Source organism: Phytohabitans houttuyneae (genome assembly GCF_011764425.1).
Classification (GTDB): Bacteria; Actinomycetota; Actinomycetes; order Mycobacteriales; family Micromonosporaceae; genus Phytohabitans; species Phytohabitans houttuyneae.
In genome coordinates, this window is record NZ_BLPF01000001.1 from 4,047,723 (window position 1) to 4,103,629 (window position 55,907).

A 55,907-nucleotide genomic window follows, 5' to 3' on the forward strand; every position below is an offset into this window, starting at 1 on the left:
CGTCCGGGATGCCCACGAGCACGACGCGCGCGCCAGGCCCGGCGGCCACCATCGCCGTCTCGACGGCCGGGTCGGTGCCGGCCACCTCGAACGCCACGTCGACGTCGAGTCCCGCCGGATCGTCCACAACCGACGCTCCGTACGCCTCGGCCGCCTGCCGGCGGTGTGGCAGCGGCTCGGTGGCGTACACCGCCCGCGCGCCCATGAGCTGGGCGAGCTGCACGAGCAGCAGGCCGATCGGCCCGCAGCCGAAGACGCCGACCGTCATGCCCAGCCGCAGGTGGGCGAGGTCGAGGGAGTGCAGGGCGACGCCGAGCGGCTCCAGCATCGCGCCGTCGGCGTCGGTCAGCGTGTCGGGGAGCGGATGGAGGCGCTCGGTGGGCCACGCCATGTACTCGCGCAGGCCGCCGTCGAGCACACCGTGGCCGGCGAAGCGTACCGTCGGGCAGAGGTTGGGGTGGCCGCGCAGGCACATGTCGCACCGCCCGCACGGGATCGCCGGGTCGATCGCCACCCGCTCGCCGTGCCGCGGTCCGCCTTCGATCATGCCGGCCATCTCGTGCCCGACCACCAGCGGGTTGCTGAGGCGGGCGTCGCCGATGCCGGCCTCGGTGTACCAGTGCAGGTCCGAGCCGCAGAGCCCGACCGCGGTCACCCGGACGAGGCTCTCGCCCGGCCCGGGGGTCGGGGTGGGCTCCTCGGATACCCGGATGTCCTGGACACCGTGGAGTCGCGCTACGCGCATCACAGGCCCAGCATCTGCCGGATATCGCGCTGCACGGTGTCCGGGTCAGGCCGGGCGTCGACAGTGACCACGTACTCCTTGCGGCGGAAGATGTCGAGCACCGGCTTGGTCTTGCTGTGGTACTCCCGCAGCCGCGCGTCCAGCGCCTCGGGCGTGTCGTCCGGGCGGGTGACGAGCTCGCCACCGCACACGTCGCACCTGCCCTCCACCTCGGGCCGGTCGGCGATGAGGTTGTAGTCCATGCCGCAGCGGGAGCAGAGCCGCCGGTTGAGCACGCGGCGGTGCACCTCCTCGTCGGGCAGGTCGAGGTGGATCACGCCGTCGATGTCGTAGCCCTCCAGGAAGAACTCCGCCTGCCTCCCGTTGCGCGGAAAACCGTCGATGACGAAGCCGTAGTTCCAGTCGTGCTGGTGGAGGCGTTCCCTGACTACCTTTTCCACCTGGTCGTCGCCGATCAGCTCACCGGCCGCCATCGTGCGCCGCACCTGGGCACCGAGCTTGGTGTGGTGCTGCACGTGCCACCGGAAGATGTCGCCGACGCTGATGTGCACGAGGTCGTACTCCCTGCAGAGCAGCTGGGCCTGGGTGCCCTTGCCACTGCCCTGCACGCCCATCACGACGTACTTGCGCATGAGGTGCACGATCGCACACCCTGGGGCGATGCGACTGCGGTACCCCAGTCTGCTCCTCACCACGCTCCTCGCGGCCGCCGCGTGCACGGACTCGCCGGACGAGCCTCGTACCACCGAATCTGCCCCCGGATCCCCGGCGCCGAGCGTGACCGCGGCCCTGACCTGGCAGCGCCTCGCCGCCGCACCCTCGGCCCGCACCGAGGTCGCGGCCGCGACCACCGGGTCCCAGGTCTACGTGGTGGGTGGCTACCGCGCCGACGGCGGCACGGTCGCGACCGTCGAGGTCTTCGACACCGCTACCGGCAAGTGGACGGCGGGGCCGGACCTGCCGGTGGCCGTCAACCACGCGATGGCGGCGACCGTCGACAACGAGGTGTACGTCTTCGGCGGCTTCCTGGCCAACGGCGACCCGGGCAAGGACGCGTTCAAGCTGGAGGGTGGGGCGTGGCGGCCGATCGCGCCGCTGCCCAGGAGCGGGCGGCGGGCACGGCCGTGGCGCAGAGCGGCAAGGTGTACGTGGCGGGTGGGCTCAACGCGGGCGGGCTGGCACGCCAGATGCTCGTGTACGAGCCGGCGACCAACCTGTGGACCAACGCGCCCGGCCCACCCACGCCCCGGGAGCACCTGGGCGGCGCCGGGTTCGGCGGCAAGGTCTACACGGTCGGCGGGCGCGCCGGCGGGCAGGGCAACTTCACCGCGTTCGAGTCGTTCGACCCCACCACCAACCAGTGGACGGTGCTGCCCGACCTGCCGACCCGCCGCGGTGGGCTGGCCGCGGCCGCGACCTGCTCAGGGCAGGTGGTGGCGGTCGGCGGCGAGGCGGAGGCGACGTTTGAGGAGGCCGAAGCCTTCGACGTCAAGGCCGGGACGTGGTCCTCGCTTCCGCCGATGCTCACGCCCCGCCACGGCCTTGGGGTGATCGCGATGGGCACGACGCTGTACACGTTCGCCGGCGGCCCGAAGCCCGGCCTGCACGTCGCCGATTCGGCCGAATCGATGGATTTGGCGCCACTGGGATCCTGCTAGAACGTGACATAAATCACTTGATAGATCATCCTTGATTAACAGAGGGGGTCTACTCAAGGAGGCCTCATGGCTGAGGTGACAGATGTTCGCACCTATCAACTCGGGGTCAGCCGCCCGCCGCTGGCCGTTACCGACCTGCCGGAGCCCGAGGAGGTCTTCGGCGTCCGACGTCTCGGACCGCGCGAACTGATCAAGTACGCCATCGGCCCCAGCCTCATCGCGCTGGGCATCTCCATCGGCAGCGGCGAGTGGCTGCTGGGCCCGCAGGCTGTCGGTCAGTACGGCTTCGTCGGCGTCGGCTGGGTGATCCTGGTGTCGGCGCTGCTACAGACCTTCTACAACGTCGAGTCCTCGCGCTACGTGGTGGCCACCGGCGAGGTGCCGGTCGTCGGCTGGGGGCGGGTGCCGCCGGGCTGGTTCCTGTGGGTACCGATCTCGGTCGCGGTCGTCATCTTCGCGTTCATCGCCGGCGGCTGGGCGGCCAGCGCAGGCCAGGGCGTGTACGCGCTGGTGCACGGCGAGGTGGCCCCCTCCGGCGCGGAGGAGCCACGCATCTGGGCGATCGCGCTGCTGGTCCTGGTCTTCCTGATCACGGCGTCGGCCCGCCGGATCAGCCGCGCGCTGGAGCTGGCCAACTGGGTGATGGTCGTGTCCATCCTGACTGGACTGCTGCTCATCGACCTCTTCGTCGTGCCGTGGGAGCTGTGGTGGGACGGCATCAGCGGCTTCCTCACCCCGGCCGCGCCGCCCGAGGGCATCACGGCAACGCAGCTGGGCGCGCTCGCCGGCTTTACCGCGCTGGCGTCCGGCCTCAACTGGTACGTGATGGGCCACTACCGCGACAAGGGCTACGGCATGGGCTACCGCACCGGCTTCCTCTCCGGGCTGCGCGGCGGAGGCAGCAAGCTCGAACCGGTCGGCATGACCTTCCCCGACGACGAGGCCAACACCGCGCGCTGGAAGCGGTGGTACAAGCTGCTGCTCACCGACATGTGGGGCGTCTTCTTCGTCGGCGCGATGCTGGGCATGCTACTGCCGACGATCCTGATGGCCCACGCGGTCGAGACCTCAGGCGAGCGTCCCACCACGGCGAACGTGCCGACGTTCGTGGCCAGCGCGCTCGACAGCGAGTACGGCTCGACGCTCTTCTACATCGCGCTGATCCTCGGTGTGCTGATCCTCTTCAGCACGCAGCTCGGCATCTTCGAGGCGATGGTGCGGGTCACGACCGACGCCGCGCACGCCACCAGCCCCACCCTGCGCCGGCTGATCGAGGGCGACCCCCGGCGCTTCTACTACCCGTTCATGTTCCTGCTGATGGTCGTGATCGCGGTGATCCTGCACCTGGCACTGCCGGTCAACCTGGTGCAGTGGTCGGCGAACATGTCCAACCTGGGCGCGCTGATCTTCCCGTTCATGCTGATGTACCTCAACAGCAAGCTCCCCCGCCCGGCGCGCCCGCGCCCGTACCACTACGTGATCCTGGGGCTCAACGTCCTGTTCTTCGGCTTCTTCTTCATCAACTTCATCGCCGACTTCGTCGGTGACCCGCTGATCACCTTCTGAACCCGCCAGGTCCTGTTTGAAAAGGATTGTCGAGGCGAGCCGGAGTCCAGGCGGTGTCAGGTGGTGGCGGGCGCAAGGTCGCATACCGGTGTTGTATGCGGCCTTGCGCCCGACGCCGCATGGCGGCGTCTGGGCCCGGCGCAGCCCGGCAAGGATTTCCCAAACAGGGCCTAGGCGGAGGCCAGCTCTCGGTGGGGGCTGGCCTCGCCGATCTGAGCTACCGCGATGTCCGCCGTGGTCCAGACCGTCGCTCCCGCAGCCTCACCCTGCGCGATCCAAGACCTCGACCCCCGGCCCCTTGCGGGCCGGCCGGAGAGCTGGCGCTGGTCAAACCGACGTCGCCCGATCTGGAGGCGGCTGGCGGATCGTGGACGTTAGCTGTGAGCTGCCACTGTGCCCGCGGTTGCCACGTCACTCTCCGCGGTCGCCCAGCATACGAAGGAGCCTGCTCCGGCAGAGCTTGGCAAGTTGGCGTCGAAATGGCGCGCTAACTCACCAAGGTCTCGAGCTCACACCGCTTGGACCTGATCGACAGTCACAGACCGCGAGGACAGCGCCGACCCGCGGGCGGACTCGCGCACTCCCGCCTCAAAGATCTGCAAAGGCACACCGCGGGCGTCGCGGTAGCTCGCGCGCCGACCCCGGCGGACCATCCCGGTAGGAGCGAGAGTGAGGCAACGGGCAACCGCTAGCCCGTCACGCCCTTCCTTTCCAAGGCGCTGCGCAGCGCGCGGAGTGCGTAGTAAACGCGGGACTTCGCCGTGCCGAGCGGGAGGTTGAGCGCCTCCGCCGCCTCGGCGACCGTGCGGCCCTTGAAGTACGTCTCCAGGAGCATCTCCTGGTGCGGCTGGCTGAGCGTGCGCAGCGCGTCGGTCACGGTCATCCGCCGCAGCACGTGGTCGCTCTCGTCGGGCTCGGAGACGTTTTCAAGGTCCACGCCGTACGCCTCGGCGGGGCGCGCGCTCTGGCTGCGGTGCTCGTCGATCGCGATGCGGCGGGCGACGGTCACCAGCCACGGGCGCAGCGACACCTGCCCCTGCGCGCCGAGCCGGTGTGCGTTGCGCCAGCCGCGCAGGAGCGTCTCCTGCACGATGTCTTCCGCGCGCTGCCGGTCACCCGCGACGAGCTGGAGGACAAACCTCAGCAGCGGTCCCGCGTGCTGCTCGTACAGCTCGCGAACCAGAGCGTCTTCGTTGCCCTCGCCCCGGTGGTGGCGTCCCGCGGTCAGCCCCGACGTCATGCGCGGCCGCCCGACGCGAACACGGTCACAGACACCCTCACCTCACGGTCTTCGGCATGACCGGGCCGGCGCGCCCGACCCCCTGCGTATAGGAGATGCGGTGCGCGCTTTGCGATAACAGAAACTATCTCGTGTCTACTGGCGAGTTCAGCGCGGGCCGCCGATCCCCTTGTCGAGGCCGGCGCGACGCAGCGCCTCGGCCATCGCACCCTGCGGCTCCCGAGCCGGCTGAGCTGGGCGTTTGCCGCCCTGCCTGGCCGGCCGGTCGCGACGCCCCTGGCCGCCGGGGCGCCATTGCCTCCGGCCTTCGCCCTGTCGGCGCCACCTTCGTCGTCGAGGCGCAGCGTCAGCGAGATCCGCTTGCGCGGCACGTCGACGTCGAGCACCTTCACCCGGACGATGTCGCCCGGCTTTACCACGTCACGGGGGTCCTTGACGAACGTCTTCGACATCGCCGACACGTGCACCAACCCGTCCTGGTGGACGCCCACGTCGACGAAGGCGCCGAACGCCGCCACGTTGGTGACCACGCCCTCCAGCACCATGCCGGGCTGGAGGTCGGCGAGCTTTTCGACCCCTTCGGCGAACGATGCGGTCTTGAACGCGGGCCGCGGGTCACGACCCGGCTTTTCCAGCTCCTTGAGGATGTCGGTGACGGTGGGCAGGCCGAACGTGTCGTCGACGAACTCCACCGGCTTCAGCGCCCTGAGCACCGGACCGTTGCCAATCAGCGACGGAAGGTCACTCTTGGTCGCGCCGAGGATCCGGCGGACGACGGGGTACGCCTCCGGGTGCACGCTTGACGCGTCCAGCGGGTCGTCGCCGCCCGGGATGCGCAGGAAGCCGGCGCACTGCTCAAACGCCTTGGGCCCGAGCCGCGGCACGTCCTTGAGCGCCTTGCGGCTGCGGAACGGCCCGTTGCTGTCGCGGTGCATCACGATGCTCGCGGCCAGCCCTTCGCCGATGCCGGAGACCCGGGTCAGCAGCGGCGCGGAGGCGGTGTTGACGTCGACGCCCACCGCGTTGACGCAGTCTTCGACCACCGCGTCGAGCGAGCGGGAGAGCTTCACCTCCGAAAGGTCGTGCTGGTACTGCCCGACGCCGATCGACTTTGGATCGATCTTCACAAGCTCGGCGAGCGGGTCCTGGAGCCGGCGGGCGATCGAGACCGCGCCACGTAGCGAGACGTTGAGCTCGGGCAGCTCCTGCGACGCGTAGGCCGAGGCGGAGTAGACCGACGCGCCCGCCTCGGAGACCACGATCTTCGTCAGCTTCAGCTCGGGGTGGCGAGAGATCAGGTCACCGGCGAGCTTGTCGGTCTCGCGCGAGGCCGTGCCGTTGCCGATCGCGATCAGCTCGACCTTGTGCACGGCAGCCAGCTTGGCCAGCGTGGCGATCGACTCGTCCCACCGGTGCGCCGGCACGTGCGGATAGATCGTGTCGGTCGCGACCACCTTGCCGGTCGCGTCCACCACGGCGACCTTCACACCGGTGCGGAAGCCGGGGTCGAGGCCCATCGTCGGGCGGGTGCCGGCGGGCGCGGCCAGCAGCAGGTCACGCAGGTTGGCCGCGAAGACCCGGACCGCCTCCTCCTCCGCCGCCTGCCACAGCCGGCTGCGGATGTTGGCGTCGAGGTGGATGAGGATCCGGACCCGCCAAGCGGACCGCACGGTGTCGAGCAGCCACCGGTCGGCTGGCCGTCCCTTGTCGGCGATGCCGAAGTGCCCGGCGATACGCGGCTCGTACGAGTTGGGCACCTCGAGGTCGTCGGGCTCCGGCGTGAGGTCGAGGACCTCTTCCTTTTCACCGCGGAACATCGCCAGGATCCGGTGCGACGGCAGCTTGGCGAACGGCTCGGCGAAATCGAAGTAGTCGGAGAACTTGGCGCCCTCGTCCTGCTTGCCGTCACGCACCTTGGAGACGAGCCGGCCACGCGACCACATCTGCTCGCGGAGCGCACCGATGAGGTCCGCGTCTTCGGCGAACTTTTCGATGAGGATGTGCCGCGCCCCTTCGAGCGCCGCGGCCGCGTCGGCCACACCCTTTTCGGGGTCGGCGTATCCGGCGGCCACGCTGAGCGGCTCCTGCGTCGGGTCACCGAGCAGCAGCTCGGCCAGCGGCTCCAGCCCGGCCTCGCGGGCGATCATCGCCTTGGTCCGCCGCTTCGGCTTGAAGGGCAGGTAGATGTCCTCGAGCCGCGCCTTGGAGTCGGCCGCCATGATCTGCGCCTCGAGCGCCTCGTCGAGCTTGCCCTGGCTGCGGATCGACTCAAGGATCGCGGTGCGCCGCTCCTCCATCTCGCGCAGGTAGCGAAGCCGCTCCTCCAGCGTGCGCAGCTGCGCGTCGTCGAGCGCGCCGGTGGCCTCCTTGCGGTATCGCGCGATGAACGGCACGGTCGCCCCGCCGTCCAGCAGGTCGACGGCGGCCGCCACCTGCCGCTCCCGCACGCCTAGCTCGTCGGCGATCCGGTGCGTCGTCGAGATCTGCTGGGTCGCCGGGGACAGATCAGAAGTCACGCAGCGATCCTAGGGGCTCGGCGAGCGCCCGACGACCGACACCGTGTCCGGCGATTCCGCGTTTCCGCGTCCGTTCCGCACCGGTTGACGGATAGCGGTCCAGCTCAGGACCCAGGTCGCGGAATCTCGCGGACACCCGGAACAATCACGCCCAGCGATGTCGACCCCACGAAACCGTGCGACCGAGCGTCCTGCTCCCAGTCACCGAGGGCCACAACTCGACCGGCCGCCGGCGCTAACCCGAACCGGTGCCGGCAGGCGTGGGATGACCGCACATCTACGCGGAGCGTTGGGCCTCCGAAGTGGAGTGGCCGATCCGCGGGAAGGGCTCGATCGAGAAGAGCACCTCGACCGGCACCTCGAAGTAGCGCGACAACCGCAGCGCGAGATGGAGACTCGGGCTGAACTCGCCCCGTTCGAGATAGCCGACGGTCTGGTAGTGGACGCCCAGCGCCTCGGCGAGCTGCCGCCGCGAGATGCCGCGCTCGGCGCGCAGCATGGCGATGCGGTTGTAGATGACCTCACTCATCCGCGTCGCCTCCTCACGTGATTCGCTGCAGGGCCTTCTCCCGGCGCTCCGCCACCCGGGAGCCGGACTCGCGGCGGGCCATGCGGCGCAACACTATCGGCGCGATGACCAGGCCGAGAATGGCCCACGCGCCCAACACGCCGACCGTCTCCAGGTGGCGCCACGACTCTCCGATCTCGACGCCGGCCATGCTGTCGGGGAGCAGCGCCGACCGCATGCCCAGCCCCAGCCAGTAGATGGGGAAGACCTGCGCGATCCACTGGAGCCACACCGGAAAGTTGGTGATCGGGTAGAAGATGCCCGAGGTGGCGATCAGGCCCATCAGCGGCAGCATGATCATGCCCATGTTGCGCGGGTTGCCGACAAGCGAGCCGAAGACGGCGCCGATCGGCATCGTGGCGACCATGCCGAGGAGCACGACCCAGACCAGCGTGAGCCAGCTCGACGCGCCGCGCACGGAGAGGCCGTCCAGCAGGAAGAGGCCGGGCACGAGCTGCATGGCGAGGCTGATCACACCCATGCCGGCGACCAGAGTGATCTTGCCGACGAGGTAGCCGACCATCCCGTTCGGGATGGCCTTGGCGCGCAGCAGCGTGCCGTCTTCGCGGTCGACAGTGAGTGCCATGGCCATCGTGACCAGGCCGCCGAACGCGATGCTCATGCCCAGCGCGCTCGGCATCGTGCGCGAGCTGAGCGAAAAGCTCGTGCCCGGCACCGTCGCGTTGCGCATGAAGAACAGGACGACCAGCAGCAGGATCGCGGGAAAGAAGTAGTTCCACAGATCCTGGCCATTGGTGAACGTGTGCCGCAGCTCGATGCGTCCGCGGGCGAGGCCGGCGCGGGCCGCGCGCATCGCGGGCTGGCCGAGCGACAGGGCCGCCGGGATCGTGGTCATCGCGTGACCTCCTCGAACGCGCGCAGGGCGGCGACGCTGCGCCCCGACTCGTACTCCCGGACGAAGGCCATGTAGGTGTCCTCCATGCTGGCGCGACGCACCTCGAGGTCGGCGATGGCCTCGCCGTACTGCTCGAAGAGCTGGCGCACGAAAGCGGTGGCGTCGGCGGTGGAGTGGACGAACCGCTCGCCGTCGCGGCTCCACCGCACCTCGGCGTCGGCGGCGACACGGCGCGATAGCTGGTCGGGCGAGCCGTCCGCGATGATCGAGCCGCCGGCCAGGATGAGGATGCGGTCGGCGAGCTTTTCCGCCTCGTCCAGGTCGTGCGTGGTCAGCAGGATCGTGGTGTCGTCGATGTCGGAGAGCCGGTGCACGAGGTCGTGAAACTCGCGGCGGGCCTCCGGGTCGAAGCCCGCCGTCGGCTCGTCGAGGAAGAGCAGCTCCGGCCGGCCGACGATGCCGATCGCCACGTCGAGGCGGCGGCGCTGGCCACCGGAGAGCTGCCCCACCCGCTTGCTCGCATGTGGAGTGAGCCCGACCGCGTCGATCAGGTCGTCGACGTCCCACGGGCGGTGGATCCTCGGCGTGGAATACGCCGCGTAGTAGACCCCCAGGTGGGCGAGGAGCTCGCGGACCCGCCACTTGCCGTGGTCACGCCACGACTGGAGGACAACGCCAAGCCGGGCTCGCCAGCGCTCGTCGCCGTGCCCGGGGTCGACGCCAAGGACCCGCACCTCACCGGCCGAACGGATCCGGAAGCCCTCCAGGATCTCGATCGTGGTGGTCTTGCCCGCCCCGTTGGGCCCCAGCAGGGCCAGCACCTCACCGCGGTGCGCGGTGAAGGAGACACCTTTGAGTACATCGTTCGTCCCGTACCGCATGCGGAGGTTACGGACCTCGATCGCGGCAAGGTCATCGAGCGGCTCCACGGCCGCCGCAGGTGCGCGCAGCTGCCTTACGACGGTCATACGTGTCCCCCGTCTCGTCTAAAGGCTCCTCCAAACTGTAGTACATGTACTACGGGCGGGTCCAGGCGATAAAACGCTGGTACAGGTCGTTTGTCGACGCACCAGAAAGTTCCCCGGCAGCGTGGCCCAGCTGCGTGGCCATGTAGACGGCGAGGTTCACGCGCTGCTCGCCGTACACCTGACAGAGCTGGTCCCGGGCCTTGTCACACGGCCAGTCGACGCCGCAGACCGAGCAGGTCCAGGACGGCCGGGTCGGCGTATGTTCGCCGTCGGCCATGCACTCACCCCCATCGTCAAATCGATGTGAGCGAACCTAGGGCGACCGCCAGCCGTCCTGGTGTGGCACCTTGGGCGACCGCGTCGCCGCCGACGTGCGGGTACGGGGACAACCTGTCCTACCCCGAGGCCGCGATACCGATCCGCTCGGCGAGGCCGACGAGGCCGGGCAGGCGCTGTTTGCGGCGGCGCGGCAGCAGCTCCGCGATGATCGTGTGGACGATCGTCTGGTGCGGCAGCATCTCCGCCGCCAGCGTCTCGACGGTACGCAGCGTGTCGACCGCGTCCTGCGACCGCCAGTCGGTCATCTGCGCCCACGCCACGTTCAGCAGGTAGCGCGCGTGCATCGCGGTGGGCGCGGCATCCGGGTGCTCGACCCGCTCGGCGAGCTTGATCGCTTGCCGCGGGCGGTCGGCGGCGATAGCCACGTCCACCGCCTTCATCGCCGCGACCGTCGGCCCGAAGGCCATCCCGACGTAGGTGCTGCGCTGGTCGCCGACCATCCGCGCGGCGGCCGCCCGGACCAGCCCGAGCATCTCCTGCGCCTCGGACTGGCGGCCGGAGCGGGCCACGGCCGTGGTGCCGTACCGCAAAAGCTCGCCCCAGACCGCCACCTGGTCGACGGAGGCCCGCGACAGCGCGGGCTCGACCTGCTCGGCCGCGGTCACCGCGACGTGCTCGGCCTCCGACCACAGGCCCTGCCGCGACAGGACCCACGATCGGGTGGCCTGCTGTCCGGCGAAGAGCAGCTCGTCACCGGACGCCTCGGCCGCCCGGACCGCCTCGGCGAGCGCCAGGTGGGCCAGGTCCTCGTGCGCGAGGTGAGCGAGCAGCGAGGCGGTGAGCTGGAGCTGCTCCGCCAGCGTGGCCGAGGCCATCGCCCGGTCGGCCGACCCGGCCACCTCCATCGCGGCGCGCGCCGACGCGATGAGCCCGGGCAGGTCACGCGCGAGCTCGGCATAGCGGCCGGCCCAGTACAGGCGCCACGCCTCGCGCCCCTCCCGGCGCAGGTCGTCCAGCATGGGCGGCTCGACGTGGGGTGTGCGCACGCCCAGCACCGCCCGCCGGATCGCGCCGACCTCGCCGCTCACCCGACCGGCTGGCAGGCCGCGCGGCTTGCCCAGCAGGTCGGCCGGCATGACGTCGAGCGCGTTGGCGAGCGCGGTGAGGCTGGCGATGCGGGTGGCGTGGCGTTGGCCCTGCTCAAGCTTGCGCACGAGGTCGACCGAGACGCCGGCCCGCTCGGCCAGGTCGCGCTGTGACATGGCCCGCCGCCGACGCAAGGCGGACAGTTGAGCGCCGAGCGTCGATCTCATCGCAGCTCCCGAGGACCGTCTTACATCGACGGTATGCGCTGCGATTGGTGTCGTGAAGACCCCGAAGGGTGACGGAACGGCGGGGTTTGCTCACTCATCCCGCTTGACAGACGCTGCCGGTCAAAGGACGAACGCGTCGGTCCACAGCTGGCGGGAGCGGCCGGAGAGCGCGTCGAGCAGTGCCACCGCTTGGCTGTCGGTCAGCGCCGCCACGAAGTCGATCACGGCGCGGCCGCGGGCCTTCACCGACCGCTCCGGCCCGGACGCGCTCCCGTCCACCGCTTCCAGCTCGGCCTCGGCAAGCTCCACCAGGTCGTGCAGCCGCTGGGGCAGGCGGGCCTGCTCGTCGGGGTCGAGGAGCCAGGCGTGCAGCGCCTCGACGAGCGTGGTGAGCAGGCTGGCCTGGCCGCGCTGATGCAGCGCCAGGTCGGGCCGGGCGAGCACGAAGCCCTGGTGGACAAACTTGAGCACCTGTACCTCGTGCCACTGCGCCTGCTCGAGCATCACGTGGCCGGAGCGCACCGGCGGGTCCGGCACCACCACGATCGCGCCGATGAGGCGGCGGGTCCAGCGCGCGGAAAAGCGTGCCACGTACTGCTCGGCCTCTATCGAGCCGTCGAACGGTGCGGCGAGCAGCCCGTCGACAAGCTCGTGCCGCACCTGCTCGACCGCAGCCCCGAACGCCTCGTCGTGCGCGATCCACGCGTCCTTGCGGTGCAGGTGGCGGCGCAGCCGTTCCACCGCGCGGCCGGGGCGTCGAGGACCGGCCTCCAGCTCGACGTCGGAGAGTTTCTGCAGCTCAGCGGCCTCGTTCTGCCACGCGATCAGCTCGGTCGCCACCGAACCCTGCTGGAGTACACCCACCCGGTGGAAGTCCTCCACGTCGTGGATCGCGTACGCGATGTCGTCGGCGGTGTCCATGACGGACGCCTCGACGGTCTGCTGCCAGTCGGCGATCCGCCCGGCGAACGGCTCGCGCGCCTGGACGAGGTCGGCCACCTCGGTGGTGTACGCACCGAACTTGGCCGACCCGCTGTCCGGATCCCCCGGCGGCGCGCTCGCCCCGCGCGGCGGCGGGTCGAGGTGGCGGGGGTGCGGAGTGGGGTACGAGTGGCGGGTCCACGGGTACTTGAGCAGCGCTGCCCGCACCGCCGCGGTGAGGTCGAGCCCGATGGTGGTGGCGCGGCGGATCTCGGTGCTGGTGACGATCCGGTACGACTGCGCGTTGCCCTCGAACCCGTCGGGCAGCCCGAGCCGCTGGCGGGCGAGCCGGTCGAGCACCTGCTCACCGAGGTGCCCGAACGGCGGGTGCCCGAGGTCGTGCGCGAGTGCGGCCGCCTCCACCACATCGGGGTCGCATCCACCCAGTTCGTCGATGAGCCCGCTGTACCGCTCGTCGGCCGTCAGCCGCTCCGCGATAGCGCGCGCCACCTGGGCGACCTTGAGGCTGTGAGTCAGCCGGTTGTGCACCAGCAGCCCCGAGCCGCCGGGGCTGATCACCTGCGTGACGCCACCGAGCCGGCTGAAGAAGGGCGAGCTGACGATGCGGTCGCGATCGACCCGGAACGGACTCGCGGCGAGATCGCCGGGCGCGATCGCGGTGCCGCCGAACAAGCGCCGGGCCCGCAAATCCATGATCCGACGTTAACGTACGGCGGAACGTCATGTGGCGAGCAGCGCCACCGCCACGAACGCGCCGAGCAGCAGGAACGGGCCGTGGGCGATGTGATCCTTGCGGCCTACCCGGCGCAGCGCGAGCAGCCCCGTGGCGTACAGCCCGGCGAGCAGGAAGCCGGCGACCGCGGCGGCCACCGCGACTCCCCAGCCGAACCATCCGGCCACCAGGCCGACGGAGAGCGCGGCTTTCGCGTCGCCGAGGCCCATCCCGTTGGGTGAGATGAGCACCAGTACGAGATAGAAGGCCGCGAGCGCCAGCGCGCACGCCACGGCGGAGGCGAGCCGGCCGTACTCGCCGTCGACCACTGCGGACAGTCCAAACAGGATCAACGCGCCGCCGGCGGCCGGAAACGTAAGGCGGTCGGGCAGTCGGTGCACGGCAATGTCCACATGCGTCAGTACCACGCCGAACAGCGCGACCCAGGCGACGGCGAGCATCGGGAGCGGCTCCGGCACCCGCCAGGCGACCACGGCCAGCGCTCCGGCCGCCGCCACCTCCACGAGGCCCGGTGGCGGTCCGATGCGCGCGCGGCATCGCGGGCAGCGACCGGTTGGCGGCAGGAAGGTGCCGGACAACCGGGCGTCGCAGTGCGAGCAGGCGTGCCGCCACGGCTCGCCGGCCGGCACGGTGTGTACGAAGACCTGCGCTCGCAGTAGCGGGCCGACCAGCAGGCCCGCGGCCGCGGCCAGGACGATCCACGTCACGTGACACCACACAGGGTGAGCGGCCGATCGCGGAAGATCAGGTTGGCACACCGGACCCCAAACAGCGCCGGGTGTCCGAGATACGCGCGGACATAGGCGCCGATACCGGAATCCGACCAATCGATCTCCATCGCACCCTTCCCAGCATCCGGCCGCTGACGATCATCACTCCACGTGATCATTTGGATTGCCTCTGTTGCATCGGCGGCAGTCAGCCTATGCTGCCCATCTGGGTGAGAGCACCAGCCGTCCGCCGACCGCGCGGCGACGGTCGTCACGCACAAATTGCCTGGGGGGCAAGACAGCAAGAGAAACAAATGGCACGCGAGCGGTTCGGAGGCGCCGGTTCGCGAGCCAGGGGAGAGGAACCACCGTTGCCCGCAAAGCACCTGGGCCGAGCCTCTGCGGTCCTTGTGGCGCTGCTTGTCGGCGCTTGTTCGTCATCCGGCGAGGCCCCGCCTCCTGTCGCCGCACCGAGCACGGCAGCCTCCGCCGGCCCGGACGCGGAAGCAGCTTCGAAGGCCGCGCTTGCCGCCTACAAGGGCTATCTCGCCGCCTCCAGCGAAGCGTCGGCCGATCCGGATCCCACCCACCCCGCCCTGACGAAGTACCTGGCTGATCCGCTGCTCACCCGGGTCAGAGACACCGTTCGCGACCTCGAGACGCACGGCGCGGTGCGCACCGGAAACATGGTTTCCGACCCACGGGTGAGCGCTCTCGACCTGGCCGCCGATCCGCCGACGGTGTCCATTCAGGACTGTATCGACTCCTCGGGATACAAGATGGTCTACGCAAAGAGCAAAAAGCCCGTGCCCGGCGCCGCTGGCGGCCGATACGTGGCCACCGCCACAGCGACCCTCTATCCCGACGGCCGCTGGCTGATCAGCGATGGCGTCGTCCACCAGGACCAGCCATGCTGACCCGCCGCGTGCTCGCGCTGGTGGCCGCTCTCGTGGTGTTCACCGTTCCGTCGGCCGCGGTGGCCGCGCCGCCGATCGGCGAGTGCCCGCCCGGCTCCGACAGCTGCCACATCATCGACGAGGACGAGGGGACCAACGGCGGCGGAAACAACAACGGGGGAAGCAACGGCGGCGGAAACGACGGCGGCGGCGAGCGCAAGTGCACCCGCGGAAACGAGCCGATCCCCTGCTACGACCCCGTCTTCGGCTGGTTCAACCAGTCCGACGAGTGCTACTACCGGCTGACCGAGCCGCAGCTCCCGCCGCAGTCCGGCGGCAGCGCGGACGGCGCCTGGTACACGCCGACCTGCCTCGCCGGCGTGCAGACGCCGCGGTGGTTCGACGCACCGCCGGCCGGCACGCTGCCGCCGCCCGACCCGGAGACGCTGGCCCGCCGCGCGCTCGCCGAGATCACCCTTCGCGCGCCCGACCTCCAGATCAGGCCTGACCCCAACGGCGCCGGACTTGTCGGACTCCCGGTGTGGCTCTGGGTCGACAAGGGTCCTGAGACTTGGGGGCCGATCTCCAACGATGCGGAGGAGCGTGGGCTGCGCGTGGACATCACGGCCAGCGTCACCAACCTGACCTTTGACCTCGGCGACGGCAGCCCGCCAGTCAGCTGCGCGGGCGGCGGCACGCCGTACCCGAAGGGCGCCACCGGCCCCTCTCCTGACTGCGGGCATGTATTCACCAAGTCCAGCCGGCAGCAGCCGGGCCAGAAGTTCACGATCACCGCGACCTCGTCGTGGACGGTGGAGTGGACAAGCAGCGGCGGCGAGAGCGGCACGATCGGGCCGGAGACCCGGCAGGCGACCGTCGCCGTGCGGATCAACGAGCTCCAGGTGGTGACCGAATGAGCCTGGCGGCCAACCACCGCGTGGCGGGGCCGGTCGACGCGCCGGTCGAGCCGCCCCGCGTCGTCCGGCAGCGGCGCATGCGGCCGGGCCTGCTCGGGCTCGCCGTGCTGCTGATCGCGCTCGGCGGCCTGGGCGCTGCGTTCGCGGTGACCTCGGTGCGTGCGACGGGGACGTACCTCGCGGTGGCCCGACCTGTCTCGGTGGGCACCGCACTGACCGCCGACGACGTGCGGTCGGTGCAGGTGGCCGGCGGTGTCGGGCTGTCACCGGTGCCGGCCAGCAAGATCAACGACGTGCTCGGAAAGCGTGCCGCGGTGACGCTGGTGCCCGGCACGTTGATCACGATGGACCAGCTCACCGACAAGCCGCTGCTCGGCCCCGGCCAGCAGCAGGTGGCGATCGGTCTCAAGCCCAACCAGGTGCCCGCCAAGGAGCTCCGGCCCGGTGACAAGGTGCTGCTGGTCAGCACCCCGCCACAAAACACCTCGGCGACGGGTGAGGTGCGCACGTCGCAGACCACCCGGTACGAGGCGGTCGTCGTCGACGCCACCGAGCCGGACGAAAAGGGCCCCGACCGCACCACCGTGGTGGTCTACCTCGCGCTCGCCGGCCGGGACGCACCGGCCGTGGTCACGCTGGCCGCGCAAAACCGGCTGGCCGTCATCCTCACCGGGGCTGCCTGACCATGGCGATCGTCGCGCTGGTCTCGCCGAAGGGGTCCCCCGGGGTGACAACGACGGCACTGGCCTGTGCGCTCACCTGGCACCGGCGGCTCGTGCTCGCCGAGTGCGACCCGGCGGGCGGCTCGATCATGGCTGGCTACCTGGGCGGCGCGGTCCCCGGTCCGCGCGGCATCGGCGAGCTGGCCGTGGCCGAGCTGCGCGACGGGCGGCTCGACCGCGACTTCTGGTCCCAGCTGATCGACCTCGACGCGCCCCGGCGGGAGCGGCTGCTGCTGCCGGGCATCACCGACCCGGCCCAGGCCGGCAGCGTCAGTCCACTGTGGCAGCGCTTCGCCGACTTCTTCCTCGCGCTGGAAAAGGGCGAGCCTGCCTTCGACGTGATCGTCGACTGTGGACGGCTGCACGCGCCGAGCCCGCCGTGGCCGATCCTCCGCGCCGCGGCCCTGGTGCTCGTGGTGACCGGCGCCCGGCTGCCCGACCTTTCCAGCGCGCGAGCCACGATCGCGGCCCTCCAGCGCGACTTCCGCGAGCACCGCGTGGCGGCCGGTTCGCTCCGGCTGCTGCTGGTCGGCGAGGGACACGCACAGGCCGAGATCAGCAAGGCGCTCGAGCTGCCGGTGATCGCCCGCCTGCCGCACGACCCGCGCACCGCCGAGGTGCTCACGGTCGGCGGCACGGTCCGGGCCAACCGCCCGCTCATGCGCGCCGCCAACGCGCTCGAAGTGCCGATCAACTCGATCCTCGACCGCCGCCGCGCCCGGCTGGGCTGGCGGAGCCTGCCATCGGAGGTGCCGGATGCGGTTTGAGCCGGTCACCCACGACCCGCGCACGCGGCAGCCGGAGGCGACCTCGACCGAGCCGCCGATCCGCCCGCCACAGGTGCACGTCGGCCGCCACCAGGCCACCGCCAACGGCCACAACGGCGTTCCCGCCCTGCCGAGCGCCCCCTCCACGCCGGGACCGCCCCCGCCTCCCCCGCCGCGGCAGCAGGCGGACTTCTCGGTGGTACGCGAGCTGCGCCGCCAGCTCACCGAGCGGCTCACGCAGTGGCAGCGCGGTCGCGACTTCACGCCCGAGGAAGAGGACGTGGAGCGGGTACGGCTGGCGGTGGCCGTCGTGTCCGAGTACGCCGACGGTGTCCGTCGCGCGGGCACGCCGATGCAGGCCGTTGAGGAGCGGATGCTGCTCGACCAGGTCACCGCCGAGCTCGTGGGGCTGGGCCGGCTCCAGACGCTGCTGGTCGACAACACGATCGAAGAGGTACACATCCTCGGCTGCGACCACGTCCGGATCACCCGCCACGGCGGCGGCGTGGAGTGGGCGCCCCCGATCGCCGACAGCGACGAGGAGCTTGTCGAGATCCTGCAGGCTGCCGCCCGGCGGGCCGGCGCGACCGAGCGTTCCCTGTCGACCTCCAAGCCCACGCTCGACCTGCAGCTGCCCGACGGCAGCCGGCTCGCCGCGGTCTACCTGGTGAGCCACCGGCCGTACGCGGTGATCCGCAAGCACAACACGCTCGACATCACGCTCGATGACATCGCCGGTGTCCGGGCCGACCTCGACGAGATGATGGATGCGCTGATCCGCGACTTCCTGCGCGCCTCGCTGCGCGCGGGCCTCAACATCATGGTCGCCGGGCTGGCCGGTGCCGGTAAGACCACGGTGATCCGGGCGCTGATGTCGGAGATCCCGCCCGACGAGCCGTACGTGCTGCTGGAGGAGAGCCGCGAGCTGCTGCCGGCCCGGCGCGGCCAGCGGCACCGCGCGGTGATGAGCTTCGAGTCCCGCGAGGGCCATGGCGAGCGCGGAGCCGACGGGCGGCCGGCGGGCGAGGTGACGATCGCCGACCTGATCCCGGTCTCGCTGCGGATGGGCGCGCTGCGGATCATCGTCGGCGAGGTGCGGTCACGGGAGATCGTGCCGATGCTCCAGGCGATGACCACGAGCCGCGGGTCGATGTGCACGATCCACGCGCGTACGCCTGGCGGGGTCAGCGAGCGCATCATCGAGCTCGCGCTCTCGCACGGCCGCGAGATGACCGTCGAGCAGGCGCGGCGGATGGCGGGCAACGCGCTCGACCTCGTCGTGTACGTGACGATCGAGGACGAGACCGCGATCGGCGGCCGCAAGCACCGCTTCATCTCCCACATCGAGGAGATCATCGGGGTTGGCGACGGCGCGCGGATCGCGACGACCACGATCTTCGGCCCGGGCGCCGACGGGCGGGCGGTCCCGCTGCACCTGCCCGAGCGGATCCGCGACCAGCTCATGCGAGTGGGGTACGACGCGCGTGTGCTCAGCCGCTACATCGAGGCCCGCACCGGTGCTTGGCGCCGCCCCCGCCACAGCCAGCTGAAAGGGCGGTCGGCATGAGTGGCCCGGCGGACATCCAGCTGATCGCGCTGCTCTCCGGGGCGTTGTGCGTCGGCGGGCTGGTGCTCGCGGTGGCGTCCATTGTGGGCACACGGTCGCCCGTCAAGCCTCCGTCCCGCACCAGCCGCCGCCTCGGACGCCTGTGGAACGGCACCGGTCTCAGCGCCGCCGAGCGGCGCCGCCACCGGGTCGTGGTGGTGTCCGCGATCGTGGCCGGCGCGCTCGCCTGGATGGTGACCGGCCTGCCCATGGTGGGTCTGCTGGTCGGCGTCGCCGTGCCGGGCGCGCCCTGGCTCTTCGGCGTCGGGCGGGCGGAAAAGCGGGCGATCGCACGCATCGAGGCCGTCGGCGAGTGGACGCGCCGACTGCGCGACGTCTCCAGCACCGGCCAGGGGCTCCAGCAGGCGATCATCGCGACCGTCTCCACCGCACCGGAGGAGATCGGCGACGAGGTGTCACTGCTGGCCGCGCGCCTGCAGGCGGGCTGGCACGCGCGCGACGCGCTGCTCGCGTTCGCCGGCCACCTCGGCGACCCGATGTGCGACCAGGTGGTCGCGGCACTGATCCTGCACCTCAGCGACCGCGGCGAGCGGCTCGGCGACGTGCTGTCGTCGATCGCGGCGGCCGCGGCGGCGGAGGTCGCCACCCGTCGTGAGGTCGAGGCCAAGCGCACGCAGCCCCGCTTCGCGGTCCGCTTCCTCACCGGCATGACGCTGCTCACCTTGGCGTACGGGCTGCTCAATCCCCAGTACATGGAGCCGTACGGGACACCGACCGGCCAGGTCGTGCTGGTGGTGCTCGGCGGCACCTTCGTCGCGCTGCTGGCCTGGACGCGGGCGATGAGCCTGCCGCCCGCGCCGGTGCGCTTCCTCACGGTTCCCGACGAGCGGCGGGAGGCGTGATGAGCAACCCGTACCTGATCATCGCGATCCTCGGCGGCGGCGCACTCGGCCTCGGCATCTTCCTTGTCGTGCGCGAGGCGCTGCCGGCCACGCCGGCCCTCGGCCCGGCACTGCACCGCCTGCACCCGCCGGCCGCGCTCCGCACCACCCGGCCCAGTCGCCGCCTCGAGTGGCTCACCGGGCTGTCACGGTGGACCCGCCCGCCGATCAAGGAGCTGGCGCTGCTCGGCAAGACCCCGGAGCAGTACACCCTCTCGCTCATCCTGTCGGCGCTGATCGGCCTGGCCATCCCGGCGTTCCTGTCGCTCGCCGCCCGGACCGCCGGTCTCTCGCTCCCCTTTGTGTTTCCGACCGCGGCCGGGCTCGGCCTGGCCGCGCTCTTCGCGATGGTCGCCCACGCCGACGTGCTGTCGAAGGCGAAGGCGGCGCGGCGGGAGTTCACCCAGGCGGTCTGCACCTACCTCGACCTTGTCGCACTCCAGCTCTCCGCCGCGCACGGACCGGTGCAGTCGCTCGAACGCGCGGCCGAGGTCTGCGACGGCTGGGTCTTCGAGCGGCTGCGCGAGTCGCTGCGGATGGCGCAGATGCAGATGCAGTCGCCGTGGGACGAGCTGCGCACGCTGGCCGAAAAGATCGGCGTGCCGGAGCTGGGCGACGTGGGCGCGATCGTGCAGGCGTCCGGCACCGAGGGCGCGCAGGTGCACGAGACGCTGCGGGTGCGCGCCGACTCGCTGCGTGACCAGATCCGCACCGACAACCTGGCGCGTGCCGAGGCGATCACCAGCCGGCTCGACGTGCCCGGCGCGCTGCTCGTCTTCGTGCTGGTCGGCTTCGTCATGTACCCGTTCCTGGCCCGAATCTGAGCCACCCGCACACACCGGAGGAACTGATGATCAAGATGCTGTGGACGCGGATCGCGCTGTTGCGCGGTCCGGGCGAGCGGGACCGTGGCGACAGCCCGGTGCCGACCGCCATCATCATCGCCGGGCTGGCGGCGGCAGCTGGCGCTGTGGTGCTGGCCGCGAGCGGCCTGGTCGACTCGTTCATGGGCTCCATCGGCTCGACGCCGTAGCCGGCATGCGTCGCCGCACGGTCGTCCACGTGCACCGGGCTGTCGACGCGGTCCGGCGGCGGCTGGCGGCCGCGGGCGCCCGGCGCGACCGCGGGGCGACACCGGTCGAGCTGGCGATCGCGTTTCCGGCGATCCTGATCCTCACGTTCGCCTCGATCCAGGTGGGCGCCTGGTTCCTGGCCCGCGCGGTGGCGCTCAACGCGGCCCAGGTGGCGGTCAGCTCCACCCGCACGCTCAACGGCGCGTCGCCGGAGGCGGGCGAGGAGCAGGCGGGCGACTTCATCGCCGACACGGGCGGTTGGCTGGTCGGCTGGGACGTCGCCGTGACCCGCGACGACCAGCAGGTGACGGCCACGGTGACCGGCACGGTGGTGTCGGTGATCCCGGGGATCGACTGGACGGTCAGCCAGACCGCCCGCGGCCCGGTGGAGCGCTTCGTCGAGGAGACCCCGTGACGCCGCAGTGCGGATCCCGCCGGGACCGGGACCGGGACCGGGGATCGGTCTCGGTGGAGATCGCCATCCTCGCGCCGGCGTTCCTCATGCTGATCGTGCTCGCCGCGGTGGCCGGCCGCACCGCTATCGCGCAGAACGCCGTCGACCTCGCCGCGCACGAGGCGGCCCGCACCGCCTCGCTGGCCCGCACCGCCGCGGCCGCCGAGACCGACGGGGAGGCGGCGGCCAACGCCACCCTCGACGCGCAGGGCCTTGACTGCGGCGACAGCCTGCAGGTGGCGGTCGACACCAGCGGGTTCGGTGCCGAGCTTGGCGAGCCGGCGACCGTTACCGCGACCGTCAGTTGCACAGTCTCGTTCGCCGACCTGGTCATGCCGGGCATACCAGGCGCCAAGACGGTGGTCGCGACGTACGTGTCCCCACTCGACCGCTACCGGAGCCGCGGATGAACGCGCGGCTGCGGGACGACGGTCGGGTCAGCATCTTCCTGGCGATCGCGCTCGCCGGCATGCTCATGGTCATCGGCTTGGCGTATGACGGCGCCGGCCAGCTCGGCGCCCTCCAGCGCGCACACAACCTCGCCGCCGAAGCGGCCCGCGCCGGGGGGCAGTCGATCGACCGCGCGCAGGCGATCGAGGGTGGACCGGCGCAGATCAACGAGGCCGAGGCGATAGCGGCGGTCGACGCGTACCGGGCGGCCGCCGGCGTCGGTGGACCGCCACCCACGTTCTCCATCGGCCCGGACGGCGAGCCGCTGATCCAGGTCGAGGTCTCCGTCACCTACGACAACAAGTTTCTCGATGTCTTCGGTTTTTCCGACACCAGCACGGTGACCGGCACGGCCACGGCGGTGCTGCTCACCACGCCCGACGAGTAGCGATTAGGAAGGAGGCGGCGCCATGCGTATACGACAGGTCGTCAAGGGCTTGGGTGCGCTCGTCATCCTCATTGGACTGTTGGTGGGCGCGCCGGTCGCGCTGGCCGTGTTCGCCGGCAACCCGCTGCCCGACCACGTGCCCGCGCTCTCCGAGATCGGTGACGCGCTCACCACCCGTGACGACGGGCAGCTCTTCCTCCGCGCGCTCGCCGTGGTGGGGTGGCTGGGCTGGGCGACGTTCGCGCTGTCGGTGCTGGTGGAGATCCCGGCACGGGCGTTGCGCATCCCCGTGCCCCGGCTGCCCGGCATGCGGCGCCAGCAGCGCATGGCGGCGGCCCTGATCGGCGGCGTCGCCCTGATCATCGGCGCCAGCCCAGCGATGGCGTCCGCCGCAGCAGCGACCGCGCCTCCCACGTCGTACGCCGCCGCGCCCTACACACCGGCCGCCGTCTCGGCTCCTGCCGCCGCGGCCTGGGAGCGCACCGCCGCTGCCGCCGCGGACGAGGATCCTGTGCCGGTCTACCGCGTCGAGCGCGGCGACTACCTGGGCCACATCGCCGACCGTTACCTCGGGGAGTTCGACCGCTACCCGGAGCTGGCCAAGCTCAACAAGATCGGCGACCCCGACCTGATCCGCCCGGGGCAGATGCTGCACCTGCCGGACGGCGCGGCCGACGGTGGCGTACGCCGGCACGCGACCGGCCTCGTCTCCGTCCCGCCCCCGGCCTCGGAAAAGCCCGCCCCGCCACCGACCACTGCCGGCGGGACGGACAAGCCGGGCGGTGCCGAGCAGCCGGGCACGGGCGGCTCGGAGACCCGCAAGCCCTCGCCCACGCCGTCGAGGGCGGCGCCTGCGACCGAGGAGCCGGCCGTCCCATACGTCCCGCCGCCGCCGACCGTGCAGGAGGGCGACGACCGGGAGCCGGTGGGCGCCGCCGCTGGCCGGCCGGGCGAGAAGCAGGGACTCAACCTGCCGCTAGCGGTAACCGCCGTGCTGACGGCCGCCAGCCTGGTGGGTGCGCAGATCGGGGTGCTGCTCGGCCTGCGCGACAAGCGAAGGGAAGCCCGCCAGCGCACCCGCCGCCCCTGACCCACCGGCCCCGCTGACCCCGCGCCCTTGGCGCGGGGCGGCGTCGAGACCGCCCACAGCCCTCGATCGGCGAGGCGCGCGGGGCACGGACCGGTGGCCGGGGGTCAGCGGCGGATCGGGCGGCGAGACTGCGCCTCCAGCACCGCGCGTACCGGGATCACGTGTCCCAGCAGGCCCACGCCCCAGCCGAGGATCGGCCAGACGGGCCAGAAGTACCACGAGCCGCTGCTCATGCCCACGACCGCCCAGATGCCGAGCATCAGGAGCGAGCCGGCCACATATGCCGCCACGTGTGCCCGCATGCCGAGCCGCGCGCCGGCGGCGTGCCGCTCGCGGCGGCGATCACGGGCGCGGCCGCGCACCCAGGTCGCGGGCAGGTCGGCGACCAGGGCCTCGAGCTCACCCCGGGTGCGCGCCGAGTAGGCGGCCGTCGACCGCTCGCCGAACTCCTCGGTCTCCAGATAGCCCGCCGCGAGGGCGTCGCTCAGCAGCGCCGCCACCGACTCACGCTCGGCCGTGCCCACACGTTCCAGTTCGCTAGCCATGCGAACAACTGTGCCAGCCAGTCTTGTCACTGTCAAGATGTGGGCGCGCGAAGTGTCCTCGGATGGACGTGGCTTCTACAACAGGACGCGGGAGAAGCTCGGCAGCGGCTGTCCCGACAGCCCGCCGGCATACCTCGTGCGCAGCCCGACCAGGCGAATCGCGCCTACCAGCAGCAGGCTGGCCACGATGCCGTCCAACCAGTAGTGGTTGGCAGTGATCACCACCACGCTCACGGTCAGCACCGGGTGGGCCAGCGCCAACCAACGCCACTTGCTCGTGGTCACCCGGATCAGCGCGATCGCGACCAGCAGCGCCCAGCCGACGTGCAGCGAGGGCATCGCGGCGAACTGGTTGGCCACGCCGTCGGTGCTGTTGTCCGGGTACGCCGACGGGCCGGTGAGGATCATCGTGTCGACCATGCCGAAGCTGTTGACAAGCCGCGGGGGCGCGAGCGGAAAGATGACGTGCACGAAGAGCGCGGCCGCCGTGAGGACCGCCATCTCGGTGCGCATGCGCAGGTAGTCCGGCCGGTGGCGGATCCACAGCCACACCATCGCCAAGAGCGTGCCGGGGAAGTGGACGCCGACGTAGTAGAGGTTGGCCAGGCGTGCCGTCGCACCCCAGGACAGCGCCCACTCCTGGATCATTGCCTCACTGGGCAGGCGAAGTGCCCGTTCGACCTCCCACACCCAGTCCGCATGACGGAAAGCCACACCCATTTGGCCGTCGGCAAGATGACGAATCCCCTGGTAAATAACCATCATCGAGGCAATCAAGATCACCTCGATGACGAGTTCACGCAGGCGTGCCGCCCGGGACCGAGTCGGTCCCAGCCTCCCTGGTGGTGCTTTCTGCGGACTCGCGGCAGGCCGCGTGACCTCTTCCGTGATTGCCATCGCCGTCCCCCACCGAGATTTCATCCACGGTTTACGCAATTCAACGCTAAGTGAAATCTCTATACCAGAACAGCGATTATCCGTGTGACCCCACGCACAACGACACACCTCAAACTCGTTCCGGACGATCGTAGACGGGTTGCGCACGTCCCGACGTCCCTTAAGGCTTCCCGAGCACGTGGAGCCTCATGCGGGTGGCCCGCGAAATGCGAAGAGAGCCCCGAAACGACGGCAGGGCGCCCCGCCGAAGCGGGACGCCCTGAGCGCGACGAGCGACAGGTCAGGCGCGGATGCGCAGGACCTCGCCGACGCCAGCGGCGGTTGACTTGTTCGTCACGTAGATCGAGCCGTCCCCGCCGATCGCCAGGCCGCCCGGGAAGGTCAGCTTCCCTTTCGCGAGTTCTGTCCGCTTGGCACCTCGTTTGACGTCCACCCGGATCAACGCGCCATTCGGGTCACCGGCGAACAGGCCCTTCTTGGAGATCTGCAGCACAAGCAGGCGTCCCCAGCGGTCGAAGGCGATGTCGACGATGTTCGTGAAGCCGGTCGCGTACACCTTGGGCGCCTTGCCCGGCACGATCCGCCACACCCGCGCCGCCCCCATCGCGAACGGGAAGCCGGTCAGCTCACCCACGTAGAGCGCGCCGTCGGGACCCCGGGCCACGGTCGTCGGTACCGACTGCGCGGTCATCGTGGACCCTGGCGGCGGGAACGGCGACGGGACGGTCAGGTCGGGGAAGACCGCCACCGTGGAGACCTTGCCGCGCCAGCTGACCTTGAGCAGGTCGTTGCCGCCGGCGTCGGTGGCGTACGCCCCGAACGGCGTGGCCAGGATGCCGTACGGGTTCGAGTCGACCTCGCCCTTGTCCGGGTTCTTCGCGGTCTCGTACGCGTTGAGGTCGGCGATCGGCTTGACCTTGGCCGCCCGCGCGCTCGGGTGCAAGCCGACCACGTGGCCCATCAACCGCGCGCCTGGGCCGAGGAAGTCGCGCGTCTCCAGGTTGAACGCGCCGCCGATCGTGGCCACGAGCCCGGGGCCGGCCGGTGAGATCTTGTGGAGCCCGATCGCGGAACTGCCGTCCTCCGCAGTGGCGAGCGAGGGCAGGCCGGTGATCACGCGGTGCGGCTTCGCACCCCGGTCGAGCCGCGGCGGGATCGCGGTCAGCGCGGCGGTGGCGCCGAGGCACTGCCGGTCCCCCTCGGGGCCTTCGATGCAGGGGCCGTCTCCGCCCCGGCCGGCTTCGGCGACGTACAGCCATCCGTGCCTACCCACCGCGATGCCACGCGGGTTGTCCAACCCACGCGCGATGACGGTCACCGACGGCTTGCCCTCGGCACTGGTGGCGGCGGACGCGGCGGGCGCGCCGGCAAACGCCAGCACTGCGGCCACAGCACCGGCTGGGAGAACGTGACTAAGCCTCATGAACACCCCGTTCCTCGTGCAACCGAACAAGGGGAATCATGCTGGCCTCGACCACGCTATGTGGTCAAAACGCTGAAAACGGATAAAGGGGTTTGTGAGCGGTCGCCACTGTCCCGGCGGCGGCAAACCACTCACAAACCGCTCAAGGGGGCCTAGCTGTCCAGGCGCAGCCAGGCCGCGGTGTCGACGGGCAGCGAGTCGCCGTCGAGGGGCCCGCTCGCGAGCAGCACCTCCTCGTGGGCGGGCAGCGGGACCGCCGCCGTCGATAGGTTGAGGACGCAGGCAAAGCCGGGCTCGCGCGCGAAGGCGAGGACGCCGTCGGGCGCCGGCATCCAGCGCATACCACCATCGCCGAGGGCGGGCTCCGCGCGCCGGATCCGCAGCGCGGTCCGATAAAGCTCCAACATGGAGTACGGATCACCCGACTGCGCCTGTACCGTGCGATCCTTCCAATCTGGCGGTTGGGGCAACCACGGTGACGCCGCGGCGCCCACGGGGCTGAACCCGAACGGCGGCTCATTTCCGGACCAGGGCAGCGGCACCCGGCAGCCGTCCCGCCCGGGGTCGGTGTGGCCGGAGCGGTGCCACATCGGGTCCTGGCGCAGCTCGTGCGGGATGTCCTCGACCTCCCAGAGGCCCAGTTCCTCGCCCTGGTAGACGTACGCCGAGCCGGGCAGCGCCAGCGTGAGCAGCGCGGCCGCCCGCGCCCGCACCCCACCGAGCTGCAGGTCCGCCTCCACGCCCTCGCGCTTGCTCGCGAAGCTGAACGAGCTGTCCAGCCGCCCGTACCGGGTCACATGCCTGGTCACGTCGTGGTTGGAGAGCACCCACGTGGCCGCCGCACCCACCGGGGCGTGCGCGCTCAGCGTCGCGTCCACACACTCGCGCATCGCCGCCGCGTCCCACGGGCAGCAGAGAAAGTCGAAGTTGAAGGCCGTGTGCAGCTCGTCGGGGCGCAGATATTTGGCGAAGCGCTCCCGATCGGGCAGCCACACCTCCCCGATCAGGACCCGGTCACCGGGGTAGCTGTCCGCGATCCGCCGCCACGACCGGTAGATCTCGTGCACGCCGTCCTGGTCGGTGTACGCCTCGATCCCGTCGAGGGCCGGGTTTTTCACCGGCAGCGCCGCCGAGTCGATGCGGATGCCGTCGACCCCGCGGTCGAGCCAGAACCGCAGGATGTCCTCGAACTCCTCGCGCACCCGCGGGTTGGCCCAGTTGAAGTCGGGCTGCTCCGGCGCGAAGAGATGCAGGTACCACTCGCCGTCGCCGACCCGGGTCCACGCCGGGCCACCGAAGATCGAGCGCAGGTCGGTCGGCGGCTCCTCGCCGTCCGGCCCGCGGCCGGGACGAAACCAGAAGAGCTCCCGCTCCGGCCCGCCCGCCAGCGCCGCCTCAAACCACGGATGCGCGGTGGAGCAGTGGTTGGGGACGATGTCGATGATGATCCGGATGTCCCGCTCGTGCGCCTCAGCGACCAGCGCCTCGGCCTCGTCGAGCGTGCCGAAGACGGGGTCGATGTCGCGGAAGTCGGCGACGTCGTAGCCGGCGTCGGCCATCGGAGACGGGTACCACGGGCTCAGCCACACCGCGTCCACACCCAGCTGGACCAGGTGGTCGAGGCGGGCGCGGACCCCGGCCAGGTCACCGACCCCGTCACCGTTTCCGTCGGCGAAGCTGCGCGGATAGACCTGGTAGATGACGGCGCTGCGCCACCAGTTGTCTCCTGTGGACATTCGTTCCCTCGACTCTGTCGTGGTGGTCTTCCAGACCTGCGCCTGCCGGGTTTCGTGGCGATGACGATACAAAGCCAAACTTGAGTACGCAAGAATCCGACTAGTATCTGAAAGAACCGTGACACAATGCAGAAACAATCAGGGCGCCCCACCGGACAGGTGGGACGCCCCGAGAAGGGTCGAGTTTTCCGCGGGTCAGGTCCTGGGTGCCGGCGCGGTCGAGCCGCGCACCACGAGCTCGGGCTCGAAGAACAGCTCCTCCGACGGCACGCCGACCCCCTCCATCTGCTGCACGAGCAGGTCGACCACCGACTGGCCCATCGCCTCGATCGGCTGGCGGACGGTGGTCAGCGGCGGGTCGGTGCACGTCATGATCGCGGAGTCGTCGAAGCCCACGATCGACATATCCTGCGGCACCCGCTTGCCCAGACGCCGCACCGCACGCACGGCGCCGAGGGCGAGCACGTCGCTGGCGCAGAGGATGCCGGTGACCCCCGCTCGGCCAGCCGGGTGGCCGCGGGCCGCGCGCCCTCCATCGAGAAGCTCGCCCGCTCGACGTCGCAGGTCACGTCCGGGCTGCCCTTGGCTGCGGCCATGAGCGCGTCGAGCTTGCGGCGGGAGGGCACGTGGTCCTCCGGGCCGAGCAGCGCGCCGACCTTCTGGTGGCCGAGCGACACAAGGTGCGCGAACGCCTGCTCCACCGCCACCGCGTCGTCGGTGGAGACGCTCGGGAAGCCCAGCCCTTCGACACCGGCGTTCACCAGCACCGCCGGCAGCCCTCGCTCGCGCAGCGTGCGGTAGTGGTCGTGGGGCGCGTCGGCCATCGCGTAGTTGCCACCCGCGAAGATCACGCCGGACACCTGGTGCTCCAGCAGCATCTCCAGGAAGTCCGTCTCGGAGACACCGCCGATCGTGCGGGCGCAGAGGATCGGCGAGAGGCTGCGCTGCACCAGCGCACCGGTCACCGCCTCGGCCAGTGCCGGGAAGATCGGGTTTTGCAGCTCGGGCAGGACGAGGCCGACAAGCCTGGCGCGCTCACCGCGCAGCTTGGACGGCCGCTCGTAGCCGAGCACATCGAGCGCGGTCAACACCGCGGCGCGGGTCGCCTCAGACACGCCCTCGCGGCCGTTGAGCACGCGGCTCACGGTGGCCTCGCTGACCCCCGCCTTCTTGGCGACCTCGGTTAGGCGTCGTGTCACTGTTTCTCCAGGTTCGCTTGCTCGCGGGGCGCTAAGGCGACTCGCTCACCAACGGCGAAATCGTACGGCAAGCTCCTGCAAGAACTGACACCTCAAGCCAGCTCACAGGCGAGTTCTTAACGCAGATCACGCAAGGAATCCTCAATCGCGCGGTGAAACGTCGGGTATGCGTAAATCATGTGGCGCAGCGTCTCCACCGGTACCTCCGCCTTGACCGCAAGCGTGAGCGGCGCGAGCACCTCGCCGCCGACGGGCCCGGCGGAGGTGGCGCCGACCAGCACGTCCCGCTCCGCGTCGGCAACAAGCTTGATGAAGCCGTTGTTGCCGGCCTTGTGGATCCAGCCCCGCGCCGAGCTGGGCACCTGGGAAAGACCTGTACGCACCGGTATGCCGCGCTCGGCCGCCTGCGCCTCGGTCAGCCCTACCGCACCGATCTCCGGGTCGGTGAACGTCACGCGCGGCACCGCCCGATAGTCGGCTGGCGGCCCCTCCTGGCCGAGGATGTCGCGGATCGCGATGCCTGCCTGGTACATGGCCATGTGCGTGAACGCGCCGTGCCCGGTGACGTCGCCGACCGCCCAGATTCCGGCGCCGGCGCGCATGCGGTCATCGACGTCGATGTGGTCGGCCGCGGAGTCGATCCCCACCGACTCAAGGCCCAGCTCGCCGAGCTGTGCACGCCGCCCGATCGCCACCAGCAGCTGCTCCGCGACGACCGGTACGCCCTTGTCGAGGTGCACGGTGAACTCGCCGCCCTCGTACCCGATCCGCTCCGCCCGCGCGCCCGTGCGCAGCTCCACCCCGTCCCCGCCGAGCGCCGCGGCGGCCAGTTCGGACGACTCCGGCTCCTCCAGCGCGAGGATGCGGTCGAGCGCTTCGATCACCGTGACGCGTACGCCGAAGCGGGCGAACACCTGCGCCAGCTCCACGCCGATCGCACCGCCGCCGAGCACTGCGAGCGAGCCGGGCAGCTGCTCCACCTCGATGGCCTCGCGGTTCGTCCAGTACGGCGTGCCGGCGAGCCCCGGGATCGGCGGTACCACCGCGGAAGTGCCCGTGCCGAGCACGATCCCGCGCCTGGCCTCGTAGACCTCGCCGCTCACCTCGACCCGCCCCGGGCCGACCACCGTGCCGTACCCCCGGACGAACTGCCCACCCTTGCCGGTGAACCTGTCGACAGCCACCGTGTCGTCCCAGGTGTCGGTGGCCTCCTCGCGGATCCGCTTGGCGACCGGCGCCCAGTCCGGCTCCACCCGCGCCTGCCCGGCCAGCAGCTCGACCCGCCGCGCCTCCGCGAGCGCGTTGCCCGCTCTGATCATCATCTTGCTGGGCACGCACCCCCAGTACGGGCACTCGCCGCCCACCAGGTTGTGCTCGATGCCGACGACCGACAGGCCGGCCTCGGCCAGCTTGCCGGCCACCTCTTCGCCGCCCACGCCCAGCCCGACGACCACGATGTCCACCTGCCGCACCATGTCGCCAGCATGCCACCAACGGGTGATCAGGATCGCCGGGAAGCAGTAGGACGTACGGCATTTCCGCAGGTAGTCGCTACGCTCGATCGGTGGTGACCGAGCGAACAGTCAGCGGACGGACCGACCGGGTCGTGGTGGTCGGCGCCGGCCTCGGCGGTCTCGCGTGCGCCCTCTACCTGGCCGGCGCGGGCCGCCAGGTAACCGTGCTCGAACGCGAGGCGGTGCCGGGTGGGCGCGCCGGGCGGTTGAGTGTGGACGGGTACGAGTTCGACACCGGACCGACCGTGCTCACGATGCCGGACCTGATCGCCGAGGCGCTGGACGCGGTGGGCGAGCGGCTGCCCGACTGGCTGGAGCTCCGCAAGCTCGACCCGGCGTACCGGGCGCACTATCCCGACGGCTCCACATTGGACGTCATCACGGAGCCGGAGCGGATGGCCGCGGAGGTGGCCCGCGTGTGCGGACCGTCCGAAGCGGACGGTTACCTGCGCTTCGTCGAGTACGCGAAGCGGCTGTGGGAGCTGGAGCGCACCGACTTCGTCGAGCGCAACCTCGACTCCCCCACCGACCTGCTCAACGCCAACCTGCTGCGGCTGCTGGGCATGGGCGCGTTCGGACGGCTCCAGTCGAAGATCGACCAGTTCTTCGCCGACCCCCGCACGCGCCGCATCTTCTCGTTCCAGGCCATGTACGCCGGCCTCGCACCGCGCGACGCGCTCGCGGTCTACACGGTCATCGCCTACCTCGACTCGGTCGCCGGCGTGTACTTCCCGCGCGGCGGCATCCACGCCGTGCCGCGGGCGCTCGCCGGCGCCGCGGAGAAGCACGGCGTCCAGATCCGGTACGGCACGACGGTCACCCGCGTGGAGACCTCCGCCGGCCGCGCGGTAGCGGTACGCACCGGCGACGGCGAGCGCATTCCCGCCGATGTCGTGGTGCTCAACCCCGACGTGCCGATCGCCCGCCGTGACCTGCTGCCGCCGCGACGCCACCGCCCGCTGCGCTACTCGCCGTCGTGCGTGGTGCTCCACATCGGATCCACACAGGAGTACCGGCAGATCGCGCACCACAACCTCCACTTCGGACGTACGTGGGAAGCGGCGTTCGACGACGTCATCCGCCGCGGCCGGCTGATGTCCGACCCGTCGCTGCTGGTGACCAACCCCAGCCGCACCGATCCCTCGCTGGCGCCGGAGGGCCGCCACGGCTACTACGTGCTCGCCCCGGTGCCCAACCTGATCAGCGGCCGCCACCTGGACTGGCGCGGTGGGCTCGGCGAGCGGTACGCGGCGGAGCTCATCGAGGTGCTGGAGGCCCGTGGCTACAAGGGCTTCGGCGCCGGCGTAGAGCTGTCCCATGTGGTCACTCCGGCCGAGTGGGCGGACCAGGGGATGGCTGCGGGGACACCCTTCGCCGCGGCGCACAGCTTCTGGCAGACCGGCCCGTTCCGGCCGCGCACCATGCATTCCACTTTGGACAATGTCGTCTTCGTCGGCTCGGGCACGCAACCCGGCGTGGGAGTGCCCATGGTGCTCATCTCCGGCAAGCTCGCCGCACAGCGGGTCACGGGGCGCGCCAAATGACGGCGGACCGCGAGGCACACCTCGTCGAGCTCGTGGACGGCGGCGGAGACGCGGTGGGCCAGGCCACCGTCGACGCCGCGCACCGCGCGCCCGGCATGCTGCACCGGGCGTTCTCCGTGCTGCTCGCTGACGGCGAAGGGCAGGTGCTGCTGCAGCGGCGAGCCGCCGTCAAGACCCGCTTTCCACTGCGGTGGGGCAACGCCTGCTGCGGGCATCCCACGCCCGGCCAGGCGGTGACGGACGCCGCCAATGCGCGGCTCGGCGAGGAACTGGGCATGGGCCCGGTCCCGCTGGCCGAGATCGGCGTGTACGTGTACCGCGCCGAGGATCCGGTCACCGGCCGTGTCGAGGTGGAGTACGACCACGTGCTGCTCGGCCACATCGGCGCCGACCACCCGATGCGCCCCGACCCGGCCGAGGTCGCCGAGCTGCGGTGGGTCGCCATCAACGAGGTCCGGGCGGGTATCGGCGCGGAGCCTGACCAATACGCTCCGTGGTTGGCAGGCGTCATGGCAAAGCTCAACCTCGATTCTCACCGGGCACTCTAGTAGGGTTTTGTCGCTCTGTTCCCGAACGTCGGGAGTACGCGACGTGACCCACCGAGCAGCCATCGTCAGCGCGCTTGTCGTCCTTGCGCTGCTGGTCGGTGGCCGCTGGGCGCTCGGCCGGGAGCCAGTCGAGACGATCCTCGTGGAGACCGGCCCAGGCATGCCGGCAACGCCCTCCACCTCAGCCCCGCCCGACAAACCCCGTACGCCGTCGCCGTCCGCCTCGGCCCGTACCACCCCGCCGCCGAAGGCGCCCAAGCCGCCGAAGGGCGGACCGATCGTCACGCGGGAGCTCACCGGCAGCCGCAAGGTCGCCCTGACCTTCGACGACGGCCCGCACCCCACGTGGACGCCGAAGGTGCTCGACCTACTGCGCAGCAAGGGCGTGAAGGCGACCTTCTGCCTCGTGGGTACCGAGGTGCACCAGTACCCGGCGCTGGTCGCACGCATCGTGCGCGAGGGCCATACGCTGTGCAACCACACCTGGCATCACGAGCTCGACCTGGGCACCAAGCCCGAGGCGGAGATCCGCGCCAACCTCGAGGCCACCAACCGCGAGATCCGGCGCGCCGTGCCCGGCGCGAAAATCAAGTTCTTCCGTCACCCCGGTGGGATGTGGACGGCGGCCGCCATCAAGGTCTCCCGCGAGCTGGGCATGACCCCCCTGGGGTGGGACGTCGACCCGCTGGACTGGAAGAAGCCCAGCCCCGAGGCCATCCGCACCCGAGTGATCAACCAGGCCCGTCCCGGCTCGATCGTGCTGCTGCACGACGGCGGCGGCGACCGTGCCGCCACACTGTCGGCCTGCCCCGCCATCGTGGGCGAACTCAAGCGCAAGTACGGGATCGTGCTCCTCCGCTGACCCACCTGGCCCCACTTGACCTGCGGCGACGCGCGCCGATCTTATGGTCGTCCGCACGGGAATGTGACGCGCCCAGTATCGGTTTGGAAGGACGGTTGCACGTCACGTATGCTTTCGGAGCCTCCGGCGGGGCCGGATGGGAGCAAAGCTGCCAGACTTGCGATGTGCAATGATGGCGGGGCCCGCCCTCATCGTCTAGTGGCCCAGGACGCCGCCCTTTCAAGGCGGTAGCACGGGTTCGAATCCCGTTGGGGGCACGGTTCCGGCCCAGCCGGAGTAGCAAGGTCCTGTGGAGCAGTTGGAGTGCTCGCCGCCCTGTCAAGGCGGAGGTCGCGGGTTCAAGTCCCGTCAGGACCGCGGTTAACATCAGCAGAGACCCTGGCCAGGTAGCTCAGTTGGTACGAGCGTCCGACTGAAAATCGGAAGGTCGGCGGTTCGACCCCGCCCCTGGCCACATAGCCTTTCGCCGGGCTACAGCAGCGTCCACCAGCGGAAACGCAGGTGGGCGTTTTGCTTTGCCCGGGCCGGATGGACATCGAGGCCAGCGGCGGCCACCGCCGGCCTCGTCCCGTGCTCAGAGCAGGTACCCGGCCAGTGCCGGAGCGAGGGTCTCGTGCGGCACCCCGTGCCACTCGCCGACCAGGCTGCGGCGCGTGCCCTGCGGTAGCGTCGCCACCACGTCCGCGGCCATGTCCGCCAGCGCGCCGGAGCTGCCGTGGCTGTCGATGACCAGCGTCGGCACGGGCACCGAGCGGACCAGCTGAAGCGACATCGAGTCGGAGAGGCGGCAGTCGTACACGAGCGTGTGCGCGACCGCCTCCAGCGCCGTCCAGACGTGGGGTGCCATGCCCTCGATGATCTCGTCGGGTACCCCGATGCCCCGGTGGAACGCCTCCACGGCGTCGTGCCGGCGTCCGGCCTCGACCAGCGCCGCGATCTGCGTGGTGAACCCGCTCTCGCCGGCGGGCGTCTCCACCGGCTCGATCGGCGGCTCGAACAGTGCCATCCGGGGTACTGCCAGCCCGCTCGCGGCCGCGTGCAGGGCGAGCAGGCCGCCGGACGAGAGGCCGTAGAGGAACGCCGAGCCGCCGGCGGCCTCGATCAGCGCGGCCAGGTCCTCCACCTCCCGCGCGACCGCGTACGGCGCCGTGTCAGTGCTGGCACCTCGCCCGCGCCGGTCGTACACGTACACCGTGAAGTCGGCGGACAGCAGCTCGACGGGGGCCGGCAGCGCCCGAAAGCCGCTGTAGTTGCCGGCCGCGTCCACCGCGATGAGGGCGGGTCCGCTGCCCACCCGCTCGTACGCGATCGAGGTGCCGTCCCGCGAAATGACCTTGTCCATGTTGCGTCCCTCCGTCTGGTTAGCTGGTGCTTCGGGACGTAGTCGAGCGGTGAGGGCGAAAATCGACAGTGAAGTACGTCTGCCTTTTCTATGCCGACGAGGCGCGCTTCTCGGAGATGTCGCAGGCCGAGGTCGACACCCTGATCGACGAGGTCACGGCCACCGAGGACGACCTGCGGGCGAGCGGCCACCTGGTCGCCGGCGAGGCGCTGGAGCACGTGCACGCCGCGGTGACGGTACGTGTGCGCGACGGCCGGCTCTCCGCGACCGACGGCCCGTTCGCGGAGACGAATGAGCAGCTCGGCGGGTTCATGCTGATCGAGGCCCGCGACCTCAACGAGGCGATCCGGATCGCCGGCCGCATCCCGAGCGCCCGCATCGGGAGCATCGAGGTGCGGCCCGTGATCGACCTGATGCGCGAACACTCGTGATCGATGTCGACGCCGTCTACCGCACCCACTCCCGCCGGGTACTGGCCACGCTGATCCGCCTGCTGGGCGACTTCGATCTGGCGGAGGAGGCGCTGCAGGACGCGTTCGTGGCGGCGGTCGAGCAGTGGCCGCGCGAGGGCGCACCGGCCAACCCCTACACATGGCTGGTCTCCGCCGGCCGCTTCAAGGCGATCGACCGCCTGCGCCGCCGGGCCCGCTTCGACAAGCTGCTCTTCGAGCTGGCGACGCGGCTCGAAGAGGCACCGGACGAGGAGCACACCGATCTCCCGGATGACCGTCTCCGCCTCATCTTCACCTGCTGCCACCCGGCTCTGCCCCCGGACGCCCAGGTGGCGATGACGCTGCGCGAGGTGTGCGGCCTGACGACCGAGGAGATCGCCCGAGCGTTTCTCACCGGGCCACCGACGGTCGCCCAACGCATCGTCCGGGCCAAGAACAAGATCAAGATCAACAAGATTGGGTACGCGGTACCCGTCCCCGCAGAGCTACCCGGCCGCCTCGACCCCGTCCTCAGCACGGTGTACCTGATCTTCACCGAGGCCTACGCGCCCTCCGCGGGCCCGGTCGCGGTCCGCACCGAGCTCGCGGACGAGGCCATCCGCCTCGGGTGGCTGCTGGCCGAGCTGCTGCCCGATCCCGAGGTGCTGGGACTGCTGGCCCTGATGCTGCTGCAGGACTCGCGCCGGGACGCCCGTACCGCCCCGGACGGCGAGATCGTGCTCCTGCCCGACCAGGACCGCTCGCTGTGGCGCCGGGACCAGATCGACGCGGCCGCCGGGCTGCTGCGGCGCGCGCGGTCGGCGGGCGAGGTGGGCACGTACACGCTGCAGGCCGAGATCGCCCTGGTCCACGCCGAGGCTCCGGCGGCACAGGACACCGACTGGCGGCGCGTCGTCGACCTGTACGACCTCCTGGTCCGCGCGGACCCATCCCCGGTCGCCCACCTCAACCGCGCCGTGGCGCTTGCCATGCGCGACGGCCCTGCCGCCGGCCTCGCGGCCCTGGACGCGGTGCTCGCCGACGGTCGACTCGACGACTACCACCTGGCCCACTCGGCCCGCGCCGACCTGCTTCGCCGCCTGGGCCGCACCGGCGAGGCGCGGGCGGCGTACGAACGGGCGCTGGAGCTGGCGCGCCAGGAGCCTCAGCGCCGCTTTCTGGCCCGCCGCCTGGCGGAGCTCCCAACGGGCGCCTGAGCCGTCGGGGATGACTAGGCGGCGCGGCGACGCAGGGTGGCGACGGCCGACCCGGCCAGGGTGAGGAGGCACTCGGGCAGCTGACCGTCGGCCAGCGCGGCGCCGAAGAGGGCCTCACCGGTCGAGGCGTCAGCGTTTGCGTACGCACTCACGAACCGGGCGACCCAGCGGGCATCGTAGCGAGCTTCGTCGATGCCAGGGAAGTCGAGCGTCCAGCGGCCCTGCTGCACGTTGTCGCCGACCATGGTGGCCGCTATGCACCAGGCCACGTCATACGCACCGGCCACGCCGGCCCGGTCGACCACCGCGTCGAACGCTCCGACGACGGCGTCACTGTCGCCGGCCAGCGCGCTGCGGAGCACCTGGGCGGCATCATCGAACGCCTCGGGCGGAACATCCGTCACGAGCCGAAGGGTATGCCGCCGGGTCAAGCGCCGCAGGACGAAATGGCTTCAAACCAGCCGTGCGGTTTCAGCCCGCCGCCCGCAGGAGGCAGGTGAGGCGGGCGGTACATACGCGGTCGCCCTTGTCGTCCGTGATGACTATCTCGTACGTGGCGATCGTCCCGCCGCGGTGTACCGGTGTCGCCACACCCGTCACGGTGCCGGCGCGCAGGCCCTTGTGGTGAGTTGCGTTGAGATCCACACCAACCGCGAGGGGGCGGCCGATCGTACTTCCGTGCATGACCGCGCCGAACGAGCCGAGCGTCTCGGCCAGGACCGCCGACGCCCCGCCGTGCAGCAGCCCCATCGGCTGCGTGTTGCCCTCCACGGGCATCGTGCCCACCACCCGCTCGGGCGTCGCCTCAAGGACGACGATCCCCATCCGGTTGCCGAGCGCGCCCGGATCGAGCCTGTACGGCCCCGGTGCGGCGTCTGTCACAGCTTCCACGCAGCGGAGGTTACCCGCCCGTACGAGAATGGCCAGCGACCGCAGTCACACTGCGTACGGGTGGCACGCTAGTGTCCCCAGCGGACCCCCGCCGACCCCCGGGGATGGAGGACACGCCATGTACCGCTCGCGCAGCGCTGCCATCGCCGCCTGCACCGCATTCCTGCTCGCCATCGCGGGCTGTGGAAGGACCGACGACTCTCCGGAGGAGACAACCGCCGGGCCGGTTCGTCTCTACGGGGCCGACGGCAACATGATCAACTCGTTCGGAGATTCGTTCAAGGACCAGGCCGGCGTGCTTGCCGGCATGAAGGGCACCACGCCCCTCACCCCGCTCTCCGACGACTTCAAGAAGCAGCTGCGCGCGATCGACCCCGACCTGGGCGACTACGTGTACGCGGGCGAGAGCTACGACGCCGTGGTGATCAGCTCCCTCGCCGCCGAGCTCGCCGGCAGCACCGCGCCTCGCGAGATCGCAAAGTTCATCAACGGCGTGACTACAGAGGGTGAGCGCTGCGACACGGCTAAGTCCTGCCTCGCCCTCGCGCGCGCCGGCGAGGACATCGAGTACCGCGGGGTCTCGCTCAAGCGCGGCGGGTTCACCGACGCCGGCGAGCCGTCCACCGCGAGCTACGCCACCCTGCACTTCGACGCCAGCGACCGGCTCGACGACGGCAAGACGGAGTTCGTGGGCGCGGGTGACGAGTCGACCACGACCACCAAGCGCTCGCCGGCCGGGCGGCCGGGTAAGGACGACGCCGAGCAGACCGGCGCTCCGCTGAAGATCGGCGGGCTGCTGCCGCAGACCGGTGACCTCGCCTTGGCCAACCCGCCGCTGGCGGCCGGCTCGGCCCTCGCGATCCGCGACATCAACGCGGCCGGCGGCGTGCTCGGCCAGCCGGTCGAGTGGATCGACGGCGACGACGGCACCAACCCGACGAAGGCCAAGCAGACGGTGGCCTCGCATGTGGACGCCGGCGTACACGTGATCATCGGCGCCGGCGCCTCGGGCATCTCGCGAGCCGTGCTGCCGGACATCGTCAAGGCCGGCGTGATCCTCTTCTCGCCCTGCAACACCGACGCCGGGCTGAGCGAGATCGACGACAAGGGCCTCTACTTCCGCACCGCCCCCTCCGATCTGCTGCAGGGCAAGGCGCTCGCCGACGTGATTATGCGCGACGGGCCGCAGCACATCGCGATCGTGGCCCGCAAGGACTCGTACGGCGAGGGCCTGCAGGGCAACGTCCGCGCCGAGCTGGAGAAGGCCGGCGTGAACGCGAGCAACCTGAAGCTGCTCACCTATGACCCGCCGGAGGACCCGAACGCCGCGCTCGACTTCACCGCCGGGGCCAAGGAGATCAAAGACTTCAAGGCCGATGCGGTACTGGTGATCGGCTTCGGTGAGTCGGCGAACGTCATCAAGGCCCTCGTCGCGGCGGGCGTGGAGCTCCGCCACTAGTCGTCGTGGGTGGCACGTTTCCGGGATCCCTCGGGTGGTGTCCGGGCCGTACGGTTCCCTCATCAACGAAGCAAACCCGAAACGGAGCCCACGATGAGCGAGTTCGACGACCCGACCCTGACCGAAGACCCCGGCACCGGACACGAGGGCTTCGGCCACGCTGGCGACGGCGGGCACGAGCCCGGTTACGACCAGCCCGGCTACGAGCAGCCGACCCACGACACCCCGCCGTACGGCCACGACGAGCCGCACTACGAGGAGCCGCACCACGGCGAGCCGGACTCGATCGTCCAGAAGAACCCCGACGGTTCGACCGACGTGGTGGTGGACCTCAACGGTGACGGGTACGCGGACGTCGTGCAGCACGACTCCGACAGCGACGGGTACGCCGACACGACCTATGTGGACAGCAACCACGACGGTCGCCTCGACACGATCCTGAAGGACTACGACGACGACGGCGACCTGGACGCCGCGTTCGCCGACACCAACGCGGACGGCCGCGTCGACTACGCCGCCGCCGACCTGAACGACGACAACCGGGTCGACCACGTCACGCTCGACACCGACTACGACGGCAAGGCCGACACCTGGATCGCCGACGTCGACTACGACGGCAAGCCGGACGTGGCCTTCGTCGACACCAACCACGACGGCACGCCCGACGTCGCCGTGACCGACACCAACCACGACGGCACGCCCGAGCAGCAGCCCGTCAACCCGTACGCCGCGAGCTGACCGCCCGCTCGGCTGGCACGGATCGTCACCGCCGCTTAGGGTGCCGTAGGACTTGGGACCGAGACGACACCCTAAGCGAGGACGATCATGAGCGAGCCGCAGGAAACGGTGGACACCCGGGGCGACCAGCGCGTCGACCTGTTGAAGATGGACACCAACAACGACGGCAAGACCGACTTGTGGGCCGCCGACACCGATGGCGACGGCAAGACCGACCTGTACCAGTTCGACACGGACGGCGACGGCAAGGTCAACGTCACCATGAGCGACCTGGACGAGGACGGTACGCCGGACCAGGTGGTGGAAGGGGACGGCGGCCTGCCGCCCACCCCGTAGCCCGCAACCCGAACAGAGTCAGGGGCGTCCCAGAGGGGCGCCCCTGATGTATGCGCGCCTCAGAACGAGAGCGCCGCGCAGGCCGCGGCCAGCACGAGCAGCGTGACGGTAAGGATCAGCGTGCGGCGGCGCATCGAGCCACGCCGCTGGTCGATCGCTGTCGCCTCCGGGTGGCCGAGAGCGCGCAGCCGCGCCCGCTGCAGCAGCACCTCGTCCCGCCAGTGCTCCACCGCCGCGGCGTCGTGCGTGACCTGCGCGCGGCTCAGCTCCAGCGCGAGCCTCGCCTGTGCGCGCTGGAGGCGGCGCACCGCCCGCCTGCCGAGCACGCCCACCCGGCCGTAGGCGTACCGCCGGGCGTTGGCGCGCAGGTGTCCCATGCTCAGCACCCGCAGCTCGCCCGGGGTGGCTATGTCCGGATCGCCCAGCGACGCCAGCTGCTGGGTGTAGTAGTCGGCTTCGCGGTGCCGCGCCGCGCGTACCAGCAGCAGGATCGCCAGCAGCGGTGGGATGCCCTTGGCCAGCAGCACCGCGATGAGGGCGTACCCGTTGGCGCCGGCCTCGACGGTCAGCAGCGGCGAGTTCCACACGAAGTGGCACCCCCACGCGCCGAGGAAACAGGCCACCGCGACACCGATCCGGAAGCGCATCGTGCGATCGGTGCGCACCAGTACCGACGCAACCCCGGCGCCGGCGAGCGCGCTGAAGAGCGTGTGGCTCCAGAGGCCGGCGAGGAAGCCGCGCACGAAGAACGTGGCCACCACCGGCCCCACGTCGTCGCCCCGGCCGGCGGCGGCGACCGCGCTCACCGCGTACACGACGTCCTCGACCACCTGGAACCCGAGCCCGACCAGCGACCCGTAGATGACGCCGTCGAGCACGCTGTTTATCTGTGCGCGGGCGATCAGCACGATCGCGACGATGCCGAGCGTCTTCACGATCTCTTCCACGGTGGGTCCGGCGATGGCCGAGCCCCACGCGGCGGCGAAGGCGGGCGAGTACACCTTGGCGAGCATGTTCTGGATCGCGATGCTGCCCGGGGCCGAAACCGTCGTCGCGACAAGGCCGCCCCAGCCGAACGCGGTGGCCAGCAGCAGCGGCGGCTCGCGCTCAAGGTAGTCGAGCGCGGAGACGAAGAGCCAGAAGGGCACCGCGTACACGGCGAAGAGCGCGAGCGCGGCGGTCGTCGCCACCGGGTACTCGGCAATCGCGTGGCGGATCAGCAGCACCGTGCGCGCGGCGCCCACCGCCATCAGCAGGGCCACCATCCAGAACGCCGGCAGCAGCAGCGACTTTCGGGCCTGCGCCCAGGCCGGCGTCGGGCGCACGGGTGCGGTGCGGGCGCTGCGCGGCGGCACACCGTGCCCGCCCGGGCAGCCGGCGGTGGCCGTCACAGCCGCCCCTGGTACGTGATGGTCGCGATGCTCGCCGCGATCACCGGCTCGCTCGCCTCGAGCTCGGACTCGGTGCCGCTGATGGTCACCTCGATCGAGACGTCTGGCGCGAGGAAGACGGCATACCGCCCGGCCCGTTCCGGCGTCGTGTACGCGCCCTCGCGCCCGGTCAGCCCCGTGCCGGTCAGCGCCGGCAGCCCTGCGTCGAGCTGCCCGTCCGCGTTGGTCACCTTGCGGCGCAGCCGGTCGACGGCACCGTCGAGGTCTCCGTCGAACGGCGCGACCACGATCACGTATCGGACCGGGCCGAGGATGAACAGCGCCGTACCCTGCCGGGCGGTGGGCCGGGTGCGGGTGACGTCGAGCACAGCCCCGGGCGGCGGCACCACCGAGACACCGCCTCCCACCTCGTACGGAAGGTGTGAAGGGACGGCCCGCTCGGCGGGCAGAAGTCGGTCAATCGCCGGCAGACCGGCAGCAATCGCAATGAGCACAAAGAGGATGCACAGGCTGGCGGCGGCGTTTTGGAGCAGCCGACCACGCGCGACCCTCATGTATCGACGCTAACGGCCGCGAGCCAATCAGAGTGTAGGTTTCTCACTACTGTGCGGTGCACCAGGAGCGCACGCACGCAGATTACGTTCCGGTAACCGTGCCAACCTTCTCCGCGACCCGGATCATCCATCACTCGTAGGCGGCGGAGATACGGAGACGCATGAGGCTGGTGTTTCGTCGCGCCCGTGGAGTAAAGAGTCTTCTCCTCGCGGCGGCCGGTGCGACCTTGATCGCAACCGTTTTGCTCACCGGCCTTGCCGACTACAGCCGCGAGGTGGTGGACGCCGGCGCCCGCAGCGCGATCAGCTCGGCCACGCCCGAGGAGCGGTCGATCCTGGTGCAGGGCCCGGCCGGAGGTCGCGAGTTCGCCGAGCGGGACGCCGCGATCCACGACCGCTACGCGGGCGGGTTCGCCGGGTTGGACGCGCGGGTCTCCACGGCCGCGTATGCCGTCGGGAGGCAGCTCACCGGCGACGTCGGCGACGCCCGCCCGGACAAGGACGGTGTCGTCTTCGCGTCGGTCACGTTCCTCGACGGGCTGCGGGAGCAGGCCGACCTGGTGGACGGCGCGTGGCCTGAGCCGGGCGCGACACCGGTGCGCACCGCCCTCGCCGAGGCGGCCGCCCGGACCCTGCGGCTCAAGGTGGGCGACCGGGTCGCGATCCACGACCGGCTCAGCGGCAAGTCCACGGAGATCGAGGTCTCCGGTATCTGGCGGCCTCGCGACACGAACGCACCGTTCTGGCGCCTCGCCCCGGGCGTCGCGGACGGTGCCGCGCCACAGTCCTCTACTTATGGGCCCTTCGTCGTGGACCGTGCCGACTTCCTCAGCGGCTTCGCGGCGAGCGCCTCGGCCGCCTGGCTGGTCGAGCCGGACCTTGCCGGCGCCCCGCTCTCCACACTCGACGCCGTCGGACGCGCGACCACCAGCACCGTCGACACGCTGGCCGAGGAGATCGGGCTGGGCTCGTCCGGCCTCGTCACCTCGCGCCTGGACCAGCTGACCGGACGCCTGGAGCGGGCGGACCTGGTCGGCCGTTCGGCGCTCATCACGCCGATGCTGCTGATGGTGGTGCTCGGCGGGTACGCGCTGGTGCTCGTCGCCGTCCTCATGACCGAGCAGCGCCGCGGCGAGACGGCGCTGCTGCGGGCGCGCGGTGCCGCCCGGGTCCAGCTCGCCAGCCTGGCCGCACGCGAGGCCGCGCTTGTCGTCCTGCCGGCCGCGGTGCTCGCGCCGCTGCTGGCCAGCCAGATCCTCCGGTACGTGGACCGCGTGCCCATGCTCGCCGCCGGCGCGCTCAGCCTCACTCCCCGGTTCGACGCGCTGACCTGGGTGGTGGCCGGACTGGCAGCGGCCGGGTGCGCGGTGGCGATGCTCGGCCCCGCGCTGCGCCGCGGCGACACGTACGTCGCGGAGATGGCCAGCCGCTCCCGGCCGACCCGCCGCGCGGCCGCACAGCGGGCGAGCCTGGACATCGCGCTGGTGGGCCTCGCCGTGCTCGGCTGGTTCCAGCTGCGGCAGTACTCCTCTCCGCTCGCCGGCGGCGACCTCGGCATCGACCCGCTGCTGGCGGCGAGCCCGACGCTGGGCGTGCTGGCCGGCGCGGCGATCGCGCTCCGGGCGCTGCCGCCGCTGACCCGGCTGGCCGAGCGGGCGGTCGACCGCAAGCCGTGGACCGCGACGATCTTCGGTATGTGGCAGGCCGGGCGGCGGCCACAGGCCGGTCCGGTGCTACTGCTCGCGCTCGCCGTCGCGGTCAGCACGCTCGCGTGGTGCCTGGCCGGCACGTCCGAGCGTTCCCTCGTCGACCAGGCCGACCACCAGGTCGGTGCCGACCTGCGCCTGCTGGAGGCGACGCGGTTCGCGCCCGACGGCCGGGCGGCCGAGGTCGCCGCGCTGCCCGGCGCGGAGACGGTGCTGCCGGCCTGGCGGGACAGCCTCCGGCTGGGCGCCGAGGGTGTGAGCGCCTCGGTCATCTCCCTGGACGCTGCCCAGGCGGCCGGCGTGGTGCGGATCCGCGACGACGTGGCCGGCGGCTCCCCGCAGAGTCTCTTCGCGAAGCTGAGCGAGGGCCGGGTGGAAGCGCCGGTCGTCGACCTGCCGGCCGGGACGCGGCGGATCTCCGGCGAGGTCGAGACCGAGGTGGCCGGTTGGGCCAACGAGTTCTACTCGCCGCCCGAGCCCGCGGTGCACACCGACGCGGTGTTCGCGGTGGCGGGCGGGTACCGCAGGGTGCCACTCGGCTTCAGCCGCAACGCCGAGCGCCTGCGCTTCGCGGTCGACCTGCCCGAGGACCTGCAGTCGGTGCGGCTGGCCGGCTTCCTGGTCAGCAGCAGCGGGCCGGCCGGCTTCCGGGTGGACTGGGAGGCGCGCTCGCTGGTGGCGGACGGTACCCCGGTCGACCTGGCCTCCTCCGGGCCGTGGCAGGCACGCACCCGGGCGGGCGCCGAGGCGGCCGGTGGCGCGGTGCCGACCGTCGACTACACCCAGCCGAACGCCGGCCTGTGGGGCTACGAACAGCCCGTCTCTCTGGTCGTCACCCGCGCCCGCAAGGCCGCGCCGGTACCGGTGGTCGCGACGCCGGCGGCACTCTCCGCACTGCGGCTGGGCAGCGGCGACGAGACCCGCATGTCGCTCGGGCAGGGCGAGGTCGACGTCCGGTTCGCCGGTACGGTCGCCGCCGTGCCCGGCACCGAGGACGGCGCCGCGCTCCTGGCCGACCTGCCGTCGCTGGCCGCGGAGGCCTTCTACGGGTACGGCGAGGTGCGCCAGCCGCAGGAGTGGTGGCTTTCCACCGGCGCGGATCCACACGCGACCGCCGCGGCCGCCGCCGCGCTGCCCGGCATCCAGGTGCTCGACCGGCGCGCCGCCGCGGACGCCGCCGGCCGCGACCCGTACGGCGTGGGCGCCCGCGCGGCCCTTTTCGCCGCCGCCCTCGGCGCGGTGCTCATCGCGGCGATGGGCATCGGTGTCGACATCCGGGCCACCGCCCGCCGCCGGGTCGGCGAGCTCGCCGTTCTCCACACGCTCGGCGCGAGCCCGCGCCTGCTCGGCCGGTCGCTGGTGGCCGAGCAGACGTTCCTGGCCGGCGTGGGCGTGATAGTCGGACTCGTGGTCGGTGTGGGTGTAGCCGCGACAATGGCACCGCTCGTCATCCTCACGCCCGCGGCGGGCCGGCCCGTGCCGGAGCCGCTGCTGACCATCGAGTGGTCTCCGGTCGGCGCGACCGCAGGCGGCCTCCTCCTGCTCACGCTCGTGCTCAGCGCGTCGGTGGCGCTCGCCGCCCGACAACGGCTGATCGCGGCCCAGCTGCGGATCGGGGCTGACGCATGAGCGGGGTGCTGTGGCGGGTCCGGGTCTTCGCCGGGCAGTTCGGCCTGCTCGCCGCGCTCGCCCTCGTCGCGGCTCTGCTGATCACGGCGGCACCCCGGCTGGCCAACGACCTCACCGACCGCGCGCTGCACGCGGACGTGGCCCGCCTGCCGTACGCGGCCCGGGACATCACGCTCTCGCAGCGACCGGAGAACCTCAACGCCGACCCCACGCTGAGCAGCGCGGCGGATGCCGTGCCGATGTACCGCGACCGGATGCCCGCTCCGCTGCGCGAGCTGGTGAGCGAGGGGTGGTTCACGGCCGGGCTGGAAGGGGCCACACTCCCGCCGGCCGGCCCGCGCACCCTGCTGGGCCTGCGGACGCAGGGTGGCATGCCCGATCGGGTACGCGTCACGACCGGCCGCTGGCCGGCCAACAACGCCAACCTCGAAGTCCTCGAAGTGGCGCTGTCGACGGCCGTGTCCAAGCAGCTCGCCGCGCCCGTGGGCACCGTCCTGCGGGTCGACCCGGCTCCCCAGACCGGGCCGCGTGGCGTATCCATCCAGGTCGTGGTCGTGGGCATATTCGAACCGATCGACGGCAACGACCTGGCCTGGGACACGATTCGCCTGGCGCTGGAGCCGTTCCCCGGCCTGCCGCCGGACACCCCGGCCGCCGCGATGGCGATGACCGACGGCGCGGGCCTCGGGCTGGCGACGCGGCGGCTGCCCACGCCGGCACTGTCCTGGCGCTACCGGCTTGACGAAAAGCGCCTCGACGGCGAGAGCCTCCAAGCGGTCACCACCGCGCTGGCCGAGATCAAGCGCACCCCGCCGGTACCGGGCATGTCCACGTCGACAAACCTCGACGCCACGCTGCTCCGCTTCGACGGGCAGCTGCGGGCGGTCTCCGCGCTGCTGGCGGTGGTACAGGCGGGTCTGATCGCCACGCTCCTCGGTCTCATCGCGCTCGCCGCCGCGCTCGCGGTGGAGCGGCGGCGGGAGGAGTTCGCGCTGCTGCGCGCGCGGGGCGGCACGATCGCCGCGATCGGCGGCCGGGCGCTGGCCGAGTCGCTGGTGGTGCTCCCGCTGGCCACGGTGGTGGGCTGGCTGCTGGGCACCTATGTACCCGGCCGGCCGGCGGCCACCGGCTGGCTCGTCGTGGGCGCGGGTGTGGTGGCCACGCTGGCGATCCCGGTGCTCGCGGCGGTGAGCCAGCGGCGGCTGTCGTTTACGGCGCGCCGGCAGGACCTCGTGCGGCACCGCCCCTCGGTACGCCGCCTCACCGCCGAGCTGTTCTTCATCCTGGTCGCCGTTCTCGGCGCGTACCTGCTGCGGCGGCGCGGCCTGAGCCCGGACGGCAGCGTCGACCCGTACCTCGCCTCGGTGCCCGTCCTGCTCGCGGTCGGCGCGGCGATCGTCGCCCTGCGGGTCTTCCCGTGGCCGCTGGGCCAGCTCGGCAAGCTCGCCGCGCGGGCCCGCGGCGCGGTCGCGTTCCTCGGCCTTGCCCGCGCCGGACGGGGCGCGCCGGTCACGATCGGACCGCTGGCCGTGCTGGTGGTCGCCATCGCGACCGGCATCTTCAGCGGCGTGGTCATGTCCTCGATCGGCGACGCCCGCGACCGCGCGGCCGACCTGGAGATCCCCGCCGACGCGCGAGTGTCCGGGTACGCCTTCGCGCCCGACGTCACCGACCAGCTCGCCGCCGTCCCGGGCGTGACCGCCGTCGCGCCCGTGACCGTCGACCCCGCGACCCGCTACACCGCCGCGAATGGAGCCAAAAACGGCGTGCAGGTGGCCGTCGTGGACACCGCCGCCCTCGCCCGCGTGGCCACGGCGAGCGGGGTGAGCGTCACGCTGCCGGCGGCGCTCGTCGACGCGCGGCCCGGCGACGGTCCCCTGCCCGCGCTGGTCTCCCCCGACGTGGCGGCCGAGCTGGGCGGCGGTGGCGAGGCGACCATCCGCAGCCGGTCGTACGACTTCACCGTCGCCGCCGTCGCGGACGCGTTCCCGGGCGTGCCCTCGGCGTCGGGCCGGTTCATCGTGCTGCCGCGGCAGGCGCTGCCGGACCCGGCCGTGATCGCCCCGGACCACTTCCTGGTGGCGGGCGACGCGAGCCCCGAGGCGCTCCGCACGGCGAGCACCCCGCAAGCGGGCTCGTCCGTCACGGTCACAAGCTGGTCGGACCACCGCCGCGACCTGGAAGAGACGGGTGCCAACGAGGTGCTCAGCTTCACGTTCACCACCGGCACGGTCGGCGCCACCACGCTGGCGCTGCTGGCGGTCGGCTTCACCGTGCTGGCCGGCGCCCGGGTACGCGGGCAGGTGCTCTCCCGCCTCCGCACGCTCGGGCTCTCCGGTCGCCAGGGTCGCGGCCTGCTCGTGTACGAGCTGGTACCCCTCGTCACCATCGCCGTGCTCGCCGGCGGCCTCGTGGGTGTGTTCCTGCCCCGGGTGATCGGGCCGGCGCTGGGCCTGTCGAGCTTCACCAGCGGCGCGGCCGTGCGCACCGCCCTCGATCCGCTGCTTATCGGCGCGGTGCTGGTGCTGGTGGTGGCCGCTCTGGCCGCTGCCCTTGTCGTCGAGAATGTAGTCAACCGGCGGATGCGCCTCGGCGAGGTGCTGCGCGTGGGCGAGGAGGGCCAATGACCGCGACTACGGATACGCCGAGCCTGGCGGAGTTGCAGCAGCGGGCGGCCGAGCGCGCCGCCGCGCGGGCCGGCGGCACGGACCGGCTGCGCGGCCACATCGTCTGCGACGGCTTGGTACGCATCTTCAAGACCGACGGCATCGAGGTCGTCGCGCTCCAAGGGCTCGACCTGGTGGTTGACCGCGGCGAGCTGCTGGCGATCGTGGGTGCCTCCGGATCGGGCAAGTCGACCCTGCTCAACATCCTCTCCGGCCTCGACGTGCCGACCGCGGGGATCGCCCGGGTGGCCGGCGTCGACCTGCTCACGATGTCGGCGAAGCGGCGCCTGCGGTACCGGCGGCACATGGTCGGCTTCGTGTGGCAGCAGACCGCGCGCAACCTGCTCCCCTACCTGACCGCCAAGGAAAACGTCGAGCTGCCGATGCGCCTGGCCCGGCGCCGGGTCGGCGCGCGGGCCGAGGAGCTGCTGGAGATGGTCGGTGTCGCGCACTGCGCGAACCGGCGGCCGACCCAGATGAGCGGTGGCGAGCAGCAGCGGTGTGCGGTGGCCGTGGCGGTCGCCAACGACCCCGAGGTGCTCTTCGCCGACGAGCCGACCGGTGAGCTCGACGAGGCCACCGCCGGCGAGGTCTTCGGCGCGCTCCGCACGATCAACGCGGAGCTGGGCGTCACGATCGTCGTGGTCACCCACGACGCCCAGGTCGCGTCCCAGGTCCGCCGCACGGTCGCGATCCGCGACGGCCGGACCGCCTCGGAGGTACGCCGCTCGGCGCGGGTGGCGGACGACGGCTCGCACGAGCTGGTGACCGAGGAGTACGCGCTGCTCGACCGTGCCGGCCGCATGCAGCTGCCGGCCGCCTTCGTGGACACCCTCGCGCTGCGCGAGCGGGTCAAGCTCAATCTCGAACCCGACCATGTCGAGGTCCGCCGCGGGGATGGTGAGAAGTGATCGTTCGTGTAGAGGGCGTCTGCCGTGACTTCGGCAGCGGCAGCCAGGTCGTGCACGCCGTACGCGACGTGAGCTTCACGGCCGAAAAGGGCGAGCTGGTGGCGATCCGCGGCCGCTCAGGCGCCGGCAAGACCACGCTGCTCAACCTGATCGGCGGGCTGGACCGCCCCACCGCCGGTACGGTGCACGTCGCCGGGCACGACGTCACCGCCGCTGGCGAGCAGGAGCTGCTGTCACTGCGGCGCGGCACGATCGGGTTCGTCTTCCAGTCGTTCGGCCTGATCCCGATCCTGTCCGCCGCGGAAAACGTGGGCGTTCCGCTTCGGCTGGCCAAGGTGCCGCCGGCCGAGCGCGAGGAGCGGGTGGCGATGCTGCTGGAGATGGTCGGGCTTGGGGCACACGCGGCGCAGCGGCCGTACGAGCTTTCCGGCGGCCAGCAGCAGCGCGTGGCGGTCGCCCGCGCGCTGGCCAACGACCCTCAGCTGCTCATCGCGGACGAACCCACCGGCCAGCTCGACTCCGAGACGGGACGGTCCATAATGGACCTGCTGCGGGCGCTGGTGCGGGCGCGCGGCATGACCGCCCTGGTGGCCACGCACGACGCCAGCCTCATCGACATGGCCGACCGGGTGCTCGTGCTCCGCGACGGCGCCCTGGCCAGCCCGGATCCCGAGTTTGCACAGGCCTGACAGTTCCCACACAGTCGAAGGGCGGGACACCTTTGGGGTGTCCCGCCCTTCGCACGAAGGCTTCGACTAGGAGAGCGCTCCGTCAGTCTCCCTGGCGCTGCTGAGGAATCTGTCCCTGCAGCAGGGCGCGCACCTCGGACTCGCGGTAACGCCGGTGGCCACCCAGAGTCCGGATCGCACTGAGCTTGCCCGCCTTCGCCCACCGGGTCACGGTCTTCGGGTCAACACGGAACATCGACGCCACCTCGGCCGGCGTGAGTAGCGGCTCTGGTTCATGCGTACGCGATGCCATCGGTCACTCCTCCACATACCTATAGACATCGGCCGGGGTCCCGCCGGCCGACGCGTCTCCCATGGTCCGGCTAGTCCCCGATGTCCGACATGGGCCGAACGGCCTAACGTCCCTGGATGGACGGATGAGCAATGACCGATTAATGGTGATTTTATACGCCAGAAACCGTCTTTTTTGGACGCTCTGTCACGCTTCGTGATTAGCCAACTACGTGCTTTTGGCCGATTGGGAGCGCGCCCAGTGTGATGAAATCGGCCTTAATTGCACCGTTCCAGTAACTGCACCGCGCGCCATCTTGACACCAGCTTCTCGTACGCCTCGGTCGCCGCATCGGCATCGCCCCGCGACAGCCCGGCCAACCCAGCGGCGACCAGTTTGGGCGAATCATCCGCTTCCAGCACCTCGTCCGACAGAAGGTCGACGAGACCGCCGTAGTCGAGCTCCACCACCGACCTAGGGTGGAACTCTTCCAACCAACGCGCCCCCTCCTCGACCGCCTCGGTGATCGGCGCATCGCCCACCGACTTGCGGAGCACCGAGACGCCGCGGTGCGCGCGCCGCCGCGCCTTGGAGATCTCCGTGCGGTACCGCAGGGCCCGGCGCCCGCGCCGCGTCACAAGCTCGCGCTCGTCCGCGTCGACGAAGACAAACCACCGCAGCGGCACACCCCACGTCGCGATCTGCTCGTGCACCCGCGGCACACCGTGCTCCAGCACCCGGGCGCCGCTGCGCCAGTCTTCGACGATCGCCTTGGCCTGCCCGGCGAGGATCGGCGGCACGAACGCGTCGGCAAGCACCGACGGCACGCCGTCCCTGGCGCTGAGCGCCGCCTCAGCCACGCGGACGCGAAGGTTCCAGGGACAGACAAGCAACGTGTCGTCGGCCTCCAACACGTACGCCTCGTCGGGCAGGTCCGGCAGCCGGGTCCAGCCGGCACCGAGCGCCTCGAGCACGGCGGTGCGCTGGCGACCAGGGCCTTCGATCGGCGCGACCGCCCGGCCTTCTCGCACGTACCGCCGCCAAAACATCTGGCGGTCGCGGTCGAAGGCGGTCAACGGCTCATAGACCCGCAAATACGAAGCGAACAGCGACGGCACGGCGCGATCCTCCCACGAAAAGGTACGTCGACAACGTCGGCGTCACCAACGAACCTTCTTCAACCGGACAGCGTGGTGGTCACGTCCGATCTTCGGACCAACCCCGACGAATGGCGAGGGCGGTCGGAGAAGGTTCGTTTTGGCGGTAGCCGTCCGCACCACCGGTCGCACTAGGCTCGGATCCGGGTCGGCGACACCCTGCCGGCCGATCGAGTCGCCGCACCCCAAAAGGGTGCACAACGACTGCCCGGAGGCAGCCATGCATGTGTTCACCAGCATTGAAGGCCAGGACGCCCCCGCACACGAACAGGTCGTCTTCTGCCAGGACCAGCAAAGTGGCCTGAAGGCGATCATCGGCATCTACTCCACCGCCCTCGGCCCCGCGCTCGGCGGCACGCGCTTCTACCCGTACGCGAGCGAGGAGGACGCCCTCCGCGACGTGCTCGACCTCTCCCGCAGCATGGCGTACAAGAACGCGCTCGCCGGCCTCGACCACGGCGGCGGCAAGGCCGTCATCTGGGGTGATCCGGGGCGCGTCAAGACCGAGCCACTCCTGCGGGCGTACGGGCGTTTCGTGCAGTCCCTCGGCGGCCGCTACTACACCGCCTGCGACGTCGGGACCTACGTCGCGGACATGGACGTCGTGGCCCGCGAGACCCGCTACGTGACCGGCCGCAGCGCCGAGCACGGCGGTGCCGGTGACTCCTCGATCCTCACCGCGTTCGGCGTCTTCCAGGGCATGCGCGCGGCAGCCGAGCACACGTGGGGCGCGCCCACGCTCGCCGGGCGGCGGGTGGGTGTCTCCGGGCTCGGCAAGGTGGGCAAGGTCCTCGTGCGCCATCTGCTCGAAGACGGCGCCGAGGTGGTCGCCACGGACGTCAACGAGTCGGCTGTCGCGTTCGTGCGCCAGTCCTACCCGCAGGTCGACATCGTCCCGGACACGACCGCGCTCATCACCTCCGACATCGACGTGTACGCGCCGTGCGCGCTCGGCGGAGCCCTTGACGACGACACCGTGCCGATCCTGCGCGCCAAGGTGGTCGCCGGCGGTGCGAACAACCAGCTCGCCCACCCCGGCATCGAAAAGCTGCTCGCCGACCGCGGCGTGCTCTACACGCCGGACTACGTTGTCAACGCGGGTGGGGTGATCCAGGTCGCCGACGAGATCGAGGGCTTCAACTTCGAGCGGGCGAAGCTGCGCGCCAGCCGGATTTTCGAGACGACGAGGGACATCCTGCGGCTCGCGGACGCCGATGGGGTACCACCCGCGGTGGCCGCCGATCACCTGGCCGAGCGGCGCATGGCAGAGGTCGGCCGACTCCGTTCGATCCACCTGAACTGATGGATGGGGCCGTCATGACCGCTTCCGCAAAACGACCCTTACCCGCCCGAGAGACAGGATCCGGGCGATCTCGCGCGACGCGCGGGGTGGCGCGGGTAACCCGAGGTGCCGAACCGTGGCATCCCCATGTACCGTAAGAGCCACGAGAGATGCCTGACGTCATCGGGGCCCGCCTTCGGGCTGCCCCGAATTCTGTGCGAGGGGGTCGAGCCATGGGGCGCGGCCGTGCTAAGGCCAAGCAGACAAAGGTGGCCCGGGAGTTGAAGTACCACTCCCCGAACACCGACCTCGCCGCCTTGCAGCGAGAACTCTCCGGCAGCGGCAAGTCGGACCACGACTTCGACGACGACTACAAGGAGTACGTCGACGATGACGAGGACGACGACGCAGACGATCCGGACGAGTGGGCGCCTCGCGCCCGCTGACCGGTAGTCACACTTGAGCACGCGGTGACAGCCCGCGTGCTCATGCGTGCCCGCTCCACGTCACTTCACCTGACGCGAATCAGGGCACCCCGCTTTCTCGTCGGGGTGCCCTGATTCGGCGGCGTGACGGTCAGCTTCTCAACGGGGCCGGTTGTTCCAGTTGTAGAACGTGGGGATGTTCTCGAAGTGGTTCCAGGCGCAGACCGCGCCGGAGTCCGTGGCGGCGGCCTCGGCGCGCTGCCGGCGTGCCTCTTCTGCCTCGGTCAGCAGCGTGGTCAGCCCTGCCCGCGCGGCGTGCACCCGCTGAGCCACCGGATCGAGGAGGGCGGCGGAGGCATCGGGAACGTCAGACGGGTCCACCCGCTCCCAGCCGCGCGGCTTGTGGTGGCTCGTGGTCTCGGGCATGGTCCAACACTCCCTCTAGTAGATGGATCTTGCTGTTGCGGCAGTGATCGGTCTCCGTACCGTCGAAACGCCCATGCTCGAAGTAGCGGTTTGCGGCGTGCGCACCGCCGCAGAAGCCGAAGTAGGGGCAGCTGGCCCGGCACGCTTCGACCCCGGTGAGAAACTCAGCCACCCAAGGAGTGCCGTGTGCCGCACCCGCGATGATCTCAGGCAGCGGGCTGGAGAGCACGTTGCCGCTGGTGAAGTCCGCGTACCGGGGATCGGTGAAGCCGGCCAGCTCGGGTGAGAGCAGGACGACCGAGCCGTCGTACCCGATCGTGGGTATGGGGTCCAGCTGGCGGGGCAGCACCTCGTCGGCGGTGCCGTCGAGCACCGCGGCCGCGTACCGCAGGGACCACTCCACCTCGCGCACGTGTATGCGCGGGTCACGCCGCCAGGCGCCGACGAGCTCGGACCAGAAGCCGGCCACCGCGGCGGGGTCGCGCCGGTTGGAGCGGGCGTTGACGCCCTCCAGCTCCTCGATGTTGATGCCGAGGACGTCGCAGCCGAGGTCGAGGAAGTAGTCGTACAGCTCGGTGGCGAGCCCGGGCTCCGGCCGCGCCACGACGCAGAGGGCCGAGAACCCGATGCCGTGCCGCCGCAACGCCTCGACGCCGGCCATGATGCGGTCGTACGAGGGTCGGCCGCCGCGCGTGACGCGCTCGCCGTTGCGGGCGCGGGGGCCGTCGACGCTCACGCTCACCCGGATCTCGTGCGCCGCGAAGAACTCGCACCACCGGTCGTCGATCAGCGTCGCGTTTGTCTGCACGTGATGCTCGACGTCGCGGCCGAACGGCGCCAGCAGCGTCGCAAGGTGCTCCCGGCCGGCCGCGAGTGGCTCACCGCCGTGCCACACCACCGAAAACCGGCGGCTCGTCGCCCACTCGTTGACAGCGCCGGCGACCGCCGACGCGACCTTCGCCGGCATCTTGCGGTCGTCGGCACGAAAGGGCAGATAGCAGTACGCGCAGTCGAGGTTGCAGAGCGTCGTGGGCTGCATGACCACGTATGTCGGTACGGAGGCGATGCCACGCATCCCGCTGAACGCCTGACGCTGGCCCGCCACCGTGCAACTCCTCCGCCGCCGCCCCCGTGGATCTAGGATATATCCGCGCCGGTGAATCCACCCGCGCCGATTTTCCAGATCAGCGACGGTGCCTAGGCCTAGCCGCGAGTGTGCTGGCCGATCATCTGCACCATGCCGGTGCCCTCGATGATTTCGCCGGCCTGCCAAGCGGCGATGCCCCGCCCGGCCAGGAAGGCCAGCGCCCGGTCGGCGTCGTCGGCCGAGACGATCGCGAACATGCCGACGCCCATGTTGAACGTCGACTCCATCTCGGGGTCGTCGATCCGGCCCTTGGCCTGCACCAGCTCGAAGATCGGCTGCGGCTTCCAGGTGGAGCGGTTGACCACCGCGTCGACGTGCTCGGGCAGGATGCGGACGAGGTTTCCGGGGATGCCGCCGCCGGTCACGTGGGCCAGCGCCCGCACCTCGCACTCCTCGATCAGCTTCAGGCAGTCGCGCGCGTAGATCTTGGTCGGCGTGAGCAGCTCCTCGCCCAGCGTCCGCTGGCGACCGAAGTCGTCCACCACCGTGTCCAGGCGCATGCGGCCGGCGCCGAGCAGCACGTGGCGCACGAGCGAAAAGCCGTTGGAGTGCAGGCCGGAAGAGCCCATTGCGATCACGACGTCGCCGACCTCGACGCGGTCGCGGCTCAGGATCTCGTTCTCCTCGACCACGCCGACGCCGGTGGCCGACAGGTCGTACTCATCCGGGCGCAGCACGCCGGGGTGCTCGGCCGTCTCACCGCCGAGGAGCGCGCAGCCCGCGTACCGGCAGCCGTCGGCGATGCCCGCACCGATCTCCGCCACCTTGTCCGGCACGACCTCGCCGCAGGCGATGTAGTCGAGCAGGAAGAGGGGCTCGGCGCCGCACGCCACCAGGTCGTCGACGACCATCGCGACGAGGTCGATGCCGACGGTGTCGTGGATGTCGAGCTGCTGCGCGATCACGAGCTTGGTGCCCACGCCGTCGGTGGAGGAGGCGAGGATCGGGTTTTTGTACTTTTTGACGTCGAGGCGGAACAGCCCGGCGAAGCCCCCCAGATCGCCCATGACCTCCGGCCGCAGCGTCCGATGCACCTTGGACTTCAGCAGCTCGACAGCCCGCTCACCCGCGTGGATCGAAACCCCGGCGTCCGCGTACGTCACAGTGCGTTTGCGGCCGGTCCGGCTCGACCCGGCGCTCCACGGCTGGCGGCTGTTTCCGGCACCGTTGGTGCCCGCGCTGCTGCTGCGCTCGGTCACGTGCGTCACGGTTCTCCCCTTTGTGCATTCGCGGCGGGCCGCGTCGGGTAGCGGTCGAGGATCTCTCGACGAACTGGCTACGGGCGGTGCAGCGCGTCCCCGCCGCCGGGACTGGCGACGAGTGGATGTGCGCCAGGCGCGGAGCGGTCGGCCCCGGCCTCGTGGTCATGCGGCGCCCCCGCGGAGCCGCTGTCGGCGCCGACGCGCTTGTCGACGCCTTCTAGCACGTGTTTTCCGATCAGGTTGCCGGCGGGCAGGTCGATCGGGTACTCGCCATCGAAGCATGCGCGACACAGGCGTGTCTTCGGCTGCTCGGTGGCGGCGACGAGACCGGCGAGCGACACGTAGCCGAGTGTGTCTGCGCCGATCGAGCGGCGGATGCCCTCGACGTCGAGGCCATTTGCGAGCAACTC

General features: G+C 71.2%; 55 protein-coding genes, 3 tRNA genes and 3 pseudogenes (2 of these 61 cut by a window edge). 32 read left to right on the forward strand and 29 right to left on the reverse strand.

What is annotated here, in order from left to right:
* Positions 1-745: the 5' portion of a zinc-dependent alcohol dehydrogenase gene (locus tag Phou_RS18560; RefSeq protein WP_173057189.1), read on the reverse strand. 278 nt of this gene lie to the left of the window's left edge; only the first 745 of its 1,023 coding nucleotides appear in the window; its start codon is at positions 743-745; its stop codon lies beyond the left edge, outside the window.
* On the reverse strand, positions 745-1,377 hold the full coding sequence (locus Phou_RS18565; protein ID WP_173058519.1) for an adenylate kinase family protein: 633 nt from the start codon (positions 1,375-1,377) through the stop codon (positions 745-747). Before Phou_RS18565 ends, Phou_RS18560 begins: the two co-directional genes overlap by 1 nt.
* Before the next feature lie 28 nt (positions 1,378-1,405).
* Here Phou_RS18565 and Phou_RS55535 point away from each other — a divergent pair.
* The 3 genes and pseudogenes from Phou_RS55535 to Phou_RS18580 form a co-directional block, all read left to right on the forward strand.
* A pseudogene (locus Phou_RS55535) lies at positions 1,406-1,696 on the forward strand (hypothetical protein); the annotation flags it as partial.
* Positions 1,697-1,821: 125 nt separating this feature from the next.
* Positions 1,822-2,403: a Kelch repeat-containing protein gene (locus Phou_RS18575; RefSeq protein ID WP_173057190.1), complete on the forward strand. Its 582-nt coding sequence runs from the start codon at positions 1,822-1,824 to the stop codon at positions 2,401-2,403.
* Positions 2,404-2,469: 66 nt separating this feature from the next.
* On the forward strand, positions 2,470-3,969 hold the full coding sequence (locus Phou_RS18580) for an Nramp family divalent metal transporter (RefSeq protein WP_173057191.1): 1,500 nt from the start codon (positions 2,470-2,472) through the stop codon (positions 3,967-3,969).
* Between the two features lie 688 nt (positions 3,970-4,657).
* On the opposite strand, the gene Phou_RS18585 is transcribed toward Phou_RS18580, so the two are convergent.
* From Phou_RS18585 to Phou_RS18630, 10 genes and pseudogenes are all read right to left on the reverse strand, one after another.
* On the reverse strand, positions 4,658-5,209 hold the full coding sequence (locus tag Phou_RS18585) for a sigma-70 family RNA polymerase sigma factor (protein ID WP_173057192.1): 552 nt from the start codon (positions 5,207-5,209) through the stop codon (positions 4,658-4,660).
* Positions 5,210-5,356: 147 nt separating this feature from the next.
* Positions 5,357-7,725: pseudogene (locus tag Phou_RS18590) on the reverse strand (Tex family protein).
* 277 nt (positions 7,726-8,002) lie between these two features.
* The gene (locus tag Phou_RS18595) at positions 8,003-8,254 is read right to left on the reverse strand and encodes a helix-turn-helix transcriptional regulator (RefSeq protein ID WP_173057193.1); all 252 of its coding nucleotides are present in this window, start codon (positions 8,252-8,254) and stop codon (positions 8,003-8,005) included.
* A gap of 13 nt (positions 8,255-8,267) precedes the next feature.
* Positions 8,268-9,149: an ABC transporter permease gene (locus Phou_RS18600; protein ID WP_371872136.1), complete on the reverse strand. Its 882-nt coding sequence runs from the start codon at positions 9,147-9,149 to the stop codon at positions 8,268-8,270.
* On the reverse strand, positions 9,146-10,117 hold the full coding sequence (locus tag Phou_RS18605) for an ABC transporter ATP-binding protein (RefSeq protein ID WP_173057194.1): 972 nt from the start codon (positions 10,115-10,117) through the stop codon (positions 9,146-9,148). Before Phou_RS18605 ends, Phou_RS18600 begins: the two co-directional genes overlap by 4 nt.
* 49 nt (positions 10,118-10,166) lie before the next feature.
* Positions 10,167-10,394 (reverse strand): flavin reductase, encoded by a 228-nt coding sequence (locus Phou_RS18610; protein ID WP_173057195.1) that lies wholly within the window; start codon positions 10,392-10,394, stop codon positions 10,167-10,169.
* A 118-nt stretch (positions 10,395-10,512) separates the two neighbouring features.
* Complete coding sequence (locus tag Phou_RS54475; RefSeq protein ID WP_173057196.1) at positions 10,513-11,709, reverse strand: helix-turn-helix domain-containing protein; 1,197 nt, start codon at positions 11,707-11,709, stop codon at positions 10,513-10,515.
* Positions 11,710-11,829: 120 nt separating this feature from the next.
* Positions 11,830-13,344: a deoxyguanosinetriphosphate triphosphohydrolase family protein gene (locus tag Phou_RS18620; RefSeq protein WP_173057197.1), complete on the reverse strand. Its 1,515-nt coding sequence runs from the start codon at positions 13,342-13,344 to the stop codon at positions 11,830-11,832.
* Positions 13,345-13,371: 27 nt separating this feature from the next.
* Positions 13,372-14,091 (reverse strand): prepilin peptidase, encoded by a 720-nt coding sequence (locus Phou_RS18625; protein ID WP_173057198.1) that lies wholly within the window; start codon positions 14,089-14,091, stop codon positions 13,372-13,374.
* The gene (locus tag Phou_RS18630) at positions 14,088-14,369 is read right to left on the reverse strand and encodes a hypothetical protein (RefSeq protein ID WP_173057199.1); all 282 of its coding nucleotides are present in this window, start codon (positions 14,367-14,369) and stop codon (positions 14,088-14,090) included. Before Phou_RS18630 ends, Phou_RS18625 begins: the two co-directional genes overlap by 4 nt.
* Before the next feature lie 135 nt (positions 14,370-14,504).
* Here Phou_RS18630 and Phou_RS18635 point away from each other — a divergent pair, with 135 nt between their 5' ends.
* The 12 genes from Phou_RS18635 to Phou_RS18690 are packed head-to-tail and all read left to right on the forward strand — an operon-like array spanning position 14,505 to position 23,359.
* On the forward strand, positions 14,505-15,011 hold the full coding sequence (locus tag Phou_RS18635; protein WP_345514133.1) for a hypothetical protein: 507 nt from the start codon (positions 14,505-14,507) through the stop codon (positions 15,009-15,011).
* Complete coding sequence (locus Phou_RS18640) at positions 15,005-15,907, forward strand: hypothetical protein (protein ID WP_173057201.1); 903 nt, start codon at positions 15,005-15,007, stop codon at positions 15,905-15,907. The genes Phou_RS18635 and Phou_RS18640 overlap by 7 nt, the downstream gene beginning before the upstream one ends.
* On the forward strand, positions 15,904-16,590 hold the full coding sequence (locus Phou_RS18645) for an SAF domain-containing protein (protein WP_173057202.1): 687 nt from the start codon (positions 15,904-15,906) through the stop codon (positions 16,588-16,590). Before Phou_RS18640 ends, Phou_RS18645 begins: the two co-directional genes overlap by 4 nt.
* Before the next feature lie 2 nt (positions 16,591-16,592).
* Complete coding sequence (locus Phou_RS18650) at positions 16,593-17,396, forward strand: CpaE/TadZ family protein (RefSeq protein ID WP_173057203.1); 804 nt, start codon at positions 16,593-16,595, stop codon at positions 17,394-17,396.
* Complete coding sequence (locus tag Phou_RS18655; RefSeq protein ID WP_173057204.1) at positions 17,386-18,963, forward strand: TadA family conjugal transfer-associated ATPase; 1,578 nt, start codon at positions 17,386-17,388, stop codon at positions 18,961-18,963. The genes Phou_RS18650 and Phou_RS18655 overlap by 11 nt, the downstream gene beginning before the upstream one ends.
* Positions 18,918-19,865 (forward strand): type II secretion system F family protein, encoded by a 948-nt coding sequence (locus Phou_RS18660; protein ID WP_371872137.1) that lies wholly within the window; start codon positions 18,918-18,920, stop codon positions 19,863-19,865. Before Phou_RS18655 ends, Phou_RS18660 begins: the two co-directional genes overlap by 46 nt.
* Entirely contained in the window at positions 19,865-20,728 is an 864-nt protein-coding gene (locus Phou_RS18665) for a type II secretion system F family protein (RefSeq protein WP_173057206.1), read from the forward strand. Before Phou_RS18660 ends, Phou_RS18665 begins: the two co-directional genes overlap by 1 nt.
* Positions 20,729-20,754: 26 nt before the next feature.
* Positions 20,755-20,937 (forward strand): hypothetical protein, encoded by a 183-nt coding sequence (locus tag Phou_RS18670; protein WP_173057207.1) that lies wholly within the window; start codon positions 20,755-20,757, stop codon positions 20,935-20,937.
* A 5-nt stretch (positions 20,938-20,942) separates the two neighbouring features.
* Positions 20,943-21,392, forward strand: a complete 450-nt coding sequence (locus Phou_RS18675) for a TadE family protein (RefSeq protein WP_246273610.1) — start codon at positions 20,943-20,945, stop codon at positions 21,390-21,392.
* The gene (locus Phou_RS18680; protein WP_246273611.1) at positions 21,389-21,841 is read left to right on the forward strand and encodes a TadE family protein; all 453 of its coding nucleotides are present in this window, start codon (positions 21,389-21,391) and stop codon (positions 21,839-21,841) included. The genes Phou_RS18675 and Phou_RS18680 overlap by 4 nt, the downstream gene beginning before the upstream one ends.
* Positions 21,838-22,269 (forward strand): pilus assembly protein TadG-related protein, encoded by a 432-nt coding sequence (locus tag Phou_RS18685; RefSeq protein ID WP_173057208.1) that lies wholly within the window; start codon positions 21,838-21,840, stop codon positions 22,267-22,269. Before Phou_RS18680 ends, Phou_RS18685 begins: the two co-directional genes overlap by 4 nt.
* A gap of 22 nt (positions 22,270-22,291) precedes the next feature.
* Positions 22,292-23,359 (forward strand): LysM peptidoglycan-binding domain-containing protein, encoded by a 1,068-nt coding sequence (locus Phou_RS18690; protein ID WP_173057209.1) that lies wholly within the window; start codon positions 22,292-22,294, stop codon positions 23,357-23,359.
* A 104-nt stretch (positions 23,360-23,463) separates the two neighbouring features.
* Here Phou_RS18690 and Phou_RS18695 read toward each other — a convergent pair whose 3' ends face one another.
* The 6 genes and pseudogenes from Phou_RS18695 to Phou_RS18720 form a co-directional block, all read right to left on the reverse strand.
* Positions 23,464-23,904, reverse strand: a complete 441-nt coding sequence (locus Phou_RS18695; protein ID WP_173057210.1) for a DUF1707 domain-containing protein — start codon at positions 23,902-23,904, stop codon at positions 23,464-23,466.
* A 75-nt stretch (positions 23,905-23,979) separates the two neighbouring features.
* The gene (locus tag Phou_RS18700; RefSeq protein ID WP_308784486.1) at positions 23,980-24,825 is read right to left on the reverse strand and encodes a phosphatase PAP2 family protein; all 846 of its coding nucleotides are present in this window, start codon (positions 24,823-24,825) and stop codon (positions 23,980-23,982) included.
* Positions 24,826-25,081: 256 nt separating this feature from the next.
* Positions 25,082-26,182 carry a ScyD/ScyE family protein gene (locus tag Phou_RS18705; protein ID WP_173057212.1) on the reverse strand — a complete coding sequence of 367 codons (1,101 nt, stop codon included), beginning with the start codon at positions 26,180-26,182 and terminating at the stop codon, positions 25,082-25,084.
* A gap of 194 nt (positions 26,183-26,376) precedes the next feature.
* On the reverse strand, positions 26,377-27,960 hold the full coding sequence (locus Phou_RS18710) for a glycoside hydrolase family 13 protein (protein ID WP_173057213.1): 1,584 nt from the start codon (positions 27,958-27,960) through the stop codon (positions 26,377-26,379).
* 195 nt (positions 27,961-28,155) lie between these two features.
* Positions 28,156-29,159 (reverse strand): annotated as a pseudogene (locus tag Phou_RS52755) (LacI family DNA-binding transcriptional regulator).
* Positions 29,160-29,275: 116 nt separating this feature from the next.
* The gene (locus Phou_RS18720) at positions 29,276-30,634 is read right to left on the reverse strand and encodes a dihydrolipoyl dehydrogenase family protein (protein ID WP_173057214.1); all 1,359 of its coding nucleotides are present in this window, start codon (positions 30,632-30,634) and stop codon (positions 29,276-29,278) included.
* A gap of 92 nt (positions 30,635-30,726) precedes the next feature.
* Between Phou_RS18720 and crtI the strand changes: the two genes are divergently transcribed.
* The 6 genes from crtI to Phou_RS18750 all read left to right on the forward strand — a co-directional run bounded on the left by crtI (position 30,727) and on the right by Phou_RS18750 (position 34,081).
* Positions 30,727-32,217 carry a phytoene desaturase family protein gene (gene crtI, locus Phou_RS18725; protein ID WP_173057215.1) on the forward strand — a complete coding sequence of 497 codons (1,491 nt, stop codon included), beginning with the start codon at positions 30,727-30,729 and terminating at the stop codon, positions 32,215-32,217.
* On the forward strand, positions 32,214-32,765 hold the full coding sequence (idi, locus tag Phou_RS18730) for an isopentenyl-diphosphate Delta-isomerase (protein ID WP_173057216.1): 552 nt from the start codon (positions 32,214-32,216) through the stop codon (positions 32,763-32,765). The genes crtI and idi overlap by 4 nt, the downstream gene beginning before the upstream one ends.
* Before the next feature lie 43 nt (positions 32,766-32,808).
* Complete coding sequence (locus Phou_RS18735; RefSeq protein WP_173057217.1) at positions 32,809-33,627, forward strand: polysaccharide deacetylase family protein; 819 nt, start codon at positions 32,809-32,811, stop codon at positions 33,625-33,627.
* A 184-nt stretch (positions 33,628-33,811) separates the two neighbouring features.
* A tRNA-Glu gene (locus Phou_RS18740) sits at positions 33,812-33,884 on the forward strand.
* A gap of 26 nt (positions 33,885-33,910) precedes the next feature.
* Positions 33,911-33,984: transfer RNA gene (locus Phou_RS18745), tRNA-Asp, on the forward strand.
* 23 nt (positions 33,985-34,007) lie between these two features.
* A tRNA-Phe gene (locus Phou_RS18750) sits at positions 34,008-34,081 on the forward strand.
* Between the two features lie 120 nt (positions 34,082-34,201).
* Here the strand turns inward: Phou_RS18750 and Phou_RS18755 are convergent.
* The gene (locus tag Phou_RS18755) at positions 34,202-34,969 is read right to left on the reverse strand and encodes an alpha/beta fold hydrolase (RefSeq protein ID WP_173057218.1); all 768 of its coding nucleotides are present in this window, start codon (positions 34,967-34,969) and stop codon (positions 34,202-34,204) included.
* A gap of 68 nt (positions 34,970-35,037) precedes the next feature.
* Between Phou_RS18755 and Phou_RS18760 the strand changes: the two genes are divergently transcribed.
* The gene (locus tag Phou_RS18760) at positions 35,038-35,400 is read left to right on the forward strand and encodes a YciI family protein (RefSeq protein WP_173057219.1); all 363 of its coding nucleotides are present in this window, start codon (positions 35,038-35,040) and stop codon (positions 35,398-35,400) included.
* Positions 35,397-36,617, forward strand: coding sequence for an RNA polymerase sigma factor (locus tag Phou_RS18765; RefSeq protein ID WP_173057220.1), 1,221 nt, complete (start codon positions 35,397-35,399; stop codon positions 36,615-36,617). Before Phou_RS18760 ends, Phou_RS18765 begins: the two co-directional genes overlap by 4 nt.
* Positions 36,618-36,631: 14 nt before the next feature.
* Here Phou_RS18765 and Phou_RS18770 read toward each other — a convergent pair whose 3' ends face one another.
* Both Phou_RS18770 and Phou_RS18775 read right to left on the reverse strand, forming a co-directional pair.
* Positions 36,632-37,021 carry a hypothetical protein gene (locus tag Phou_RS18770; RefSeq protein WP_173057221.1) on the reverse strand — a complete coding sequence of 130 codons (390 nt, stop codon included), beginning with the start codon at positions 37,019-37,021 and terminating at the stop codon, positions 36,632-36,634.
* 67 nt (positions 37,022-37,088) lie between these two features.
* Positions 37,089-37,442 (reverse strand): PaaI family thioesterase, encoded by a 354-nt coding sequence (locus Phou_RS18775; RefSeq protein WP_173058531.1) that lies wholly within the window; start codon positions 37,440-37,442, stop codon positions 37,089-37,091.
* 184 nt (positions 37,443-37,626) lie between these two features.
* Here Phou_RS18775 and Phou_RS18780 point away from each other — a divergent pair, with 184 nt between their 5' ends.
* The 3 genes from Phou_RS18780 (at position 37,627) to Phou_RS18790 (ending at position 40,041) form a co-directional block, all read left to right on the forward strand.
* Positions 37,627-38,967: an ABC transporter substrate-binding protein gene (locus Phou_RS18780; RefSeq protein ID WP_173057222.1), complete on the forward strand. Its 1,341-nt coding sequence runs from the start codon at positions 37,627-37,629 to the stop codon at positions 38,965-38,967.
* A gap of 93 nt (positions 38,968-39,060) precedes the next feature.
* On the forward strand, positions 39,061-39,705 hold the full coding sequence (locus Phou_RS52760) for a hypothetical protein (protein ID WP_173057223.1): 645 nt from the start codon (positions 39,061-39,063) through the stop codon (positions 39,703-39,705).
* Between the two features lie 87 nt (positions 39,706-39,792).
* Positions 39,793-40,041, forward strand: a complete 249-nt coding sequence (locus tag Phou_RS18790; RefSeq protein ID WP_173057224.1) for a hypothetical protein — start codon at positions 39,793-39,795, stop codon at positions 40,039-40,041.
* A gap of 59 nt (positions 40,042-40,100) precedes the next feature.
* On the opposite strand, the gene Phou_RS18795 is transcribed toward Phou_RS18790, so the two are convergent.
* Together Phou_RS18795 and Phou_RS18800 are read right to left on the reverse strand one after the other, a co-directional pair.
* The gene (locus Phou_RS18795) at positions 40,101-41,432 is read right to left on the reverse strand and encodes a PrsW family intramembrane metalloprotease (protein WP_246273613.1); all 1,332 of its coding nucleotides are present in this window, start codon (positions 41,430-41,432) and stop codon (positions 40,101-40,103) included.
* Positions 41,429-41,986: a hypothetical protein gene (locus tag Phou_RS18800; RefSeq protein WP_173057225.1), complete on the reverse strand. Its 558-nt coding sequence runs from the start codon at positions 41,984-41,986 to the stop codon at positions 41,429-41,431. Before Phou_RS18800 ends, Phou_RS18795 begins: the two co-directional genes overlap by 4 nt.
* A gap of 227 nt (positions 41,987-42,213) precedes the next feature.
* Here Phou_RS18800 and Phou_RS18805 point away from each other — a divergent pair, with 227 nt between their 5' ends.
* The 4 genes from Phou_RS18805 to Phou_RS18820 are packed head-to-tail and all read left to right on the forward strand — an operon-like array spanning position 42,214 to position 49,587.
* On the forward strand, positions 42,214-45,321 hold the full coding sequence (locus Phou_RS18805) for an FtsX-like permease family protein (protein WP_246273614.1): 3,108 nt from the start codon (positions 42,214-42,216) through the stop codon (positions 45,319-45,321).
* Complete coding sequence (locus tag Phou_RS18810) at positions 45,318-47,948, forward strand: ABC transporter permease (RefSeq protein WP_173057227.1); 2,631 nt, start codon at positions 45,318-45,320, stop codon at positions 47,946-47,948. The genes Phou_RS18805 and Phou_RS18810 overlap by 4 nt, the downstream gene beginning before the upstream one ends.
* Positions 47,945-48,898 carry an ABC transporter ATP-binding protein gene (locus tag Phou_RS18815; RefSeq protein WP_173057228.1) on the forward strand — a complete coding sequence of 318 codons (954 nt, stop codon included), beginning with the start codon at positions 47,945-47,947 and terminating at the stop codon, positions 48,896-48,898. The genes Phou_RS18810 and Phou_RS18815 overlap by 4 nt, the downstream gene beginning before the upstream one ends.
* Entirely contained in the window at positions 48,898-49,587 is a 690-nt protein-coding gene (locus Phou_RS18820) for an ABC transporter ATP-binding protein (RefSeq protein ID WP_218579149.1), read from the forward strand. Before Phou_RS18815 ends, Phou_RS18820 begins: the two co-directional genes overlap by 1 nt.
* 82 nt (positions 49,588-49,669) lie before the next feature.
* Here Phou_RS18820 and Phou_RS18825 read toward each other — a convergent pair whose 3' ends face one another.
* The gene (locus tag Phou_RS18825; RefSeq protein WP_007073996.1) at positions 49,670-49,879 is read right to left on the reverse strand and encodes a BldC family transcriptional regulator; all 210 of its coding nucleotides are present in this window, start codon (positions 49,877-49,879) and stop codon (positions 49,670-49,672) included.
* Between the two features lie 257 nt (positions 49,880-50,136).
* Positions 50,137-50,976, reverse strand: coding sequence for a DUF8083 family protein (locus tag Phou_RS18830; RefSeq protein WP_173057230.1), 840 nt, complete (start codon positions 50,974-50,976; stop codon positions 50,137-50,139).
* Between the two features lie 259 nt (positions 50,977-51,235).
* Here Phou_RS18830 and Phou_RS18835 point away from each other — a divergent pair, with 259 nt between their 5' ends.
* Positions 51,236-52,318, forward strand: a complete 1,083-nt coding sequence (locus Phou_RS18835; RefSeq protein ID WP_173057231.1) for a Leu/Phe/Val dehydrogenase — start codon at positions 51,236-51,238, stop codon at positions 52,316-52,318.
* A gap of 212 nt (positions 52,319-52,530) precedes the next feature.
* Positions 52,531-52,743: a DUF3073 domain-containing protein gene (locus Phou_RS18840; RefSeq protein WP_173057232.1), complete on the forward strand. Its 213-nt coding sequence runs from the start codon at positions 52,531-52,533 to the stop codon at positions 52,741-52,743.
* A gap of 138 nt (positions 52,744-52,881) precedes the next feature.
* Here Phou_RS18840 and amcA read toward each other — a convergent pair whose 3' ends face one another.
* The 4 genes from amcA to purF all read right to left on the reverse strand — a co-directional run.
* A complete protein-coding gene (gene amcA / locus Phou_RS18845) occupies positions 52,882-53,148 on the reverse strand; it encodes a multiple cyclophane-containing RiPP AmcA (protein WP_371872138.1) in 267 nt (88 codons plus the stop codon).
* The gene (gene amcB / locus Phou_RS18850) at positions 53,090-54,223 is read right to left on the reverse strand and encodes a cyclophane-forming radical SAM peptide maturase AmcB (protein ID WP_173058538.1); all 1,134 of its coding nucleotides are present in this window, start codon (positions 54,221-54,223) and stop codon (positions 53,090-53,092) included. The genes amcA and amcB overlap by 59 nt, the downstream gene beginning before the upstream one ends.
* Positions 54,224-54,351: 128 nt before the next feature.
* Positions 54,352-55,503, reverse strand: coding sequence for a phosphoribosylformylglycinamidine cyclo-ligase (gene purM / locus Phou_RS18855; RefSeq protein WP_173057233.1), 1,152 nt, complete (start codon positions 55,501-55,503; stop codon positions 54,352-54,354).
* Between the two features lie 68 nt (positions 55,504-55,571).
* Positions 55,572-55,907: the final stretch of an amidophosphoribosyltransferase gene (gene purF / locus Phou_RS18860; RefSeq protein ID WP_173057234.1), read on the reverse strand. The gene runs 1,245 nt beyond the window's last position; the window shows 336 of its 1,581 coding nt (coding positions 1,246-1,581); its start codon lies off the right edge, out of view; the stop codon is at positions 55,572-55,574.

Excerpts from the sequence above, each read along its gene's own strand:
- Phou_RS18565 (WP_173058519.1), bottom strand. The coding sequence starts at position 1,377 with ATGCGCAAGTACGTCGTGATGGGCGTGCAGGGCAGTGGCAAGGGCACC.
- Phou_RS18580 (WP_173057191.1), top strand. The coding sequence starts at position 2,470 with ATGGCTGAGGTGACAGATGTTCGCACCTATCAACTCGGGGTCAGCCGC.
- Phou_RS18585 (WP_173057192.1), bottom strand. The coding sequence starts at position 5,209 with ATGACGTCGGGGCTGACCGCGGGACGCCACCACCGGGGCGAGGGCAAC.
- Phou_RS18595 (WP_173057193.1), bottom strand. The coding sequence starts at position 8,254 with ATGAGTGAGGTCATCTACAACCGCATCGCCATGCTGCGCGCCGAGCGC.
- Phou_RS18600 (WP_371872136.1), bottom strand. The coding sequence starts at position 9,149 with ATGACCACGATCCCGGCGGCCCTGTCGCTCGGCCAGCCCGCGATGCGC.
- Phou_RS18605 (WP_173057194.1), bottom strand. The coding sequence starts at position 10,117 with ATGACCGTCGTAAGGCAGCTGCGCGCACCTGCGGCGGCCGTGGAGCCG.
- Phou_RS18610 (WP_173057195.1), bottom strand. The coding sequence starts at position 10,394 with ATGGCCGACGGCGAACATACGCCGACCCGGCCGTCCTGGACCTGCTCG.
- Phou_RS54475 (WP_173057196.1), bottom strand. The coding sequence starts at position 11,709 with ATGAGATCGACGCTCGGCGCTCAACTGTCCGCCTTGCGTCGGCGGCGG.
- Phou_RS18620 (WP_173057197.1), bottom strand. The coding sequence starts at position 13,344 with ATGGATTTGCGGGCCCGGCGCTTGTTCGGCGGCACCGCGATCGCGCCC.
- Phou_RS18640 (WP_173057201.1), top strand. The coding sequence starts at position 15,005 with ATGCTGACCCGCCGCGTGCTCGCGCTGGTGGCCGCTCTCGTGGTGTTC.
- Phou_RS18645 (WP_173057202.1), top strand. The coding sequence starts at position 15,904 with ATGAGCCTGGCGGCCAACCACCGCGTGGCGGGGCCGGTCGACGCGCCG.
- Phou_RS18650 (WP_173057203.1), top strand. The coding sequence starts at position 16,593 with ATGGCGATCGTCGCGCTGGTCTCGCCGAAGGGGTCCCCCGGGGTGACA.
- Phou_RS18655 (WP_173057204.1), top strand. The coding sequence starts at position 17,386 with ATGCGGTTTGAGCCGGTCACCCACGACCCGCGCACGCGGCAGCCGGAG.
- Phou_RS18665 (WP_173057206.1), top strand. The coding sequence starts at position 19,865 with ATGAGCAACCCGTACCTGATCATCGCGATCCTCGGCGGCGGCGCACTC.
- Phou_RS18670 (WP_173057207.1), top strand. The coding sequence starts at position 20,755 with ATGATCAAGATGCTGTGGACGCGGATCGCGCTGTTGCGCGGTCCGGGC.
- Phou_RS18675 (WP_246273610.1), top strand. The coding sequence starts at position 20,943 with ATGCGTCGCCGCACGGTCGTCCACGTGCACCGGGCTGTCGACGCGGTC.
- Phou_RS18685 (WP_173057208.1), top strand. The coding sequence starts at position 21,838 with ATGAACGCGCGGCTGCGGGACGACGGTCGGGTCAGCATCTTCCTGGCG.
- Phou_RS18690 (WP_173057209.1), top strand. The coding sequence starts at position 22,292 with ATGCGTATACGACAGGTCGTCAAGGGCTTGGGTGCGCTCGTCATCCTC.
- Phou_RS18695 (WP_173057210.1), bottom strand. The coding sequence starts at position 23,904 with ATGGCTAGCGAACTGGAACGTGTGGGCACGGCCGAGCGTGAGTCGGTG.
- Phou_RS18700 (WP_308784486.1), bottom strand. The coding sequence starts at position 24,825 with ATGAAATCTCGGTGGGGGACGGCGATGGCAATCACGGAAGAGGTCACG.
- Phou_RS18710 (WP_173057213.1), bottom strand. The coding sequence starts at position 27,960 with ATGTCCACAGGAGACAACTGGTGGCGCAGCGCCGTCATCTACCAGGTC.
- Phou_RS18720 (WP_173057214.1), bottom strand. The coding sequence starts at position 30,634 with ATGGTGCGGCAGGTGGACATCGTGGTCGTCGGGCTGGGCGTGGGCGGC.
- idi (WP_173057216.1), top strand. The coding sequence starts at position 32,214 with ATGACGGCGGACCGCGAGGCACACCTCGTCGAGCTCGTGGACGGCGGC.
- Phou_RS18755 (WP_173057218.1), bottom strand. The coding sequence starts at position 34,969 with ATGGACAAGGTCATTTCGCGGGACGGCACCTCGATCGCGTACGAGCGG.
- Phou_RS18775 (WP_173058531.1), bottom strand. The coding sequence starts at position 37,442 with ATGGGGATCGTCGTCCTTGAGGCGACGCCCGAGCGGGTGGTGGGCACG.
- Phou_RS18780 (WP_173057222.1), top strand. The coding sequence starts at position 37,627 with ATGTACCGCTCGCGCAGCGCTGCCATCGCCGCCTGCACCGCATTCCTG.
- Phou_RS52760 (WP_173057223.1), top strand. The coding sequence starts at position 39,061 with ATGAGCGAGTTCGACGACCCGACCCTGACCGAAGACCCCGGCACCGGA.
- Phou_RS18790 (WP_173057224.1), top strand. The coding sequence starts at position 39,793 with ATGAGCGAGCCGCAGGAAACGGTGGACACCCGGGGCGACCAGCGCGTC.
- Phou_RS18800 (WP_173057225.1), bottom strand. The coding sequence starts at position 41,986 with ATGAGGGTCGCGCGTGGTCGGCTGCTCCAAAACGCCGCCGCCAGCCTG.
- Phou_RS18810 (WP_173057227.1), top strand. The coding sequence starts at position 45,318 with ATGAGCGGGGTGCTGTGGCGGGTCCGGGTCTTCGCCGGGCAGTTCGGC.
- Phou_RS18815 (WP_173057228.1), top strand. The coding sequence starts at position 47,945 with ATGACCGCGACTACGGATACGCCGAGCCTGGCGGAGTTGCAGCAGCGG.
- Phou_RS18825 (WP_007073996.1), bottom strand. The coding sequence starts at position 49,879 with ATGGCATCGCGTACGCATGAACCAGAGCCGCTACTCACGCCGGCCGAG.
- Phou_RS18835 (WP_173057231.1), top strand. The coding sequence starts at position 51,236 with ATGCATGTGTTCACCAGCATTGAAGGCCAGGACGCCCCCGCACACGAA.
- Phou_RS18840 (WP_173057232.1), top strand. The coding sequence starts at position 52,531 with ATGGGGCGCGGCCGTGCTAAGGCCAAGCAGACAAAGGTGGCCCGGGAG.
- amcA (WP_371872138.1), bottom strand. The coding sequence starts at position 53,148 with ATGCCCGAGACCACGAGCCACCACAAGCCGCGCGGCTGGGAGCGGGTG.
- amcB (WP_173058538.1), bottom strand. The coding sequence starts at position 54,223 with ATGCGTGGCATCGCCTCCGTACCGACATACGTGGTCATGCAGCCCACG.